General features: G+C 63.2%; 46 protein-coding genes and 1 pseudogene. 16 read left to right on the forward strand and 31 right to left on the reverse strand.

Annotated features, from left to right (window positions below):
- Both U0988_RS01700 and U0988_RS01705 read right to left on the reverse strand, forming a co-directional pair.
- The coding region (locus U0988_RS01700) for a cytochrome C oxidase subunit II (RefSeq protein ID WP_322290920.1) at positions 1-752 on the reverse strand (752 nt) is incomplete at its 3' end.
- Entirely contained in the window at positions 745-1,149 is a 405-nt protein-coding gene (locus U0988_RS01705; RefSeq protein ID WP_322290921.1) for a cytochrome C, read from the reverse strand. The genes U0988_RS01700 and U0988_RS01705, both read right to left, overlap by 8 nt.
- 28 nt (positions 1,150-1,177) lie before the next feature.
- Between U0988_RS01705 and U0988_RS01710 the strand changes: the two are divergent.
- A pseudogene (locus U0988_RS01710) lies at positions 1,178-1,738 on the forward strand (c-type cytochrome); the annotation flags it as partial.
- 43 nt (positions 1,739-1,781) lie between these two features.
- Here U0988_RS01710 and U0988_RS01715 read toward each other — a convergent pair.
- Together U0988_RS01715 and U0988_RS01720 are read right to left on the reverse strand one after the other, a co-directional pair.
- Positions 1,782-2,453 (reverse strand): cytochrome b, encoded by a 672-nt coding sequence (locus U0988_RS01715; protein WP_322290922.1) that lies wholly within the window; start codon positions 2,451-2,453, stop codon positions 1,782-1,784.
- A complete protein-coding gene (locus U0988_RS01720; protein WP_322290923.1) occupies positions 2,450-3,193 on the reverse strand; it encodes a cytochrome c oxidase assembly protein in 744 nt (247 codons plus the stop codon). The genes U0988_RS01715 and U0988_RS01720 overlap by 4 nt, the downstream gene beginning before the upstream one ends.
- 177 nt (positions 3,194-3,370) lie before the next feature.
- On the opposite strand from U0988_RS01720, the gene U0988_RS01725 reads away from it, so the two are divergent.
- Positions 3,371-4,006 (forward strand): exopolysaccharide biosynthesis protein, encoded by a 636-nt coding sequence (locus U0988_RS01725; protein ID WP_322290924.1) that lies wholly within the window; start codon positions 3,371-3,373, stop codon positions 4,004-4,006.
- A gap of 11 nt (positions 4,007-4,017) precedes the next feature.
- Here U0988_RS01725 and fumC read toward each other — a convergent pair whose 3' ends face one another.
- From fumC to U0988_RS01740, 3 genes are all read right to left on the reverse strand, one after another.
- Complete coding sequence (gene fumC, locus U0988_RS01730) at positions 4,018-5,409, reverse strand: class II fumarate hydratase (RefSeq protein WP_322290925.1); 1,392 nt, start codon at positions 5,407-5,409, stop codon at positions 4,018-4,020.
- A 77-nt stretch (positions 5,410-5,486) separates the two neighbouring features.
- Positions 5,487-6,425: a copper resistance protein B gene (locus U0988_RS01735; protein WP_416172351.1), complete on the reverse strand. Its 939-nt coding sequence runs from the start codon at positions 6,423-6,425 to the stop codon at positions 5,487-5,489.
- Positions 6,425-8,233, reverse strand: a complete 1,809-nt coding sequence (locus tag U0988_RS01740; RefSeq protein ID WP_322290927.1) for a copper resistance system multicopper oxidase — start codon at positions 8,231-8,233, stop codon at positions 6,425-6,427. Before U0988_RS01740 ends, U0988_RS01735 begins: the two co-directional genes overlap by 1 nt.
- Positions 8,234-8,281: 48 nt before the next feature.
- On the opposite strand from U0988_RS01740, the gene U0988_RS01745 reads away from it, so the two are divergent.
- Positions 8,282-8,557 (forward strand): metal-sensitive transcriptional regulator, encoded by a 276-nt coding sequence (locus U0988_RS01745; protein ID WP_322290928.1) that lies wholly within the window; start codon positions 8,282-8,284, stop codon positions 8,555-8,557.
- Between the two features lie 3 nt (positions 8,558-8,560).
- Here the strand turns inward: U0988_RS01745 and U0988_RS01750 are convergent, their stop codons facing one another.
- Both U0988_RS01750 and U0988_RS01755 read right to left on the reverse strand, forming a co-directional pair.
- A complete protein-coding gene (locus tag U0988_RS01750; RefSeq protein WP_322290929.1) occupies positions 8,561-9,922 on the reverse strand; it encodes a M20/M25/M40 family metallo-hydrolase in 1,362 nt (453 codons plus the stop codon).
- Between the two features lie 42 nt (positions 9,923-9,964).
- On the reverse strand, positions 9,965-12,310 hold the full coding sequence (locus U0988_RS01755; RefSeq protein WP_322290930.1) for a TonB-dependent receptor: 2,346 nt from the start codon (positions 12,308-12,310) through the stop codon (positions 9,965-9,967).
- A gap of 257 nt (positions 12,311-12,567) precedes the next feature.
- Between U0988_RS01755 and ettA the strand changes: the two genes are divergently transcribed.
- From ettA to U0988_RS01770, 3 genes are all read left to right on the forward strand, one after another.
- Complete coding sequence (gene ettA, locus U0988_RS01760; protein ID WP_322290931.1) at positions 12,568-14,241, forward strand: energy-dependent translational throttle protein EttA; 1,674 nt, start codon at positions 12,568-12,570, stop codon at positions 14,239-14,241.
- A gap of 94 nt (positions 14,242-14,335) precedes the next feature.
- A complete protein-coding gene (locus U0988_RS01765) occupies positions 14,336-14,623 on the forward strand; it encodes a hypothetical protein (protein WP_322290932.1) in 288 nt (95 codons plus the stop codon).
- Positions 14,624-14,742: 119 nt separating this feature from the next.
- Complete coding sequence (locus U0988_RS01770; RefSeq protein WP_322290933.1) at positions 14,743-15,180, forward strand: response regulator; 438 nt, start codon at positions 14,743-14,745, stop codon at positions 15,178-15,180.
- Between the two features lie 9 nt (positions 15,181-15,189).
- Here U0988_RS01770 and U0988_RS01775 read toward each other — a convergent pair whose 3' ends face one another.
- Positions 15,190-15,354, reverse strand: a complete 165-nt coding sequence (locus tag U0988_RS01775) for a hypothetical protein (protein WP_322290934.1) — start codon at positions 15,352-15,354, stop codon at positions 15,190-15,192.
- Positions 15,355-15,556: 202 nt separating this feature from the next.
- Here U0988_RS01775 and U0988_RS01780 point away from each other — a divergent pair, with 202 nt between their 5' ends.
- Positions 15,557-16,441 carry an RcnB family protein gene (locus U0988_RS01780; RefSeq protein WP_322290935.1) on the forward strand — a complete coding sequence of 295 codons (885 nt, stop codon included), beginning with the start codon at positions 15,557-15,559 and terminating at the stop codon, positions 16,439-16,441.
- A gap of 59 nt (positions 16,442-16,500) precedes the next feature.
- Here the strand turns inward: U0988_RS01780 and U0988_RS01785 are convergent, their stop codons facing one another.
- The gene (locus tag U0988_RS01785; RefSeq protein ID WP_322290936.1) at positions 16,501-17,055 is read right to left on the reverse strand and encodes a cytochrome b; all 555 of its coding nucleotides are present in this window, start codon (positions 17,053-17,055) and stop codon (positions 16,501-16,503) included.
- Between the two features lie 102 nt (positions 17,056-17,157).
- On the opposite strand from U0988_RS01785, the gene U0988_RS01790 reads away from it, so the two are divergent.
- Positions 17,158-17,826 (forward strand): 2OG-Fe(II) oxygenase, encoded by a 669-nt coding sequence (locus tag U0988_RS01790; protein ID WP_322290937.1) that lies wholly within the window; start codon positions 17,158-17,160, stop codon positions 17,824-17,826.
- A 10-nt stretch (positions 17,827-17,836) separates the two neighbouring features.
- Here the strand turns inward: U0988_RS01790 and U0988_RS01795 are convergent, their stop codons facing one another.
- The gene (locus tag U0988_RS01795) at positions 17,837-19,465 is read right to left on the reverse strand and encodes a lysine--tRNA ligase (RefSeq protein ID WP_322290938.1); all 1,629 of its coding nucleotides are present in this window, start codon (positions 19,463-19,465) and stop codon (positions 17,837-17,839) included.
- A 131-nt stretch (positions 19,466-19,596) separates the two neighbouring features.
- Here U0988_RS01795 and U0988_RS01800 point away from each other — a divergent pair, with 131 nt between their 5' ends.
- The 3 genes from U0988_RS01800 to U0988_RS01810 are packed head-to-tail and all read left to right on the forward strand — an operon-like array spanning position 19,597 to position 24,171.
- Positions 19,597-22,335, forward strand: coding sequence for an ATP-dependent DNA helicase (locus U0988_RS01800; RefSeq protein ID WP_322290939.1), 2,739 nt, complete (start codon positions 19,597-19,599; stop codon positions 22,333-22,335).
- A 17-nt stretch (positions 22,336-22,352) separates the two neighbouring features.
- Positions 22,353-22,880, forward strand: a complete 528-nt coding sequence (locus tag U0988_RS01805; RefSeq protein WP_322290940.1) for a SixA phosphatase family protein — start codon at positions 22,353-22,355, stop codon at positions 22,878-22,880.
- 25 nt (positions 22,881-22,905) lie between these two features.
- Complete coding sequence (locus U0988_RS01810) at positions 22,906-24,171, forward strand: metal-dependent hydrolase family protein (protein WP_322290941.1); 1,266 nt, start codon at positions 22,906-22,908, stop codon at positions 24,169-24,171.
- A 9-nt stretch (positions 24,172-24,180) separates the two neighbouring features.
- On the opposite strand, the gene soxR is transcribed toward U0988_RS01810, so the two are convergent.
- A complete protein-coding gene (gene soxR / locus U0988_RS01815; protein ID WP_416172349.1) occupies positions 24,181-24,633 on the reverse strand; it encodes a redox-sensitive transcriptional activator SoxR in 453 nt (150 codons plus the stop codon).
- Positions 24,634-24,784: 151 nt separating this feature from the next.
- Between soxR and U0988_RS01820 the strand changes: the two genes are divergently transcribed.
- Positions 24,785-25,159: a VOC family protein gene (locus tag U0988_RS01820; RefSeq protein ID WP_322290942.1), complete on the forward strand. Its 375-nt coding sequence runs from the start codon at positions 24,785-24,787 to the stop codon at positions 25,157-25,159.
- A 42-nt stretch (positions 25,160-25,201) separates the two neighbouring features.
- Here the strand turns inward: U0988_RS01820 and U0988_RS01825 are convergent, their stop codons facing one another.
- Complete coding sequence (locus U0988_RS01825) at positions 25,202-25,822, reverse strand: SOS response-associated peptidase (RefSeq protein WP_322290943.1); 621 nt, start codon at positions 25,820-25,822, stop codon at positions 25,202-25,204.
- Positions 25,822-26,724: a 4-hydroxybenzoate octaprenyltransferase gene (ubiA, locus tag U0988_RS01830; RefSeq protein ID WP_322290944.1), complete on the reverse strand. Its 903-nt coding sequence runs from the start codon at positions 26,722-26,724 to the stop codon at positions 25,822-25,824. The genes U0988_RS01825 and ubiA overlap by 1 nt, the downstream gene beginning before the upstream one ends.
- A gap of 53 nt (positions 26,725-26,777) precedes the next feature.
- Here ubiA and U0988_RS01835 point away from each other — a divergent pair, with 53 nt between their 5' ends.
- Together U0988_RS01835 and U0988_RS01840 are read left to right on the forward strand one after the other, a co-directional pair.
- Positions 26,778-27,521, forward strand: coding sequence for a 16S rRNA (uracil(1498)-N(3))-methyltransferase (locus U0988_RS01835; protein ID WP_322290964.1), 744 nt, complete (start codon positions 26,778-26,780; stop codon positions 27,519-27,521).
- 69 nt (positions 27,522-27,590) lie between these two features.
- Positions 27,591-28,976 (forward strand): glutamate--cysteine ligase, encoded by a 1,386-nt coding sequence (locus U0988_RS01840; RefSeq protein WP_322290945.1) that lies wholly within the window; start codon positions 27,591-27,593, stop codon positions 28,974-28,976.
- Positions 28,977-28,982: 6 nt separating this feature from the next.
- Here U0988_RS01840 and U0988_RS01845 read toward each other — a convergent pair whose 3' ends face one another.
- The 5 genes from U0988_RS01845 to U0988_RS01865 form a co-directional block, all read right to left on the reverse strand.
- A complete protein-coding gene (locus U0988_RS01845) occupies positions 28,983-30,371 on the reverse strand; it encodes a methyltransferase family protein (protein WP_416172350.1) in 1,389 nt (462 codons plus the stop codon).
- Positions 30,372-30,443: 72 nt separating this feature from the next.
- On the reverse strand, positions 30,444-31,793 hold the full coding sequence (locus U0988_RS01850) for a PQQ-binding-like beta-propeller repeat protein (protein WP_322290946.1): 1,350 nt from the start codon (positions 31,791-31,793) through the stop codon (positions 30,444-30,446).
- 61 nt (positions 31,794-31,854) lie between these two features.
- Complete coding sequence (locus tag U0988_RS01855; RefSeq protein WP_322290947.1) at positions 31,855-32,655, reverse strand: tetratricopeptide repeat protein; 801 nt, start codon at positions 32,653-32,655, stop codon at positions 31,855-31,857.
- Positions 32,656-32,807: 152 nt separating this feature from the next.
- Complete coding sequence (locus tag U0988_RS01860) at positions 32,808-34,004, reverse strand: glycosyltransferase family 4 protein (protein WP_322290948.1); 1,197 nt, start codon at positions 34,002-34,004, stop codon at positions 32,808-32,810.
- Between the two features lie 10 nt (positions 34,005-34,014).
- Positions 34,015-34,896, reverse strand: a complete 882-nt coding sequence (locus U0988_RS01865) for an alpha/beta hydrolase (protein ID WP_322290949.1) — start codon at positions 34,894-34,896, stop codon at positions 34,015-34,017.
- A 106-nt stretch (positions 34,897-35,002) separates the two neighbouring features.
- On the opposite strand from U0988_RS01865, the gene U0988_RS01870 reads away from it, so the two are divergent.
- A complete protein-coding gene (locus tag U0988_RS01870; protein WP_322290950.1) occupies positions 35,003-36,409 on the forward strand; it encodes a protein adenylyltransferase SelO family protein in 1,407 nt (468 codons plus the stop codon).
- 94 nt (positions 36,410-36,503) lie between these two features.
- On the forward strand, positions 36,504-37,916 hold the full coding sequence (gene astD / locus U0988_RS01875; protein WP_322290951.1) for a succinylglutamate-semialdehyde dehydrogenase: 1,413 nt from the start codon (positions 36,504-36,506) through the stop codon (positions 37,914-37,916).
- Between the two features lie 3 nt (positions 37,917-37,919).
- Here astD and U0988_RS01880 read toward each other — a convergent pair whose 3' ends face one another.
- The 11 genes from U0988_RS01880 to U0988_RS01930 all read right to left on the reverse strand — a co-directional run.
- Positions 37,920-38,639 carry a hypothetical protein gene (locus U0988_RS01880; protein ID WP_322290952.1) on the reverse strand — a complete coding sequence of 240 codons (720 nt, stop codon included), beginning with the start codon at positions 38,637-38,639 and terminating at the stop codon, positions 37,920-37,922.
- 203 nt (positions 38,640-38,842) lie between these two features.
- Positions 38,843-39,358 carry a glycine zipper 2TM domain-containing protein gene (locus U0988_RS01885; protein WP_322290953.1) on the reverse strand — a complete coding sequence of 172 codons (516 nt, stop codon included), beginning with the start codon at positions 39,356-39,358 and terminating at the stop codon, positions 38,843-38,845.
- Positions 39,359-39,594: 236 nt separating this feature from the next.
- Positions 39,595-40,398, reverse strand: a complete 804-nt coding sequence (locus tag U0988_RS01890) for a DNA adenine methylase (RefSeq protein WP_322290954.1) — start codon at positions 40,396-40,398, stop codon at positions 39,595-39,597.
- A gap of 174 nt (positions 40,399-40,572) precedes the next feature.
- Positions 40,573-41,523, reverse strand: coding sequence for a hypothetical protein (locus U0988_RS01895; RefSeq protein ID WP_322290955.1), 951 nt, complete (start codon positions 41,521-41,523; stop codon positions 40,573-40,575).
- 115 nt (positions 41,524-41,638) lie between these two features.
- Entirely contained in the window at positions 41,639-42,373 is a 735-nt protein-coding gene (locus U0988_RS01900; protein ID WP_322290956.1) for a hypothetical protein, read from the reverse strand.
- Entirely contained in the window at positions 42,373-43,506 is a 1,134-nt protein-coding gene (locus tag U0988_RS01905) for a DUF2793 domain-containing protein (protein ID WP_322290957.1), read from the reverse strand. The genes U0988_RS01900 and U0988_RS01905 overlap by 1 nt, the downstream gene beginning before the upstream one ends.
- An 18-nt stretch (positions 43,507-43,524) precedes the next feature.
- A complete protein-coding gene (locus tag U0988_RS01910; protein WP_322290958.1) occupies positions 43,525-46,491 on the reverse strand; it encodes a phage tail protein in 2,967 nt (988 codons plus the stop codon).
- Positions 46,491-46,994 (reverse strand): hypothetical protein, encoded by a 504-nt coding sequence (locus tag U0988_RS01915; RefSeq protein ID WP_322290959.1) that lies wholly within the window; start codon positions 46,992-46,994, stop codon positions 46,491-46,493. The genes U0988_RS01910 and U0988_RS01915 overlap by 1 nt, the downstream gene beginning before the upstream one ends.
- Positions 46,987-47,886 (reverse strand): DUF2163 domain-containing protein, encoded by a 900-nt coding sequence (locus tag U0988_RS01920; RefSeq protein WP_322290960.1) that lies wholly within the window; start codon positions 47,884-47,886, stop codon positions 46,987-46,989. The genes U0988_RS01915 and U0988_RS01920 overlap by 8 nt, the downstream gene beginning before the upstream one ends.
- On the reverse strand, positions 47,883-48,518 hold the full coding sequence (locus U0988_RS01925) for a DUF2460 domain-containing protein (protein ID WP_322290961.1): 636 nt from the start codon (positions 48,516-48,518) through the stop codon (positions 47,883-47,885). Before U0988_RS01925 ends, U0988_RS01920 begins: the two co-directional genes overlap by 4 nt.
- 37 nt (positions 48,519-48,555) lie before the next feature.
- On the reverse strand, positions 48,556-50,084 hold a 1,529-nt coding region (locus U0988_RS01930), incomplete at its 5' end, for a hypothetical protein (protein WP_322290962.1).

Below are 50,084 nucleotides of genomic sequence, written 5' to 3' on the forward strand. Positions count from 1 at the left end.
CCGGTGCCGAGTGAGCCAGCGGCGGTGGCCGGTGCCGGTGCAATCAGCTCGCCCGGCACGTTCTGTTCGGCAATCGGCGGGACCGCCGCCGTGCGGGATTGGAGCCACCGGTCCCATTGCTCCGGTGCATGGGCCACAGTGACGAAGCCCATCAGGGCATGCGGACCACCGCAATATTCCGCACATACCCCGCCGTAGCGGCCCGCACGGTCGGCTTCGATCCGCAGCAGGTTGGTCCGGCCGGGAATCATGTCCTTCTTGCCCGACAGGTTGGGCACCCAGAAACTGTGGATCACGTCGCCGCTGGCCAGTTCGAGCACGACCGGGCGGCCCACCGGCAAGTGCAATTCGTTGGCATCGCGCATCATTACTTCACCGTCAGGGGCAAGATATAGGACGTCGAACCACCACATATTCCCGGTTATCCGCACCCGCATTTCGCCGCCGGTGTTACCTTCCGACAGCGAGGCCGTCAGTGTCAGGCCCCAGACCAGCAGGACGGTGAGGACAATGCCGGGAAAGGCGATGCCGCCGATCCAGACGGCGGCCTCGCCGCCCAGCTTCCTTTTCAGCCAAACGGGTCCGCGGATCGCGACATAAAGCGCGGTCACGACTATTGCGGTGACCACTACGCCTATCGCAATCAATGCCCACGCCAGTGTCGTAACGCTGTCGGCATAGGGTCCTGCAGGATCCAGTACCGGCGGCGGCCATCCCCACCACGCGTCGAAGGCCCCCGCGCCCTCAATCATCGTCGATGCCGTAAAAATATTCCGCCACATCCCTCGCCTCAGCTGCGGTCAGCGGCATCGCCGGCATCGTCGATCCGGGTTTGACCGCCGGCGCATTGCGCACAAAGGCTGCGAGATTTTCCGGAGTGTTGGGGATCGCCCCTGCAATAAATCCGAAATCGTCGAATTTTGCCAGCGATGGACCCGCGCGGCCTCTGGGCCAATCCAGGTCGGGAATTTCGTGACAGGCACCGCAGCCAACCCGCTCCATCGCAACCAATCCGCGCTGCCGGGCTTCGGGATCGGGAGCATAACGGGGACTCGGGGGTTGTTTGCATGAGGAGAGCACGCCGCTCACCGCGAACAGCGCGAGTAGTGCGATTGCTCGATTTGACGAGTGTTGGACCGTTTCCAGCATTACATAGGTAACCCGCCCATGACGATCTATGTTCCCGACTGATACGCACCAACGAACCGCCATTCCGGGCGGCCTCGTCGCTCTCGCGCTGTTGTGGGGATGCGCCGGACCGGAACCCGCGCCGCACCGCTTCGAACGTACCGGCGAGCTGATAGCCCTGAGCGGCGGCGACTCAGGAGCCACCGGCGCGTGTGTGACCTGCCACGGCCTGAAGGGCCAGGGAGACGGCGCGCTGGTCCCCCGACTGGCCGGACTCGATCCGGGCTATTTCGCCCGGCAGATGGAATATTTCTCGGAAGGCCAGCGACGTCATCCGCAAATGGCGTGGATCGCCGGACGGCTGGACTGGCCCGCCCGACAAAAGGTGGCCCGCTATTACGCCGACCTTCCGCTGCCTGATGGCGCAGGCAGCATTCCGTCCCCCGCCGATTGCAAGGCCGCCGAACTGTACCACACGGGCGATCCGCAGCGCGGGCTGCCATCCTGCGCGAGCTGCCACGGCGAAGACGGCGCAGGCGCTGGGCAAGGCAATCCTGCCCTGGCCGCGCAGCCCGCGCCGTATCTCCAGGCGCAGCTTCAGGCATGGTCATCGGGCAAACGGTATGGCGATCCGGATAACAGCATGATCCGCATCAGCCGCCTCCTGACGCGTCCGGAGATGGCCCGCCTGGCCGGCTATAGTTCGGCCCTGCCGGGTGGGAGTGGGTATCCGGCACCTCCGGAAGCATGCCCTTCAGCACGTCGTCCCGGTCCCAGAAGTGGTGCTTGATGGCAGCAATGGCGTGCGCGGGGATCAGCAGAGCCAGAAGGATCACACAGGCCACATGAACGTCACCGGCTGCTTCCAGGACCCGGAACTGCCATTCGGGTGACAAGTCCTGGAACGGCATCGCCGGTATGGGGACCAGACCCGCGAGCGACAGGTCCCTCGAAGGCTGGATCGCGGACCACATGATCCATCCGGACAACGGAAGCGCAGTAAACAGGGCGTAGAAGATGAAATGGATTGCGTGGGCCACCCTGGACCGCCAGCCCTGGCTGTCGGCATCGTTGATCGGTCCCGGCACGATCAGCCGCCACAGCAGGCGCAGCGCCCCAAGCAGCAGCAGCGTAAGGCCTATTTCCGAATGAAGCTGGTATGCGTCGAGCTTTGCCGGACCCACCAGATACCGCTGCATCGCCCAGCCGGTCACAAGCTGGTAGATGACCACCCCTGCCATCACCCAATGGAAAGTCACTCCGACCGGAGTATATTTGCCCCGCTCCCGGTAACTCATCGACCATTGCTGAAGCGCGCGGATCATGTCCCGGTGCCGGGCCGGGCCTCAGGCTCGAGCGAACGGTAAAGCAGGGTGACGGCAATCAGCAGATAGGCAGCCGCAGCCACCACCCACATGACGAGGCCGCCAATCTGCTGGTCTTCGAGCGGCGACAAGCCCCACAGGCTGGTGGTCAGGAAATGCGGCGCATAAAAGGCTCGGCCCGCGAAGGTCAGCAGGGCACCCAGCGCGCCCATCTGCACCATCGTCGCCAGCAGCGCGGTGACAGCAGCGGATGCGTGCGCTTGCCGCAGCCTCGCCCACCACACGGCGGCGCTGGCCGTGATCGTGATCTGCATGGTCCAGAACAGCAGATCGCTGGACAGCGCTGCCGCATAGAGGCCGGGCGCATGCCACAGCCAGATCACGGCGGCCTGAATCGCGGTCAGCACTGTCAGCGATGGAAGGGCGCGCTTGTGCAGACCCAGCGAGATCACCAGAAGCGGCGCCAGAACCAGCATCAGCGCAGCATGATGGCCGACGCGGACGGAAAACAGCGCCGATCCAAGCGCGCATATCGGGGATACGAAGAGCACCAGCACCGCCAGTGCTGCGCCGGTGTGGCTCGCCTTGCGGTCGGGAGCAAAGCGAAGCGCGGCAAGCAGGAACAGGGTCAGGGCCGTGATCAGCAGCGGATCGAAGTTCCACCGCGCAAACCACTCAGCAGGTCCTGGACCGGGCCCGCAATAGGGTATCCATTGTGAGAAACCGCTGGTGGTATTCATTACACCCTTCCTGTGCATTCAAGCCGCCAGACGCTCCGAAGTTCCCCCGAGGCACCACTGTCAGGCGGTCGATGCCCGGGAACGCCAATCCCTCTGATGGGTAATTTCAGCGTACCCGCCCTGATTCGGAACCTGGTGCATGGAGGAACGATGGCTTCTACCCTCTTGGAGAATGACATGGCGAACGGTGCTCCCGCTGCGCAAATAAAGTCGGTCTGCGATATATTGGACGAACTGCGCCATCTGGCGGCCGATCAGGACCGGGTCGCCATCGGCGATGTTCTCGATGCGATCGGAGACCGTTCCTACGGCCCCGCGCTCATCCTTCCTGCGCTGGTCGAGATCAGTCCGATCGGCGGCATTCCCGGCGTCCCGACCTTTCTGGCGCTGATGATTGCATTGACCGCCGCGCAGCTCCTGCTTGCGAAGGAACACCTTTGGCTACCCCAATTCATCCAGCGTCGGTCGGTCGGAAGCGGCAAGCTGCGGCGAGCGGCGGACAAGCTGGACGGGCTAGCAGTCCGTCTCGACAAATGGTTCCATCGGCGGTTTCACCGCTTTGTCGGAAATCGCTGGCAGCGCATTGCCGCCGGTGCAGTGATCCTGCTGTGCCTGCTGGTTCCGCCGCTGGAACTTGTTCCCTTCGCAAGCACGGTGCCGATGCTCGTGATAATGGCCGTCGGGCTGGCCATTCTGGTGCGCGACGGTCTGCTGATGATGATCGCTATTGGCCTGGCAGCGGCAACAATTGTCGGCGGCATCGGGCTGGCCGCCTCGTCCGATCTCCTCGGAGGCAGCGGCACCGGAGGGTAATGGCTAGCGGCTTACCGTGGCCCCAGCATATCTTCCGGCCGGACGATGCGATCGTAGTCTTCAGCGCTGACCCACCCGCTCGCCGTAGCGGCTTCGCGCAGCGACAGACCGCGTTCATGCGCATCCTTCGCGATCTTCGCCGCCTTGTCATAGCCGATGGTCGGGGCGAGCGCGGTTACCAGCATCAAGGAATTTTCGACGCTGCGGGCGATGTTCTCGCGCCGCGGTTCGAGACCTTCCAGCAGATTCCGGGTGAAGCTGTCGCAGCCGTCGGACAGCAGCCGGGCCGACTGGAGGAAATTATAGGCCACGACCGGGCGATAGACGTTGAGTTCGAACTGGCCCTGACTGCCCGCAAAGGTAATCGCCGCATTGTTGCCGAACACTTGCGCGCATACCTGCGTCAGGGCCTCGACCTGCGTCGGATTGACCTTGCCCGGCATGATCGAGCTGCCCGGTTCGTTCGCCGGCAGCAACAGCTCGCCGAGACCGGATCGGGGGCCGGAACCGAGCAGCCGGATATCCCCGGCAATCTTGGTGAGACTGACCGCGAGCCCTGTCAGCGACCCATGCGCGAACACCAGCGCATCCTGCGCCGCCAGCGCCTCGAACTTGTTGGGCGCGGTGACAAACGGCAGACCGGTCGCCCGCGCCAGTTCCTCCGCCATCATCGCGCCAAAGTCGGGATGGGTATTCAGGCCCGTCCCGACCGCTGTCCCGCCCTGGGCGAGTTCCAGCAGCCCCGGCAGGCACAGGCGGATGCGCTCGGTTCCCGCTTCCACCTGCCGGGCATAACCGGAAAACTCCTGCCCCAGCGTAAGCGGGGTAGCGTCCTGGGCATGAGTGCGGCCGATCTTGACGATATCCTGCCAGTCCCGCGCCTTGCCCTCCAGCGCCATCTGCATTCGTTCCAGCGCCGGCAACAATTTCTCCGAGATCATCCGGACCGCGGCAATATGGATCGCAGTCGGTACCGTATCGTTCGACGATTGGCCCATGTTGACGTGATCATTGGGATGCACCGGAGCCTTCGCGCCCAATTCACTGCCGAGCGACAGATTGGCCGCATTGGCGATCACTTCGTTGGCGTTCATGTTGCTTTGCGTTCCGGAACCCGTCTGCCAGACGGGCAACGGAAACTCCGCGTCGAGTTCTCCCGAAGCGACGCGGCCCGCGGCCGCTTCGATGGCTGCCGCCAGTTCGCCGTCCAGCAAGCCGAGCCGGTGGTTGGTTGCCGCAGCGGCGTGCTTTATCAGGCCGAGCGCATGGATGATTTCGGTCGGCATCCGCTCGGTTCCAATGCGGAAGTTCTCCGCCGCCCGCTGCGTCTGCGCACCCCACAAGCGGTTTGCGGGAACTCGAACCTCACCCAGCGTATCGGTCTCGATTCTGTGGTCAGCCATGGAACTAAGCATAGCCTTCTGTGCGGCCGCACAAAGGAAAAGTTTCGCCTAACTCCGGGTCACACCAGCCGTACGGACTAGAACCAGGCCTTGATCCCCACGAGCAGCACCACCCCGTCCGGATCTTCGCCTTCCAGCCGTGCGAAATCGGCCGTGCGGCCGGTCCTGGCCTCGTATTCCACACCGAGGTAGGGCGCGAATTCGCGGGTAATCTCGTAGCGCAGACGCAGACCGATTTCCGCCTTGGAAAGGCCGGACCCGATGCGCTGTTCGGGCACATCCTGCGCGGACAGCTCAATTTCGGCGCGCGGCTGGAGGATCAGGCGCTGGGTGAGTCTCTGGTCGTATTCCGCCTCGATCCGCGCGGTCAGGTCGCCCCGCTCTGACAGGAACAGCGCGGCATCCACTTCGAACATATAGGGCGCGAGGCCCTGCACTCCGAGCACTCCGTAGGCCGTCCCGGTCGGTTCGAGATCATAGCGCGCGCCCGCCTGCAAATCGAAAAAAGGACCGATCGCGTGGCTCCACAAGACCTGGACTTCGGCGGATTCCAGCGGGCCGGAAAAATCGCCCTCTCCTTCGGATTTCAGCCACAGCTTGTCGAGGTCGCCCCCGTACCATCCCTGCGCATCCCACAGATATTTCTCCTGGCCATTGGCGATTCTAGCTTCCAGCCGGTCGATGATCACGACACTGGTGATCATGCCGCCATTCTCGACCTTCAGCGCCTTGCGCGAAGCGGCCATGGCATCTGCGCCCCAGATCGCGTCGGCTGCGTGCCGCGGGCCCTGCGCGGCCTGCGGCGGCGGAGCCTCCTCGGCGGTCGTCAGAGTCATGTCATGGCCGGCGTGGGGGTCTTGCGCGGGGTCAGGTTGCTTGCTGCCCAATGCCTTGGCAATGGCCGACAGGTCATAGGCTGGCGGTGGCGCGGGCGTTTCCTGATGCTGATGCTGCGCCATGGCTGACGCGGACGCCAGCAACAGTGGACCAAGGGCGAACATCGCGGTCCTTCGCATCATGCTTCGCCGCCAAGGGGGCGCACGGTGACGACCTGGAACATGCCCGAATGCATGTGGTACAGCAGGTGACAATGGAACGCCCAATCGCCCGGCTCGTCCGCGGTGAGGTCGAAGGTGGCGGTGCTGCCCGGCTGGACGATAACAGTGTGCTTGCGCGGCTGCTGACCATGCCCGGCCCCGTTCACCAGTTCGAAGAAATGGCCGTGCAGATGGATCGGATGCGCCATCATCGTGTCGTTCACCAGCTTGACCCGGACCCGTTCATTATAGGCAAAGCGGATCGGATCATCGGCCACGGCAGAGAATTTCCTCCCGTCGAACGACCACATATAGCGTTCCATGTTTCCGGTCAGATGGATCTGCATTTGCCGGGTGGGAGATTTGACGCTGTGGTCGGTCTTCCGGGCGCGCAGATCGGCATAGCGCAGAGTACGGTGGTCGACCTTGTCCAAACCAAGTCCAGGATAGTCCATCCGGTCCACCGGCATCGGCGCGATCATGTCGACGCCCGCGCCGACTTCCACATCGGGCGGCAGGTTCGAAGTGTCGCGCATGGAATGGCTCATCCCGCCGGAGGATTGATCCATAGTCGGCGCTGGCGGTACGGTATGTCCCAGGGCCGCGTGATCGACCTCGCCGGCATTGCTGGCTCCGCGGTCTATGCCTTCCATGCCGCCCATTCCCATGTCGCCCATCCCCATATCGGCCATGGTCAGCGTCACCGGTTCGCGCAGCGCCGGAAACACCGTTCTTGCCCCCGCCTGCGAGGTAAGCGTTGCCGCGCCCATGCCCGACCGATCCATGGCTTCGGCCACCAGAGCATGGGCACCGGCGGGCGGGGTCACGATCACGTCATATGTTTCCGCCGTGCCGATCTGCAGTTCATCCACCTCGACATCGTGCACGTCCTGTCCGTCGGCCTGAATCACCGTCATCGGCACTCCCGGAATGCGAACGTTGAAGAAGGTCATCGCGCTGCCGTTGATGATCCGCAGCCGCAGCCGCTCGCCGGGCCTGAACAGATATTCCAGATTGTCGACCGGGCCGTGCCCGTTGACCAGATAGGTGTAGGTTGCCCCGGTCACATCGCTGATGTCGCGCGGGTTCATCCGCATACCGCCCCACATGCGGCGCATTTCGCCGGGCATATCGCCGTCGGTCGCGGTCTGCATCTGGTAGTTGAAATAGCCTTCGGAGACTTTCAGCTTGCGCATTATCGAATGCGGATGGAGCGGCGAAAATTCGCTCAGCAACACCACATAATCGCGGTCATAGCGCGGGTCCGGCTCGGCCGGATCGATGATCAGGGGTCCGTAATGGCCCATCTGTTCCTGCAAGCCGGAATGGCTGTGCCACCAATAGGTGCCGCTTTGCCGGATCGGGAATTCATAGACGAAAGTCTGCCCCGGCTTGATGCCCGGAAAGCTGACACCTGGAACGCCGTCGAACTGGAACGGCAGCAGCAGGCCGTGCCAATGGATCGAGCTGTCCTCGTCCAGCGTGTTGGTGACATGCAGCCGGACATTCTGGCCCTCGCGCAGTCGCACCAGCGGACCAGGCACGGTGCCGTTGACCGCCACCGCGTGACCGCTGCGGCCCCCGGTCGAAAAATGCGCATTGCCGATCGCCAGGCGGATATCCTCGCCTGATACCGTTCCGAAGCCCTTGCCGGCATGGGTCAGGCTTTCGCCCTTCGCCCAGCCAGGCATCGGAAGCTGCGCTGCGCCGATCATTGCGGCGGTTCCGGTGAGGAATTTGCGACGCGGGATCAGGGGAAGATTCGGAACGCGGCTTGCACTTTTCATCGAACGACACATAATACCCCCTTGGGGTATTACAAGACAGGAACGCCGGTGCCGACTATACAATCGAGAACAAAAACCAACCGCCTTCGCAGGATCGAAGGGCAGGTGCGCGGCGTGGCGCAGATGATCGAGGATGGCCGCTATTGCATCGATGTGCTGGCGCAGATCCAGGCGATCAAATCCGCTCTCGCCAAGGTTGAAAGCGAAGTGCTGAAAGATCACGCCGCCAGCTGTGTCTCCGCCGCGATTGCCTCCGGCGACGAGGCTGAGCAGCGCATCAAATTCAACGAATTGATCGAACTGCTGGAACGCCAGCGCCGCTAGCGGTTATTCGCTGCCCTTGATCGGGCCCGCTTCGTTGGCGAGCACCTCGACCACTGCCGTCCACACCGCGACATTCTGGCGCAATTGCACCGGATCGATCTTGTCGAGCGTGTCATCCGGTGTGTGATGCAGGTCGAAATAACGCGTTCCGTCCTGCTGCAGATCGATGATCGCGCCCTTCTGGTCCCGCGAGATATCGATGTCCGCCCCGCCGGTCGCGACCTGGCTGGACGGTGCCACGCCGAACCGCGCCACAGCGGCGGCGAGTTTCCCTGCGAGCGCGGGATTGCCCTGTCCGAAATTGGTCTGGATCTGCCAAATCCTGTCCGCCCCGAAATCGCTTTCGAGACCCACCCCGATAGGCTCGCCAATATGTGCGGCGCTGTAGGCCTTGCTGCCCCACAGCCCGGTTTCTTCCGCCCCGGCAAACAGTACCCGGATCGTCCGCAGTGGCTGCCCCGCTGCCGATGCGTGCCGTGCGGCCGCGGCCACGATGCCGCATCCCGCACCGTCGTCGATTGCGCCGGTCCCCAGATCCCAGCTGTCTAGATGGCAGGCAAGCAGGACTGGAGGCAGCGAGGGATCGCGCCCGACGATTTCCCCGACGACATTGCCCGACCGCGTCTGGCCAAGCTTTTGCGGGGTCAGGACCAGCTTCATCGTCACTGGCTTGCCGTCTGCACGTTCGAACATTCGTTCCAGATTGGCGGCATCGGGAAGCGACAGCGCGCCCGCCGGAATCATGCCATCAACCACCTGCGTGCCGCCAGTATGCGGATTGCGGTGGTAATCGGTGCCGACCGATTTGATGACCGAGGCGGCCGCGCCCTTTTCCGCCGCGATACTCGCCCCTACCCAGCGCGCCGGGCCCGCAAAGCCGTATTGCGACCCGTCCTGCGTAGGTGTCATGGAATGGCTGATATAGGCGATCTTGCCGGCCAGGCTTCCGGCCGGTGCAGTTTGCAGGGCGGCGACGGTATCGAACTTCACGACTTCCGCGGTGATCCCGTTAATGCCGGTCGATGCGCTGCCGCCCAGCGCCGTCACATGGAAGGGTTGCGGAAAGGGCGCGACGATCTCGGCCGTTTCAACGCCGCGCACCCAGGTGTCCATCATGTACGGCTCGTTCACGACATTGGCGAAGCCGTTTGCCTTCAGCCATGCCATCGCCCAGTCCCGCCCGCGCTGTTCCGCCTCGGTACCCGCCTGGCGGGGGCCGACTTCGGTCGTCAGCCCCTCCACGAAGTCCCAGGCGAGGGTGTCACTCACCAGAGCCATATCGGCATGATCGGCCGGTTGGGCCATCACGGCAGGAACGGAAACGGGGAGCGAAAGTGCGACCAGCACGAATAAGGATGATTTCATGGCGCCGAGCGCTATCTCCACCCGCCGTCTAAGTCCAGCCGGTCAGAATTTAACCCCCGCAGAAATTCCCCAGATCCGCGGTTCGTTCACCATCGCGGTCAGATTGTTGAAATCGATCGCGCTGACTGCCGAGGTATCCTTGGTGATATTGCGGACAAAGGCGGCGACATCGAAATCGTCGGTGGAATAGCCGATGCGCACCCCGCCTTCGATCTGGCGAGCATCCTGAAATTCAACCGATTCATACAGGAAGAAATTGATCCGCGAGCGGTACGACCAGTCGGTAAAGGCGTAGAATTCGCCATTCGGGGTCGGGATTTCATAACGCGCGGTCCAGTTCGCAATCCACCGCGGTGCCTGCGGCAGCCGGTTCCCGTCGATGCTGACGATAGCGGCAGAAAAAGGTGCCGCGGGGGTCACGATTGGATCGGTGATCGTGCACAGAGAGACATTCGGGAAGGTATCGAGCCGCGTCGCCCCGCAGGCTGCGGTGGTCAGATCAGAATCCTGGATTTCGGTGTGGTTGAAGCTCAACCCCGCCGTAAGATACAGATTATCCACCGGGATCAATTCGGCATCGAGCTCGAAGCCGTAGCCGCGCACATTATCGGCATTGATCAGCCGGTTTGCGTTCACATTGCCGCCAACCGCCGTCAATTGCGCATCGTTTAGATCATACAGGAAGCCCGACAGGTTTACGCGCGCACGCCCGCCCAGCAGGGTGGATTTGATACCAGCTTCATACGAGGTGATGGTTTCCGAATCGGCAACCGAGACCCCGTCTTCCAGCGGTGTCGCCGTGGCTGGCGGGAACAGAATACGTCCCTGAATGCTCGGCGCACGATACCCGCGCGCCACCTTTGCATAAAGATTGACGTCGTCGGTCAGTTCGTAAGTGACGCTGCCGTCCCAGGTGATCGTGTCATCGCTGACCGACCGGGTGACCGTGCCGAGTGGATTTTGCAGGAAAGTCGGGAACTGCGAATCCGCGCTGCGCACAACCACGAAATCGCGTTCATCGTCATTGTACCGGATGCCGCCCGTGACACTCAAACGCTCGGTCAGATCGACGGTTACAGAGCCGAAAATGCCCAACGCTTCGCTGTCCTGTTGCTGCGAAACGACGATATTGATCCCGCCCGGCGCATTCAGGGGATCGCCCAGTGTGGAGAAATTCTGGCTCAGGATGCTGAGGCTTTCATCGAAATAAAAGATCCCCGCCTGATAGCTGATCGGTCCGTCCCCATTGCTGGCAATACGCAATTCCTGGGTGAACTGATCAAGGTCCGGAACCGCATCGCGCGTTTCCGCCGTGAACGGAATATCGCCTGGACCGAACAGGTTTGGTGGCAGGAAATTCGCGCCAAAGCCGCCGTCGACGTCGCCAACCGAGGATGATTTGCCAGTCCAGAAACTGGTTACCGAAATCAGCGAAACCGGGCCGATGTCCCACGTCACGCGGGCCGAAGCGTTTCGGGTCGTTACCGATTGGTCATTCTGACCATCGGTGGAAACGGTATCGCGATCGAAATTCTCGTTGAGGCCGGTCTCGCCGCGAGTAAAATTGTTCGCCCGGAACAGACGCGCCGTGCCCTCGAGATCGCGCACCTGGCCGGTCAGCAGGATCTCGAAATCATCCGAAGGACTAATCGCCGCCTGCAGACGAAAGGCGAGATCCTTGTAACCACCAAAGGCGTCCTTGGTTGTGCCCGATGGCAGCACATTATCGACGTAATCATCCTGCCGCTGATACAGGCCCGACAGCCGGACGCTGACATTGTCGCCCAGCGGACCGCCTGCTGCAGCTTCGGCATTGATGTTGTTGAAGCGGCCGTAGGAGACATTCGCATAGCCGCCGGGAGTGTCCTGCGGCTTTACCGAATCGAATTTGACGATCCCCGCCGGCGTGTTGCGCCCGAACAGCGTACCCTGCGGGCCGCGCAACACCTCTACCCGTTCCATGTCGAACACCGGGAACCCCTTGAGAATGGGATTTTCCAGCACGACGTCATCATAGATCAGGCTAACGGGCTGGGACGCGTTGAAATCGAAATCGGTGTTGCCGAGACCGCGAATATAGAAGCGCGGGAATGTACGCCCGAACGACGATTCGACGATCAGGCTGGGCACGCGCCCGGATAAAGCGCGAATATCCTGTCCCCCGCTGCCGAGCGCGACCAGCTGGTCTTCGCCGATCGCGGTGACGGATACCGGCACGTCCTGCAGATTTTCCTCCCGCCGCTGTGCGGTAACGATAATCTCCGTCAGACCGGGCGCGGCCCCGACTGTCTCGTCGGTATCCTGCGCTGCGGCTGGCGCGGCAAACATGATGGCACTGGCAATTGCCAGAGCCGCGCTGGTGGTGAAACAACGTGCATTGACTGTCATAATCTTGCCCCCGAACCGGCTGTCGATTTTGTCACGGAATGCCCCCAAGCCGCGAATCGATCGTTGTAAGATGTCGGTGCAATTCGCAGCGGTTGCGGCCTGCGTCAATTCTCCTCCGGTGGAAAGTCGCGTCTGCGCAAGGCTTCGTGTCAGATTTACCACGATCCGGGCGCATGTTCTTGCCCCTTCGGACAATGGCCCCTATCTGCGCACCGACATATCGTCCCACCTGCATTCCCCAGTCCGAAGGACCCTCGATGGCCGCGCAATACGCATTCGTCATGAAGAACATGACCAAGACTTTTCCCGGCGCGAAAAAGCCGGTGCTGGAGAACATCAATCTCCAGTTCTACCAGGGTGCGAAAATCGGGATCGTCGGCCCCAACGGCGCGGGTAAGTCCACCCTGATCAAGATCATGGCCGGGTTGGACACGGATTTCACCGGCGAAGCCTGGCCGGGCGAAAACATCACCGTGGGCTATCTGGAACAGGAACCGCAGCTCGACGAAAGCAAGACGGTGCTCGAAAACGTCAAGGATGGCGCGCGCGAAACCGCCGATCTGGTGGAGCGCTTCAACGCGATTTCGGCCGAAATGGCCGAACCCGACGCCGATTTCGACAAGCTGGGCGACGAGATGGCCGATCTGCAGAGCAAGATCGACGCGGTGGATGGGTGGACGCTCGACAACCAGCTCGAAATCGCTATGGAGGCCCTGCGCTGTCCGCCGTCCGACGCGCCGGTTAATAATCTGTCGGGCGGTGAAAAGCGCCGCGTGGCGCTGACCCGGCTGCTGATCCAGAAGCCGGGCATCCTGCTGCTGGACGAACCGACCAACCACCTTGACGCTGAAAGCGTCGAATGGCTCGAAAACCACCTCAAGGAATATGCCGGCGCGGTGCTGATGATCACCCATGACCGCTATTTCCTCGACAATGTGGTCGAATGGATTCTCGAGCTCGATCGCGGATCCTACTATCCTTACGAAGGCAATTATTCGACCTATCTGGAAAAGAAGGCCAAGCGCATGGCGCAGGAAGACCGCGAGGATTCCGGGCGGCAGAAGGCCTTGTCGGAAGAACTGGAATGGATTCGTCAGACCCCCAAGGGCCGGCAAACCAAATCGAAGGCCCGCCTGCGCAAATTCGAAGAATTGCAGGATGCGCAATCGAACCGCAAGCCGGGCAAGGCGCAGATCGTGATCCAGGTGCCCGAACGGCTTGGCAGCAAAGTGATCGAGGCAAAGGGCCTGACCAAGGCTTACGGCGACAAGCTGCTGTTCGAAGATTTGTCGTTCATGCTGCCGCCGGGCGGTATTGTCGGGATCATCGGCCCGAACGGCGCGGGCAAATCGACGCTGTTCCGGATCATCACCGGCCAGGAACAGCCCGACAGCGGCGAGATCTCGATCGGGGAAACCGTCCATCTCGGCTATGTCGATCAGAGCCGCGACGATCTCGACCCCAAGAAGAACGTGTGGGAAGAAGTCTCCGACGGGCTCGATTACATGAAGGTCAACGGTCACGACATGAGCACAAGGGCCTATGTCGGCGCGTTCAATTTCAAGGGCGCGGACCAGCAGAAGGTCGTCGGCAAGCTGTCGGGCGGTGAACGCAACCGGGTCCACATGGCCAAGATGCTGAAAGACGGCGGCAACGTGCTGCTGCTTGACGAACCGACCAACGATCTCGACGTGGAAACCTTGCGCGCGCTGGAAGATGCGATCGAGAATTTCGCCGGCTGCGCGGTCGTCATTTCACATGACCGTTTCTTCCTCGACCGGCTCGCGACGCATATCCTGGCCTTCGAAGGCGACAGCCATGTCGAATGGTTCGAAGGAAACTTCGAGGCTTATGAAGAGGACAAGCGGCGCAGGCTTGGCGATGCGGCGGACCGGCCTACAAGGTTGGCGTATAAGAAGCTGACTCGGTAAGGGCAATTTGCCGGGCCAATCAGGCTTCGTCCCATTTGTAATTCATAAAGCATTTGCGCCTATTCCTGAGCCGGCAAGCAAGGGATGTCGCGCCGTGATCGAAATCGAAATTCAGAACGAGACGCACCAGTCTCATGAGCGAATCAAGATGGCGGTCATGCCCCGGATTGGCGAAGGCCTGAGATTGCAGGAACCCGACGGTTTCTGGGCGTCTTATGACATTCTCGATCTCTGGTACCAGAAAGCCGATTACGGCGACATCTGGGTTCCTTACCTGCACGTCCGCATGACCCCTGCGGAAGGTGAAGTCACGCCGCAACAGGACTTCCAGCCGGAACTCCGGACGATGAATGGGGGGATATTGCCATTCGCAATCTCATAAAACGGATCGACGCTCCGGCAGCCGCCAATCAGGAACAGTCGCAAGAGGATATTGCCGCGGCGCCTTCTGCCGAACCGAAGGCGCGAGACGCGGACGCTTCAGCCGCGCCTGCTCAGCAGATGGCCACGGGCCGCCGCGTTCCTCGTCCGGAAGAAGCACCTGCACCGGCGGCACCTGCGGCCGCCGCAAAGGCACGCTACTGTTTGCTGGTCGACGATTCGCGGATGATCCGCAAAGTCGCAAGGCGGATCGTTTCCGATATCGGATACCAGGTGGACGAAGCGGAGAATGGCGAGGAAGCGCTGAAAAAGTGCAAGATCGCCATGCCCGACCTGATCATACTGGATTGGGATATGCCGGTCATGACCGGTCTGGAATTCCTTGCCGCCTTGCGTGAACAGCCCACCGTGAAGCGGCCCAAGGTGGTGTTCTGCACCGCAAGAGGGGACACGTTCGACATCCACAAGGGCATCGATCACGGGGCCGACGAATATGTTACCAAGCCGTTCGACGAAGCGGGCCTGATGGCCAAACTTACGAAAATCGGTGCCGCCTGAGCCAGGCCACTAGGGCACCAGCCAGCGGCTTGTTCTCGTTCCACCGCTGATAACTCGCAGCACCCCGTAGGCCGTCCCCACCACCGGCGTGTGCATGGGCAAATGGCGGTTAACCGCGCCGTTGCGCAAGTGGTCGAAAATTCCCTTCAGCATCGGTTCAAGCGTGTCTGGCATTATGCGCTGAGAGACGCGCGGCTGCGCCAAGTCAATCGGCTCTGCATTCATTTTGGCACATAGAAACCTGAACAGAGAGATTTACCGCCGTTCAGTTTCATGTCAGCTAACATGAACTAAACCATTGCTAGTAACGCCGCCAACCCCCTCCAGGGTCGCGGTTAGAAGCAGGAGAATCGACATGACATTGAAGCGCCTATTTATGACCAGTGGTCTGTCGGCTCTTGCCGCGGCACTGGTTATGACATCTGTGCCCAGCGCGGCTGCGCCGGCCGACCGGTCCCAGCGCGCCGAGCAGCGTGAAAACCGCGGATCGGCCATGCGCGAGCAGCGCGCTGCCCGAAACGAAGCGCGGCGCGAAGCCCGCCGCGAAATTCGCAGTGAGACCCAGCGCGAGGAACGTTCCGCAAATCGCCAGCAGGCCCGCCCAGTGCAGCAGCGCAACGTAACCCGGGATGTCTCAAGGACGGTCGAACGTGACCGCCGCGGTGATCGCGGCAACCGTCCGACAGTCGCCAACGGCCAGGTAAACAATCGCGGCGGTGAAGCCATCCGGCGTCAGCGGGAACAGGCACCTGTAGTCAGGACGGAAAGCGATCGCCGGGGCGATTGGACACAGAACCGCGACCGGCGCACGTCCACCGACCGCAATCGCAGCTATACCGACCGCAATCGTAACGAAAGCTATGATGGCCGCAACCGCGATGGCTACCGAGGCGACCGCGATAACTACCGTCAGGACCGGGACGGCTACCGCGGCGACCGAAATCATCGTGACTGGGATCGCCACAGCTGGCGGAAAAACAATCGGTACAATTGGTACGGGTATCGCGCCAGCAACCGCAATCTCTATCGCTTGGGGCATTATTATGCGCCCTATCGCAACTATCGCTACAGCCGCTTGAACATCGGCATCAGGCTTGGTTCGGTGTTCTTCGGGAGCCGTTACTGGATCAACGATCCGTGGCAGTACCGCCTGCCCGAAGTCTACGGTCCATACCGCTGGGTCCGCTATTACGACGACGTGCTGCTGGTAAACACCTATACCGGCGAAGTGGTCGACGTGATCTACGACTTCTTCTGGTAATTCGCACCAGGAACAAGCCCCCGTCGGCACTGCCGGCGGGGGCTTTTTCGTGCGTCCGATCAGCTCTTGACCGTGCCGAACGGCAGCATTTTGAACAGAGTGCCGTCCTTATCCCAGAAAGTATGCTTGAGCGCGCCGAGAAGATGCAATCCGACCAGGTAGATCAGGATTTCCCCGCCCGTTTTGTGAAATCCGATGATGGTTTTGCCCATTTCGGGTGAATTGCCAACCGGCAACGCTGGAACGGTGAAAACTCCCCAGACATTCACACCGAAATTTAAATATGACCCGGCGAGCCAGCCGCCCAGAGGCAGGCCGATCAGCAACACGTAAAACAGAATGTGGGTGGTGCGCGCCAGCACCCTCTGCCACTGCGGCACGGTCGTGGATATGGGTGGGACCGGATGAGTCAGCCTCCACGCCAGCCGCGCCAGCGTCAGCACCAGGATGGTAATTCCGAGCGCCCTGTGGTGGCCCATCCAATAGGCCTGATCGACTTTCGAAGCGTGTTCGGCGGCTTCGACGAGGCGCCAGTTCGTGATGACTGCAATCGCAATCAACCAATGAAAAATCATCGCTCCGGTGGAGTATCGGCTACGTGCAGCTGCGGTCATCGAATGCCTTTCGGTGGTGGATACCTGCAGGTGCTAGCAAGAAATTTCACCGCGGCAAGCGCTCGCTTGCAGCGCCGGAATGGAATGCTAGAAACCTGCTCCATGACAAAAACCGCAATCACGCCGGACAAGGACGCGCTCAAACGGGTGGGTGATATCGTCCGCAAACGCCTTGAAGCGGACCCCAAGGCTTACCGGATCCCCACCGAGAAGGCGGAAATGTTCGCCGTCGGAAAATTCCTCACCGGCACGGAATGCACCCGGCTGATGCGCATGATCGATGTCGTCGCGCAGCCCAGCAAGCTGTTCGACCAGGATTATTCCAATGGAATTCGCACATCCTATTCGGGCAATTTCGATGGGCGGGATCCGTTCATTCAGGGCATCTCCCGCCGGATCGACGATCTGCTGGGGATGAAGCCCGAATGGGGCGAAACCATTCAGGGCCAGCGTTACCTGCCGGGACAGGAATTCAAGCCGCATAACGACTGGTTCTATACCGACCAGGATTACTGGAAGCTGGAACGCAAGCGCGGCGGGCAACGCAGCTGGACCGCGATGGCGTTTCTCAACCCCGTCGACAAGGGCGGCGAGACACACTTCACCGAGGTCGGCATCAATATCGCGCCGCAGCCGGGCGTGTTGCTGTTATGGAACAACGCCCTGCCCGATGGCCGGCCGAACCACGACACGATGCACGCCGGCACGCCGGTGATCGAAGGCATCAAATATGTAATTACCAAGTGGTACCGTACGCGGCAGTGGAAATAGCCGTTCTCGATTAAGCCTTGGCCAGCGCCTCGGCGATCAGCCTGCGGGTGTTTTCGATCCCGTAGAGCACAATGAAACTGCCCATCCTCGGCCCTTGCGAGGAACCGAGCAGCGTTTCGTACAGCGCCCGGAACCAGTCACGCAAATTTTCGAACCCGTATGCTTCGTCCTTGCCGATTTCATAGACCCGCGTCTGGAGGTCCTCTGCCGAGATACCCTCCGGCACGCCCGCCAACTCCGCATCGAGCGCCGCCAGCGCCGCCGCCTCGATTTCGGTCGGCGCGCGTTTCACCAGCGTCGGGGCCACGAAATCACGGTTATAGGCGAGCGCACTGGTGACCAGCACATCCAGCTCCGGATGCGCGGACGGATCGGCGTTCGCGACATAATTGCCGAGGTAGGACCAGACCTGTTCGCGCGTCGCGTCGGCGCCCAGGACGCCCACGAGGTTGAGCAGCAGGCCGTAGGTCACCGGCAGGCTGTCACCCGCACCGGGGGCCGCCGCCCCGTCACCGCCGCCATTGGCGCGGGCGAGATGCCAGACGGGATTGCCCATCTGCTTGTCCAGCGGCTGCTCGGATAGCCGCTCGCGGAACTGCCAGTATTCATCGACCGCGCGCGGGACCACGCCGACGTGCAGCTGCTTGGCGCTTTTCGGGTTGGGGAAAATATAGAAGCCGAGCGATTCCTCGCTGCCGTAACGCAGCCATTCCTCGATCGTTAGTCCGTTGCCCTTGGACTTGGAGATTTTTTCGCCATTCTCGTCGAGGAACAATTCGTAAATCAGCCCCTCCGGCTTGCGGCCGCCCAGCACCTGCGCGATCTTGCCCGACTGGACCCCGCTGTCGGTCAGGTCCTTGCCGTACATCTCATAATCGACGCCCAGCGCCACCCAACGCATGGCCCAATCGACTTTCCATTGCAGCTTGGCCTGCCCGCCAAGTGCGGTTTGCTCGACGGTTTCTGCGGTCACGTCCTGGAAACGAATGATTCCCGCATCGGCATCGACAATCTCCACCGGCACCTGAAGCACCGCGCCGCTGGTGGGCGACACAGGCAGGATCGGCGAATAGGTCGCCGCGCGTTCCGCCCGCAAGGTCGGCAGCATGATGTCGAGAATTGCGGCATTGCACCGGAGGACATTCTTGAGCGCCTCGTCGAATGCACCCGATGTGTAGCGATCGGTTGACGACACAAATTCGTATTCAAACCCGAAACGGTCGAGAAATTCGCGCAGTTTCGCGTTGTTATGCGCTGCGAAGCTGCCGAATTCGCCGAACGGATCGGGGATCCGGCTGAGCGGCTTTCCAAGATGCTCCGTCAGCATCGCCTGGTTCGGCACATTGTCCGGCACTTTGCGCAGGCCGTCCATATCGTCGCTGAAGGCGATCAACCGGGTGGGCGCGCCGCCGGTCAGCGTTTCGTAGGCGCGCCGAATCAGCGTAGTGCGCAGTACTTCCTGAAACGTGCCGATATGCGGCAGGCCTGACGGGCCGTAGCCGGTTTCGAAAATCATCGGAGCACCATCCGGCTTGCCATCGGGATAGCGCTTGACCAGCCGCATCGCCTCCTGAAAAGGCCACGCCTTGGATTCCCGAGCGGTCTTGATCACGTCGGTGGGGGATATGGGCTGCGTCATGGCGGTGGGCTTTTGCCGATGGGCCGCCATTTCGCAAGCGCGAAGATCACAATCGGTACCTTGCACCGATGCTGGCCGCTGGTCGCAGCACCATAATCACCTTGATCGCCGTTCCGCTTGTGTTCTAACGCATGGCAGTGCCGCACCCCCTGCCTCTCCCCGCGCTTCACGCCAGCCATGCCGGAACATGGCTGCAGGATGCGGGCGGCAACACGCGGGGCGTGTCCAAGGGCGAAGCGATCATGGCGGCGGCAGACACCCCGCTGCTGATGCTGAACGCTCCTCTTGTCGCCAGCCGGCTGGGTTATCCCGATCTGTCCGGTCTCGACCTGCTCGAACTGTTCGCCTTCGTCCATCCGGCGCGATTCGTAGTGCCGACTCCGAAAGGGATCGCTCACGCGCTGGACCTGGACGAGCCGCAGAGCGACGACCAGATACCGGCGCTGTTGCAGATGGCCGCAGGGACGTTGCTGGAAACTTGCGAGAGCGAGGAATGGCCGCAGCGAGACGGTGCATGGTCATCGCTGCAATCGCTCACCCGGATGCGGTGGCCGTGGGCGCAGATTTGCGGCCCCCATATCAAGCGCCCCGAAGCGGCCGAGAAATGGCTGTTCACCAAACTGCCCGAATGGGACGAAAACCCCGACCGACCGCAGCCGGGCCAGATCACCCTGTCCGAAGACGCCATCGAAGCGCAGCTCGAACACCTGACCGGGAACACTGCCGAACGGCGCGATGGACAGCGGATGTATGCGCGCGAGGTGGGCAAGATCTTCGCGCCCCGGGCGCAGCGCAGCCTGCCGCATCTCCTGCTGGCGCAGGCCGGGACCGGAATCGGCAAGACGCTGGGTTATCTCGCCCCGGCATCGCTGTGGGCCGGCGCTGCGCAAGGCACGGTGTGGGTGTCCACTTTCACCAAGAATCTGCAGCGCCAGCTCCGCTCCGAAAGCCGCCGGGGTTGGCCCGAAACGCGCGCCGACGGAACCCAGCCGGTGGTGGTTCGCAAAGGCCGCGAGAATTACCTGTGCCTGCTCAATCTGGAAGACGCTCTCCAAGGCGGATTCGCCGGACGCGCCGCCATTCTGGCGCAGCTGGTTGCGCGCTGGGCCGCCTATTCGCGGGACGGAGACTTGATCGGCGGCGATCTGCCCGGCTGGCTGGGAACACTGTTCGCCCGCCGCGGAATTGCCGCCCTAACCGACCAGCGCGGCGAATGCGTTTATGCGGGGTGCCCGCATTACCGCAAATGCTTCATCGAGCGATCCGCTAGGGCGAGTGCGCAAGCAGACCTGGTGATTGCCAACCATGCGCTGGTAATGATCAACGCCGCCAGAGGCCGCGACCACGCCCAGCGGCCTACGCGGATCATTTTCGACGAAGGGCATCACGTGTTCGACGCGGCCGATTCGACTTTTGCCGCCGAATTGTCCGGCCAGGAAGCGATCGAACTGCGCCGCTGGATCATCGGGCCGGAACGCAGCGCCCGGGGCCGCAGACGCGGGCTGGCGGCACGGCTCGCCGATGTCGCGAGCTATGACGAAGCGGGCGGCAAGGCGGTGGAGGACGCGATCCGCGCCGCGCAGGCACTGCCGTCGGACGGCTGGCTGCAGCGGCTGAACGACGGCGAACCCTACGGCCCGCTGGAGACGCTGTTCGCAGCCGTTCGCGCAGCGACCTATGCGCGCGACGAGAGCGGAGGGCAAGAAGGCGGCTACGGGATCGAGACCGAGGCGGCCGGGCTGGACGGCAATTTCGTGCAGCTTGCCGGACAGGCGCAAAGTGCACTCGCGGCCATCCGCCATCCGCTGGTTACGCTTGGCGGAAGGCTGGAAGCGGTGGTCGAGAACGCGCCCGACTGGCTCGACGCACAAGGTCGGGCGCGGCTGGAAGGCGCGCGCCATTCGCTTGGCTGGCGAGTCGATCTGCTGGCTGCGTGGGAGGCTTTGCTGGACAGGCTGGGCGGACCGGCGGACCCCGAATTCGTCGATTGGCTGGCCGTCGAAAGGTCCGAAGCCCGCGAATTCGACGTTGCTATCCACCGCCGCTGGCTGGACCCGATGAAGCCTTTCGCGCGCACCGTGCTGGAACCTGCGCACGGCGTCATGCTGACCTCCGCGACCTTGCGCGACGGGGAAGACTGGGAGGCGGCGATCGCGCGTTCCGGGGCGCCGCACATCGATCTCCAGCCGCATCTGGCCAGCGCAGCCAGCCCGTTCGATTATGCGAGCCAGGCCGAAGTGCTGATCGTGACCGACATCAAGCGCGGCGATATTCCGGCGCTCGCGGGCGCCTATGCCCGGCTGATCGAGGCCGCGGGCGGCGGCGTGCTCGGGCTGTTCACGGCCATCCGGCGGATGCGCGCGGTCCATGGCCGGATCGCCGACCGGCTCGCGCGCGCCGGATTGCCGCTCTATGCGCAGCACGTCGATCCGATCGACACCGGGACGCTTGTCGATATTTTTCGCGACGACCCCCGCGCCACTCTGCTCGGCACCGACGCGCTGCGCGACGGGGTCGATGTGCCGGGCGAAAGCCTGCGCTGCGTGGTGATGGAGCAAGTGCCATGGCCGCGCCCGACAATCCTCCACCGCGCCCGGCGCGCCGCAAATGGCGGAAGTGCCTATGATGACCGGCTGATCCGGGCGAAACTGGCGCAGGCGTTCGGACGGCTGATCCGCAGCAAGGACGACCGCGGCCATTTCATCGTTCTGTCGTCCGCTTTTCCCAGCCGCCTGCTCGGTGCGTTTCCCCCAGGAACCCCTGTCACACGCCTGACACTGGACGAGGCTTTACAACGCGTCGGCAACAGTGTTTGCCAGACACCGGCACCGCAGAATGATCGCCAGTCCGATCCGCACCAAACCGAATGAAGGCAGACAATCCGGACATGAAAACCCTCGGTCTCCTGCGCCACGCCAAATCCGACTGGGATGATCTGGCGAAACGCGACTTCGACCGCGGGCTGAACGACCGGGGACGCAGGGGCGCTACGCTGATCGGGACGCATATCGCCCGTTACGGGACCGCATTCGACCTGCTGCTGGCCAGCCCGGCCGAGAGGGTGCGCCAGACGCTGAGCGCAGCCCTGCCGCAGATGGAGCCGCAGTTTGACGAGAGGCTTTATCTGGCGGGTCTCGACACGCTGATCGAAGTAATCCGGGAAAAAGGCGACGGGGCGAACGCAATGTTGGTCGCCGCGCATAATCCGGGCCTGCAGGAATTGCTGTTCGCACTGGTCTCGCCGTCCGCCGAAGACGAGTTGTTCGACGACGCGGCGCCTAAATACCCCACCGCAGCCTTTGCCGTTTTCGAACTCGAGATCGACGACTGGACACAGCTCGCCGCCGATTGCGGCAGGCTGGTGCATTTCAAACGGCCCCGTGATCTCGATTCCTCTTTGGGTCCCGAATTCTGACATTCCATCATCAAAGGCTGACCACATGAAGTTCACCGCTATTCTTTTTGCCGGTACGATCCTGACCCTCGGCGCCTCGCCTGCCCTGGCCGACACCAGCTATGTCACGGCGGATCGAATGCTGGATGTCGAAAGCGGGCGCTATGTCGATGCCCCGCTGATCACCATTGTCGATGGCAAGATTGCCGCGGTGGAAAGCGGCGGCACCGCGCCCGAAGGTGCGGCTCTGACCGATCTTTCCGGCCATACCATCCTGCCCGGATTGATCGATATGCACGTCCACCTCGACGGGCGGCCCGAATATGGCGGCTATACGGGCTTGCAATTCACCGACCGGTTCTGGACCGTGATCGGCGTCGCCAATGCCGACAAGATGCTCCGCGCGGGCTTCACCACGATCCGCAATTTGGGCGATGATGATTACAATGTTGCAGGGATCGACCAGGCGATTGGTGAAGGCTGGATCACCGGCCCGCGCATCGTCAATGCGGGTTATGCGCTGGGGGCGACCGGCGGGCACTGCGACGAGACATATCTTCCGCCCAGCTTCAATGCCAAAAGTCCCGGCGTGGCCGACAGTGCGGAGGGGCTGCGCGCGCGGGTCCGTGAACAGCGCAAATATGGCGCCGAAGTGATCAAGGTATGCGCCACCGGCGGGGTTTTCTCGCGCAATACCGAACCTGGCCAGCAACAGCTGCGTGAAGAAGAATTACGGGCAATTGCGGAAGAGGCGCATTTCTGGGGGCTGAAGGTTGCAGCCCATGCCCATGGCGCTGCCGGGATCAAGGCCGCGATCAAGGCGGGCATCGATTCGATTGAACATGCCAGCCTGATCGATGATGAAGGTATCCGCCTCGCCAAGGAACGCGGCGCATATCTCAGCATGGACATCTTCAACACTGATTACACCCAGGCCGAAGGCGCTAAAAACGGCGTGCTGGAAGATAATCTACGCAAGGATCGCGAGGTTGCTCAAATCCAGCGCGACAATTTCCGCAAGGCACATGATGCAGGCGTCAGCCTGATCTTTGCCAGCGATGCCGGCGTGATGCCGCACGAAACGGCAGGCGGGCAGTTCGCGGTTATGGTCCAATATGGGATGACCCCGCTTCAAGCGATCAGGGCCGCCACTGTGAACGCAGCAGAGGCGCTGGGGCAATCGGGCGAAGTGGGTGTGCTGAAGCCGGGCGCATGGGCCGACATCATTGCAGTCGATGGCGATCCGCTCAGTGATGTCGGCGAATTGACCGATGTCGACTTCGTGATGAAGGGCGGCGTCGCCGTCAAATAGACCGCCTGCCTACCCGAGGACGAAACGTGGTCCCGGCCCGCTTTCTGCTGCCTCGTCCTGATTGTTGTACAATTTGCAGCGTGACAGGCTGAGACAGCCGCAGCCGATGCAGCCATCGAGCTTGTCGCGGGTGCGGGTCAACTGCGCGATCTTGCGGTCGAGCTGCTGGCGGATCGATGCGCTGATCTCTCGCCAATCCCTCGCTGTCGGCGTCCTGCCTTGCGGCAGTTTCGCCAGCTCGCCCTCGATTTCGGACAGCGCCAGACCCAATTGCTGAGCGATCAGAATAAAGCTCAGCCGTCTTATATCCGAACGCAGGAAGCGGCGCTGGTTGCCATTCGTGCGCATCGGCTGGACCAGACCACGCTCCTCGTAAAACCGAATCGCGGAAACCGACAGGCCGGTCCGCTGCGCAAGATCGCCGATGGGGAGAAAATCATTCTTGCTCAGCTTGCGCGTCACGGCCGGAACCCTTCGTGAATAAATAGCTTGACCTCAACTTAGCTTGAGATTGCAGAATAGGCAAATGCGATGATTCGTAACCACCAGCGCCCCTTTTTGGGGCTTGGCGGGAAAGCGGGCATCGCCAGCTTAGCAATTTCAGGAGCAATCAATGTCCATAGCCAAACTCGAACACGTCAATGTGAGCGTCACCAACCCTGCCCGCACGGCAGCTTTGCTGACCGACCTGTGCGGCTGGCATATCCGGTGGGAGGGGCCCTCGATGAACAATGGCCGCACCATCCATGTCGGCAGCGACACTGCCTATCTGGCGCTATACACCAACGACGAGGTCACCGGCGAATTTTCCAAGGGACAGCCGCTCAGCCATATCGGGCTGCAGGTTGATGACCTCGTCGCCGCGGAAAAGACGGTTGTCGATGCCGGCCTGACGCCTTTCAGCCAAGGGACCTACAATCCCGGCCCGTCGACTTTCTACTTCCTCGATTGGGACGGCATCGAATTCGAGGTGGTCAGCTATGAATGAGCCGATCCTGCGCGAACCGATGTTCGCTCGCGTCCGGTCAGGTCACACGAGCCTTGGCCCTGCGCCGCCCGACCAGGACTCGCCCGTGCGCTCAATCGATACCGGGCCGTCCCACGAGCGGCAAAGGTCCAGGGCTACATCCGGTTCGCCTGCCAGCCAGAGCGGATAATGATCGGGATGGAGCACCACGGGCATCCTGCGGTGGACCTCGGCCGCGGGGCCGGCGGAGTCGGTCATCACCATCGAATAGACGTCGCCCCACTCCGCGCTCGATCGCCAGATTCCTGCCGCAGCGAACAGATTGGTGCCGGGAAGTGCCAACCAGGTACGGGTCATCGCCCCTTTGGGCCCCTGCGCCTCGGCCCAGGCGCTTAATGGGATCAGGCAGCGCCGCGCATCGAAACTCGATTTCCAGAAGAAGCTGGCGAGCTTGTCGGTGCGGGCGTTATTGACCGGCTTCGGCTTCAATAACTGACCCTTGGCGCCCTTCATCTGAAGCGGAAAACCCCAGGTCATTTGCCGTAAATGGCCTCGTTCGACCACCAGACCGGGATAGCCGGGATAGACCTCCGCGCCCAGATTGCTGCCTGCGGCGTGGTTTACCGCACCGAACATCTGCGCGACTTCGTCCACTGTCCGGGTCATGCGGTAGAGATTGCACATCAGGCGTTCCCCACGACAAAACAGGCCGCCGCCATCAGCAGCCCGGCAAAGCGGTTGGAACGGAAGCGTGCAAGGGGATTTTCCGGGATCGCCGCATCCAGCGTAACCACCTGCCAGCCGAGATGCACCGCAACCGGCACCAATGCGAGCAAGGCCAGCGCATCGTGCCGCAGCAGCCAGAAACCCAGCACCCACATGGCGATCGCTGCGCCATAGAACAGCGTCACGCCCAGCCTGACCCGGTCGCCCAGGCGGAGCGCGCTCGATCGGATCCCGACCAGCGCATCGTCTTCCCTGTCCTGCAGCGCATAGATCGTGTCGTAACCGATGACCCACATCACGCTTCCGGCGTAAATCGCGGCGAGCGCGTCCCAATTGTCGCTCCGCAGTGCGGTCCAGCCGACCAGAAGACCCCAGGTGAACACCATCCCCAACCATGCCTGCGGCCACCACGTGATCCGCTTCATGAAGGGATAGGCCGCGACCAGCGCGAGGCTGCCCAGCGCGACGATCTGCGCCTGCCAGCGCAGTTGCAGCAGCACCGCCAGCCCGACCAGACAGAGCGCGGCAAGCCAGAGCCATGCGGTCCGCAGCGAAATCCGGCCGCTCGCGACCGGGCGCATTGCGGTGCGCGCAACCTTCCGGTCCAGGTCCGCATCGACGATGTCGTTATAGACGCAGCCCGCACCGCGCATGGCGATGCTGCCGAGCAGCAGCCAGCCGATCAGCACCAATTGCCAGCCGGTTCCCGACAGCCAGACGCCCCAGGCGCAGGGCCAGAACAGCAGCCACCAGCCGATCGGCCGGTCGAACCGTGCCAGTTGGGCCAGGTCGCGCGGCACCTGCGGCAGTTTCGCAATCACGCCGCGGTGCTGGGTGTCGGGTACGATTCCATCGTTCATGCTTGCGTCCTACCGAGCAGCGGGCGTAGTGGGAAGCCATGCCCGCGGCCCCGATCCCGAAAACACCGGAATGGCCCCCACGCAGCGCACCGCGTCTGTTCGTCCCCGGCCCGCTCGAGACGGGCGCGAGCGTCGCCCTGTCCGGCAACCAGGCCCATTATCTGTCACGAGTGATGCGGGCGAAGGACGGCGACATTGTCATCCTGTGCGATGACATCACCGGCGAATGGGCGGCCTCAGTCCGGTCCGCCGCGAAACGCGAGATCGTGCTGGAGGTGTCGCAGCGCCTGCGCCCCCGCGAAGATGTGGCCGATTTCTGGCTGTGCCCCGCACTGCTCAAGAAAGACCGGTTCGACCTGGTGCTGGAGAAAGCGACCGAGCTGGGCGCGGCCCGAATCCAGCCGGTAATCACCCGCCGCTGCGTCGCGGACAAGCTCAATCTCGACCGCGCGCGGGTGATCGTGACCGAGGCCGCCGAACAATGCGCGCGGACTGCGCTGCCAGAAATTGCGGAGCCGGTCCGGCTCGAATCGCTGCTCGCCAACTGGCCTGCCGGGCGCACCTTGTTCTTCGCCGATGAAGACGGCGGAGAACCCGCCGCGGCCGCTTTTGCCGCCGCCGGAGTGCCGGCCGCCTTGCTGATCGGGCCGGAAGGCGGCTTCGATCCGGCAGAAAGACAATTTCTTCGCAACGGCATAGGGGTGAAACCGATTACCCTCGGCCCGCGAATACTGCGCGGCGAAACCGCGGCTATCGCGGCAACGGCCTTATGGATGGGGACAGCCGGTGATTGGTGACGGGCGGGCGATTCGGTCGCGAATTGATTTTACTGGCGTCGGGCAATTCAGTTGCCTAACGAAACTGGCATGAGCACACGCAGCGCAGACGGGCCGGAAGACCCGATAATCGAACACCGCGACCAGCTGGTTGCGCCCATGCAGCAGGGCGAAAAACCGGCCAGCGCCTGGCGAATCGGAACCGAGCACGAAAAGCTGGTCTATTGCCGCAAGGATTTCCACGCGCCGTCCTATGACGAGCGCTGCGGAATTCGCGACATGCTGATGGCGCTGCGCGAATACGGCTGGGAACCGGTCGAGGAACGCGGCCCCGACGGGAAAATGCGGGTGATTGCCATGACCGGCGTTGATGGCGCGGTGAGCCTGGAACCCGCCGGGCAGCTCGAATTGTCGGGCGCGCCGCTGGAAAACCTTCATCAGACCTGCGCCGAAACCGGGCGGCATCTGGAACAGGTGAAGGCCATTGGCGAGCGCTGCGGTGTCGGATTTCTCGGACTCGGCATGTGGCCGGACAAGACCCGCGACGAACTGCCGATCATGCCCAAGGGGCGTTACGAGATCATGCTGCGGCATATGCCGCGGGTCGGCAATCTCGGGCTCGACATGATGCTGCGGACATGCACCATCCAGGTCAATCTCGATTATTCGTCCGAAGCGGACATGGCGAAGAAATTCCGCACCGCCCTGGCGCTCCAGCCGCTCGCGACCGCACTGTTCGCCAATTCGCCGTTCACCGAAGGCAAGCCCAACGGCTTCCTCAGCTATCGCAGCCACATCTGGTCGGACACCGATCCGCACCGCACCGGGATGCTGCCGTTCGTCTTCGAGGACGGGTTCGGCTATGAACGCTACGTCGATTACATGCTCGATGTGCCGATGTATTTCGTTTACCGTGACGGCAGATATCTCGACGCATCGGGCCTAAGTTTCCGTGATTTCCTGCGCGGCGAACTGTCCATCCTGCCCGGCGAGAAGCCGCGCCAGAGCGATTGGTGGGACCATCTGTCCACTGCATTTCCCGAAGTGCGTCTCAAGAGCTTCCTCGAAATGCGCGGTGCGGACGGCGGGCCATGGTCGCGCATTTGTGCGCTGCCGGCGCTGTGGGTCGGCCTGCTCTATGACCAGAACGCGCTGGATGCAGCATGGGATCTGGTCAAGGACTGGACGATGGAAGAACGCGAGGAACTGCGCCGCACCGTTCCGCGACTTGCGCTCGACACGCCCGTTCCCGGCGGCGGTACCTTGCGCGATGTCGGGCGGGAGGCGCTCAGGATCTGCCGTTCCGGCCTGATTGCACGCGCGCGGCTCAACACCAGCGGAGACAATGAAACCGGTTTTCTCGAAACGCTGGATGAAATCATCGCTTCCGGCAAGGTTCCGGCGCAGCGCCTGCTCGACCAGTATCACGGCGAATGGAACGGCGACATCACGCAGGTTTACAAGCAAAGCTTCTGAGCCGCGTCACTCCGCCGGTTGCACCGCGATGCCGCGCGGGCGAAGGTGACGGCTGAATGCCGCCAAGGGCCGGGTCAGCAGGCCGTGCTGTTCCATCCACGCGTGATAGCGCCGGTATTTCGCGTCTTCAGCCAGCAGGTGCGCCTCTTCGGTCTTTGCGCGCCAGTAATAGATCGCGCTCACGCAGCCGAGGAAAAAGGTATTGCGGATCATGTCCACTACCGATCCGCTGCTGACCAGAAAGGGCAGTACCGACAGCCACCAGAACAGATTTTTCGAAACATAGGCCGGGTGCCGAGTGAAGCGGTAGGGGCCGTTGGTCAGCACCCCGCGATAGGTGAGGTTCGAGAACCGCAGGCCGAACGCCAGTGTCGCCCATGCGTAGACCGCGGTCAGGAACACCAAAACTCCGCCCCACAACCACATCAGCGACGTATGCCCAGCAAACCAATGGGTCCAGCCCGGCGTGTTTACCTCGTAGGCGAGAATTCCGCCCCCGCCCATGAAGCCGAACACGAACGGCGGATAGCAGATCAGCGCCGCCAGCCACCCCGCCAGCAACGGATTGCCGCTGCGGATTTGCGCATCGAGCGGGCGGAAGGTGACGAGATAGCCGACGGTTCCGATCTGCACGTCAGCCACGAACATCAGCGCGATCAGGAAAATCGCCAGCCGCGCCGGATCGGCCACAATGCCGGAGAAATCGGCGTTGACCACCTCGGCAAAGCCGGCCGGCAGGATCGAGATCATGAACGCTCCGAAAAACCCCTTGATGATCCATGCCCGCCAGTGCCTTTTGACCTCTTCCGCGTCCCACCCTTCGCGCCCGGTCAGCATCGCGCCGAAGTGCCAGGCATGGTCGCGCGGCTCCACCAGCACGCGGTCGAGCCAGAGCACATAGGGAGCGGACAGCAGAAGCAGCGGGATCGCCGCCGCGCCGATGACTTCCATCGCGAACAGATACTGCCCCTGCCAATACCACCGCGCGAGACAGTATAATCCGCCGATCATGGCCCAGGTTGCCCACAATCCGGTCAGCTTGACGATCGATACGCGGGCGATGGATGCGACCGCGCGAGGTTGGTGCCAGTCGATGCCGGTGGACCTGCGGCGATGGACCTTGTCGGCAATCAGTGACCACGCGATCATCGGCCCGGCGCTGAACAGCAGCGCGGCAACCGCGGCGTGAGGGCCATCAAGCCGTGCGCGCGGACCGGGGAGGTCGAGAAACTGCGAAATCTCGGCAAAATTCCGGCAGAACAGGATCCACGCCAGCAACCCGAGCGCACCGACAAAGCCCACCGCGGCCGATACGTCGCTTTCGGGCAAGGCCGCGGGCGCGGCAAGTGCCGGTCTCGCAGCGTCCGGCACGAGCAAGGATGGCGCGATATTCACGCCCGATTGCCTAGCGCAAAAGGGTTAAGAGCCGGGTAAGGCGGCGCTCGGTCAGGCGCTCCGGCCGGTCAATCAACGGAAGGCGTGGATTACCCCGTCGTCGTCGAGCACATACAGGGTATTGTTCGCCACGATCGGAGCTACCGAAACCGCCGCCTTCAGCTCACGGTACAGCGATGCGGACCCTTCGGCGATGCTTACGCGGTAGATCTGGCCTTCCGTGCTGGCGACCCACAGGTTGTTCCCGGCCAGAACCGGCCCGGTCCAGAAGATCGGATCGGTCTTCTTCTTCTCGTTGCGGAACTGCGGCAGTTGCGAAATCCACCGGACTTTGCCGGTCGTCCGGGCAATGGCGAGGAGACGGGCATCGTCGGTCAGTGTGAAAATCCATTCGCCCGCAATCGCCGGGGTGGAAATACCGGCGAGATTGAGCTCCCAGATGCGCTGGCCGGTAACCAGTTCGTAAGCCGCCATGCGGCCGCCCTGCCCCAGTGCGTAGACGCGGCCCTGGTCGATGATCGGGTCGGCATCGATGTCCGTCAGCGCGCCGACTTCGGTCGATATGGACGTGCGCGACAAGGCGTCGGTCCACAGGGAGCGGCCGTTTTCATAACGATAGGCGGACAATTCGCCCGAACTGTAACCGGCGATGACGGTACCCTGCCCCGCAGCGGGGGAAGCAACTCCGAACACGCCTGCCTGCGCGCTCGAGCCGGATTCCTGCCACTGGCTGGAACCATCGGCGGCGGAAAGGGAAATGATCTGGTTGTCCTGCGTCATCACGAATACCGTGTTGAACGCGACCGTGGGCGATCCGCGAAGCGGACCCGCAGGTTTGACCCGCCATATTTCGGCACCGGTCTGAGCGTCGAGGGCGGCCACTTCGCCGACCCCGTTCGTCGCATAGACGCGCCCGCTGTCATAGCTGGCACCCCCGCCGAAGGCCGCGCTTTGCAGATTGTCCTCGACTTTCATCTGATAGGTCCACCGCCGCGCACCGGTGGCGGCGTCGAAGGCGCTGACGACACCGTCCGTGCCGACTGCAACCATGATCCCGCCGCCAATGACCGGAGCCGCCGCAAGCCTGCGGCGATTGGTCGCACCGGCAATGCTGACGGTCCACGCTTGCTCAGGATTTTCAGCCAGCGCCACATGGCCGTTGGACTTCGCAGCGTTGCCGCCGCCTTGCGACCAGTCCGTGTTCACGGTTGCAGGCGGCAAGACCACCGCTACATCGGCCAAGGCGGGATCCACCACCGCACCGCTTTCGATGCGGGACAGGATCGGCATCCTTTCGCCCACGGTCGGGGTAGCCTTCTTGTCGCCGCCGCCGAACAGGCCGCCGCTGCACGCAGACAGCCCCGCTGCCAGCGACAGGACTATTGCCGCACGGGTGATTTGGGTGAAGTGATTGCCGGTCATCGGGTCAATTTTCCTCAGAATTCAAGCGCGCCGATCAACTCGCGCGCGGTGATTTAGTGTCTTACTGTGCGCCGGGAACGGGGGCGTCTTGCTGCGAGCCAAGCTCTTCGAGCACCTTGTCGACATCTTCGATTGCATCCACCCCGTACAGCCCGGCCATCTGGCGCGCCCGCGAGCGCAGGCCTTCGGGCACGGCCTCGTCCCTGGAAATCGCGGCGAACAAGGCGCCCGCTTCCTTCTCCTTGCCCTGGTCGAGATAGGCCATGGCAACCAGTTCCCCGGCACTGCCGAAGAAAGGATTCCCCGGCACCGCCAGCGGCTTGAGGCGGGCAATGATATCGGCAGGTTTCAGGCTGTCATAGGAGGTTGCGACGCCGCGAATGGTTGCAATATCGCGCAAGGCGGGCGGGGCATCCTCATCCGCGGCAACTGCGGCGAACAATTGCCCGGCTTCCCGGGCATTGCCCTGTTCCAGCGCCACCCCGGCTTTCAACAGCGTCGACGCAGCCTGTGCGCCCGGATTGGAGCCGGCGATCAGCGGGTCGAGCGCCGACGAGCCGGAATCGAGATTGCCGGCCTCGATCTGGTCCAGGGCGGCAACCAGTGCCTCGGAATCGCGCTCCATCGCCGCTTCCTGCTGGCTCTGCCAATAGAGATATCCGCCGAATCCGGCCAGGCCGAGCACGATCGCCGCGATCAGCGGCTTGCCGTAATTGGCAGCGAAATTGCTCAGCTGGTCCTGCCGGACAGCCTCGTCCACTTCGCGCAGCAGCACGTCTTCTGCGGCAGCTTCGCGCTGGGCCTTCTTTTCTTCTGGCGTGACGAGCGAATTCTTGCTGCTGTTTTTCGGTATCAGGGCCAATTGTCTGGTCTCACGGCCGCGAAGGGCTCTTCCGGAATGGTTACAAAATCTGCGCCCCGGGTCTTTAACCGATGGCGGCAACGATGCAATTGAAGTTTGCCTAACTGTCCCCCGCCGCGTGAATGGAGGGTTAAGCGCTGAGTCCCTGCGGTTCAGCCCAGCGTGCTGCGCCCCATGGCAGACGAATAAAGACGGCGATAGGCTTCGATCATTTTCTTTTCGTCGAATTCCACCCGAGCCTTTTCGCGGTTTGCCGCCCCGATTTCCGCGCGGAGCCGGTCACGCGATGCGAGTTCGGACAGGGATCCGGCCAGGCTCGCCTCGTCGCCTGCGCTCGTGATGTAGGGGTTGTTGGGGGCCGACACCATTGCCACGATGTCTCCCACCGCCGGGGCCACGACCGGCACACCCGCAGCCATTGCCTCGATTACGGAAATCGGAAATTGTTCGCTGTCGGACGACAGGGCGAAGATGTCGAACAGGTCGACGTAATTCGCCGGGTCCGGAACGAAGCCCGGCAGATGCACCCGGTGGCCGATCTCCAGCCGCTCGGCTTCGGCGCGGATGGTGTCTTCTTCCGGCCCTTCCCCGACGATCACCAGGTGCCATTCCTCGGGTAGAGAGGCGAAGGCCCTAACCAGCCGCGGCAGGTTCTTGATCTTGCGGAGGCCCGCCATTGTGCCGACCCAGAAATCCCCCTTGCGCTTGATCACGCCGCGCAGAGCGTCGGGCCGCGGCTTCCGGGCGAAATCGGCGGTAGGAATGCCGTTGGGTATATGTTTCACACGGCCCATCGGCTGCGCCCAGTCGGTCAGGGAGATCTCTTCCAGCTTTTCCGAAGGAACGACCAGGCCCGACGTGCGACCAAGCGCGATCCTGCGATACCAGTTTCGCCGCCTTTTCAGACGCTTCAGCTCGTCTTCGTTGAAACCGTCTTCATGGTGGATCAGCGGGGGCAGGCCCAAAGCCTCCCCGAAAAGCGTATGCGCCATCACGGCGTCGATAGCGCCCCAATTGTAGGTCAGGACGAGGTCGTACCCCCGCATCGCGCGGGCAAGTTTCTGCAAGCGGCCCAGCGTTGGTCGCCCAAGAAGCGATGGGAAGTTTTCTGGATAAGCAACGGAAATATGGCGTAAAATATGCTGCGCTGCCTCCATCCGCTCAGGAACGGCGGAGACGATCGAATGGCCCGCACCGGATCCCCAGGCGTTGATCAGCCGCACGCTGCGCAATTCCTTGCCGCCCGCCGCGAAAGTCGAATGGAGATGCAGCATATGCGGCCGCTTGTCCGGCGACGCGGCTTTTTTGCCCGCCGCCGGCCGGGCGCGAACCGTTCCGCTCCACTTCATCGGAACCGTCTCAGCCGATTCTTGCCAGCAAACGGTCGATCGCCGCGCGGGAAGCGGGTTCGTCCAGCGTCGGAGCATGGCCGACATCGGGCACGGTGACCACCTCGGCATCGGGATGGCGGCGCTGCATTTCAGCGAGCGTATCGATGGTCAGCAAATCGGACAATTCACCGCGCAGGACCAGCAGCGGCACATTCCGCAGCGCGTCATAGGCGGGCCACAAGTCCGGCGGCGCAGCGCCATCATCCTGCTGAAACGGTTCGGCGATGTTCATGTCGTAATCGAAGCCGATCCGCCCATTGGGTTGCAGGACCATCCCGCGCTTGGCCATTTCCAGCCACTGTTCGATTTCGAATTTCGGATGGGCGCCGCCGTGCACTTCCTGCAGGGCCCGGGCGGCGTGCATCCAGCTGGGATAGCTGCGCCCCTGCCCGACATATTGGCGGATCCGTTCGATCCCCTCGGCGTCGATGTCCGGTCCGATGTCGTTCAGCACCGCGCCGGCCAGCCGGCTTTGGTCCTTCGCTGCCAGCAGCATGGTCATCAGCCCGCCCAGAGATGTGCCCACCGCCACGAACCGGGAGACACCTTCCTGTGCCAGCAGTGCCTCCACATCGGCGACATAGGTGAGCGGATTATAGGTCATGTAATCCTTGGCGTATTCGCTTTCCCCGCGGCCGCGCATCTCTGGCACAATCAGCCGCCATTCCCCCACCAGCCGCTGGGCCAGCGGCGCGAAATCGCGGGCGTTGCGGGTCAGCCCGTGCATACACAGCAGCGGCGGGCGGTCCGCGGGTGCGGCAGCGGGGTCTGCGGGATAATCACGGAAATGCAGGGTCAGACCATCCGGGCTTTGCCAGGTACGGTCCACCCATAGAAGTTCTTCAGTCATGGTATCCATCGGCGCGGAGTCGCTTCCTGTTGTGGCGAACTGAATCGGGTGCGCCCCGAACACGGCCGGTCTTGCCATGCACTGTGCGCACCCCCACTATCGGCTGATGCGAGCAGAACCGCAACCCGCCGCCTACCGCGCCGATCCCGCAATTCTCGAACTGGCCGATTGGCTGGGGAGCCCGGTGTCCGCCGCCGATTTCCCGCGCACCCTCCTGCGATTTCGCAACCGTCGCTGGGACCGGGCGATCGGACTGTCGGAATTGCCCGATTCCAGGTGGACCGAACATTTCGGGCGTTTCGCGCCGCTGCCGGATAATCTTCCGGTGCCGCTGGCGCTCAAATATCACGGCCACCAGTTCCGGGTCTATAATCCCGAGATCGGCGATGGGCGCGGGTTCCTGTTCGCGCAGCTGCGCGATGGTGATGGGCGTTTGCTAGACTGCGGAACAAAAGGTTCGGGAACCACCCCCTACAGCCGCGGCGGCGACGGACGTTTGACCTTGAAGGGGGCGGTACGCGAAATCCTCGCCACGGAGATGCTCGAGGCGCAAGGCGTCAACACCTCCAAGACGCTGTCGGTCATCGAAACGGGCGAGGAACTGTGGCGCGGCGACGAGCCTTCGCCGACCCGTTCGGCGGTGATGGTCAGGCTGAGCCACGGACACATCCGGATCGGCACCTTCCAGCGGCTGGCGGTGCTGGAAGAGACAGACCATATGGCCGCGCTGATCGATTACTGCCTGAAATACTATCCGGGGCCGCTCCCGCCCGACGATGCACCGGGGCGCGGCGAACCGGCGGTGCAGCTGCTGCACCAGGTCGTCGAGCGGCTGGCCGATCTCGCAGCGAGCTGGATGGTCGCAGGCTTCGTCCACGGCGTGCTCAATACCGACAACATGAACATCAGCGGCGAGAGCTTCGATTACGGCCCGTGGCGCTGGTTGCCGCGCTGGGACGCCGCATTTACCGCCGCCTATTTCGACGCAGGAGGTCTCTATGCGTTCGGGCGCCAACCCGAAGCATTGCACTGGAATTGCGGGCAGCTGGCAATTGCCCTGCGCACCGTAGCCGACGCGTCGCCGCTGATTGCCGCCCTGGAACGGTTCGGGCCGCTCTACATGGCCGCCATCGCCCGCCGTTGGATCTGGCGGCTGGGCGTCACGTCCCAAGGCGCCGAACGCGATTCCGCGCTGGTCGCCGCCTGCGAAGCCGCAATGCGGGAGGAAGGCGCCGCGCCCGAGGCGTTCTGGCTGCGGCACCGCGGCGGCAGAAACGCATCCGGGCCTCTCGCCGATGCGCTGTCCGGTTACCAGCCTGCAGGCCCGGAGGATGAATACTGGACCCGCGCAGAGCCGGAATCGCTGCTGATCGACGAAGTGGAAGGCATCTGGTCCGCTATCGACCGGAATGACGACTGGCAGCCGCTGCAGGAAAAGATCACGGCGATCCGCCGGCTGGGCACAGCTCTGGGAGAGCCGCCCGCGCCCGCCGGTATTTTACAGCGGAATTGACCGTAGCGCCGTGGAGGCTAGAAGCCCAAAGCAAGAACCGCCTTTTATTTCAGCGATCCAGGAATACTGATCGCAACCGGAGTGTTTCGTCGAAGTGTCCGACAATGAGATTATTTCCTACGAGCCAGCGACCGGCCTGGAATTGTGGCGCGCGCCGGTCGGTAATGTGGACGAGGCGGTCGAGCGGGCGCGGCGGGCCTGGCCGGCCTGGGCCGCATTGCCCCTGAACACACGGATCGAACTGTGCCGCCGTTTCGCCAATGAAGTGCGCAAGGAAGCCGAAAAGCTGGCGGATCTGATCGCCCGCGAAACCGGCAAACCGCTGTGGGAAGCCCGCACCGAAGTCGAATCGGTGATCAACAAGGTGGATATCTCGGTGACCGCCTATGCGGACCGGACCGGACAAAAGAAGCGCGATTCAGCGCTGCACGGGACCACTGCGCTTCGCCACAAGCCCCACGGTGTGCTGGTGGTGCTGGGCCCGTACAACTTCCCGGCGCACCTGCCCAATGGCCATATCATTCCCGCGCTGATTGCTGGGAATGTCGTGATCTTCAAACCCAGCGAGAAAACCCCGGCAGTCGGTGAATTGCTGATCCAGTGCTTGCACCGCGCGGGAATGGCACCCGATGTCGCACAGCTGATCGTTGGCGGTCCAGAGGAAGGCAAGGCTTTGGTCGCTCACCGCGATATCGACGGGGTGCTGTTCACCGGTTCGGCGCAGGCGGGTATTGCGATCAATAAGAAACTCGCCGCCAACCCCGGCAAGATCGTCGCGCTGGAAATGGGCGGAAACAACCCCATCGTGGTCATCGACACGCCGAAAATCGCCGACGCGGCGATGCTGATTGTCCAGTCCGCCTTTACCAGCGCGGGCCAGCGCTGCACCGCCGCGCGGCGGCTGATAGTCACAGCGAAAATGTACGATCCCATCGTCGAGGAAGTGCGCAACCTGACCAAGCGGATCATCGTGGGCGAGCCCTTCGCCGATCCGGCTCCGTTCATGGGACCGGTGATCGACAACACCGCCGCCGACCAGCTGGTCGAAAGTTTCCTCTATTTCCTTTCTAACGGAGGGAAGGCGATCAAGCATCTGACCCGCCACGACAACGAACTGCCGTTCCTCTCGCCCGCCATCATCGACACCACCGCCATGACCGATCGCCCCGACGTGGAATTATTCGGGCCGCTGCTGCAGGTCATCAAGGTCGACGATTTCGACCAGGCCATTGCCGAGGCAAATCGAACGCGGTTCGGTCTGTCCGCATCGCTGATCGGTGGAGGGCCGCAGGACTACAACCGCTTCTGGGCAAATATCCGCGCGGGGATCGTCAATTGGAACCGGCCAACCAATGGTGCGTCGTCGGGCGCGCCGTTTGGCGGCATCGGCCTGTCGGGCAACCACCGTCCGGCGGCCTACTATGCAGCAGATTACTGCGCCTATCCGGTCGCAAGCAGCGAAATGGACCAGCCCCGCGCCGGCGTCGGCGTGGGCTTCACCGACTGACGTTCAGTTGCCGCTGGTGACCAGGTCCACATCGGTCAGGCCATTTGCCAGCTTTCGCGCGTAGATGACAAAAGCTGACCGGCCCTTGGTTCCGCTGAGGACATTGTCGCCCGCCACCTTCAGATGTTCAGCGGTGTAGCCGTCGTTGAGGGCGCGGCTGTAATAGAACGACAGCACTTCTTCCAGCGGGACAGGGGTGAGGAAATTGACCACGCGCAAGGAACATTGGCCCTTGTCGGTTCCGGCAGCCTCCTGCGTGCTCCCCCGCGGATAGACCGGGAATGTCAGGGGCAGGCGTGCGGCCCATACGGCAGAATATTCCGCAGCGGTGGTGCAATCGCTGCCGCCAGGCAGCGCTGCGGCGCGGCTCGCAGCGGTCAGGACAGCCGTCTCCGGAATTTCGCCTTGAACGATTGTGGCGGTGGGAGCGGGCTTCAGATACACGCTGCCGCCGACCAGCGCCATGGCGTCTTCCCTGGCACCCCTGATTGCCGCAGGGCTGGTGGCCTCGGCCGGAAGTGAGCCATTGCCGCCACCGGTGAGCGCGGCATTGGCATCGTTCTGGCCCGCAAGGTCGGGATCGACCATGATCGGATCGTTAAGCGCCGCCTGGGTGGCAGGGTCCATCTCGCCAGCGGGTGCCGGACCGTCGGTCCCGTTTCCGCAGCTGGCGAGCAGCATCAGCGGAACGATGGAAGCAATCAGGGCGGGACGGAAATTCATGTGTGTGCTCCGGGACGTCTCACATCATACGCTGCATCCGGTTACCTCGAGATTGACCCGGGTTCCAGCCGCCAGCCTGCCCATGTCCCGTTGCGGGAAGTTTCTTTGCGCGTTCGTTATATACGTAAACACAAAAGCACCCCGCCCCATCCGGAGATGAGGCGGGGCGCCCGAAGCATTCTAGTCGCGATCAGCGCGGCATTCTACCTGCAGCGCGAATTGCTCCGGTCGATCGAGCGGCCCAGGATTGCGCCGCCGGCGGCACCGAGGATCGCGCCGAGCGTCTTGTCACCGCGGCCGGCAACTTCGTTACCGAGCAGTCCGCCCACCGCGCCGCCGATCAACAGACCGGTCGTACCGTTGTCACGCTGGCAGTAATAGCGCCCGTCGCGGCCGCGCCAGATGCGGGTATCACGGCGGATCTCTTGTCCGTACCGGTCGCCCCGGTAATCGCGGTCGCGAAAGTCGCTTCTTTCATAGCGATCATAGCGATCATCGCGGTCGTGGCGGTCATAGCGATCATGGCCCCGCCCACGGCTGTGGCGCCGGTCATATCGATCACGCCCATTTTCAAAAATGGGGTCTGCATGGCTCGAAACCGTGCCATAGCTGACGGCCTGGGAAACCGGCGTCGGTGCAACCGCCATAGCGGGCGCGCTCATGGCAAAGGCAGGAATTGCCAGTGCGAACGCAGCGAATGTCTTGTTCTTGATCGTCATTGTACTCATCCTTCTCTTGTGGCTGGTAATCCGCGATCCGGCGAATGCCGGGGATTTCCAGCCTTCGGGCTATTCGATGTGTTCATAAATACTCCGACATTTCTGAACGGTCAGCAACGACACAGAAAGAATTGCGGAATTGCGACGAACGGATGTAGCGCGGCGCGAGCTTCTGGAGTCTTTGACAAGAGCTTCTGGAGCATTTTCTCCCAGGCATCCGGCAGTGCCTGGCTCCTTCAGCAGCGACTGATAATCAGTTCGCGCGCCGGAGTCACCTTGCCGCCTGCCCTGTAATTGAGCGCGGCCTCCTCCAGGTCGAACTCACCGAACAGCGTGCGTATCTCCGGCACGTCATTTATCGACATGATGAAGCGCGCCCTGGAGGCCTTTAAGAGGTCTCTAAGGCGCTCGAAATCGGCCGATGAGAAGAGCCCTTCGCCATAGTAATGCTCGGTTCCGAAATAGGGTGGATCGAGATAGAACAGCGTCTCCGGCGTGTCATAGCGGGCGATCAGCTTCTCGTAGGGCAAGCATTCGATGTCGACTCCGCACAGGCGCTCGTGGACATCTTCCAGCATCGGCACCAGCTTGGTCAGGTCGAACCGGGCACCGCCCGTGCGGTCGATCCCGAAGTGCCGCCCGGCAACCTTGCCGCCGAAGCTGGTGCGCTGGAGGTAGAGGAAGCGAGCAGCGCGTTCCAGATCGGTCAGCCGGTCGGGCGGCATCGCCAGCAGACGGTCAAACTCCGCACGGCTGCAGACCTGCCATTTGAGGACGTCGAGCAGCTGCTGGTAATGGCGCTGCAGCAGGCGGAAGAGGTTCACCACGTCGAACCCGATATCGTTGATCACTTCCTTGCGCGGCCGCATGCGGCGGCGGAAGAACACGCCGCCCATTCCGACGAACGGCTCTGCATAGAGGCGATGAGGCACCGCGTCGATCCGCTCGACCAGGCGCCGGGAAAGAGCGCGCTTGCCGCCGATGTAGGGTGCGACCGGCCGGGTTGGCCGGACAGGCTCCAATTTCAATTTATTCTTCATCATCTGCACCTATCGAGGTCCCCGCCGTAACGGCCGGGGGAACTTGAGGCCGAGCATGCCGGCCAATGGTGCGAGTGTCCGCTCGCGGTTCGGGGCGCTTCAACGTCCCTGCTTCCCCCGTTAGCGGACCTCGAATGGGCGTTCGCCCCGGAACGCGTGCCTTCGCCTCGCCCCCTACCGAACGGCCCGGATGAGCGGGGAGTCTCCGTCAGGCGAGGGATAGGTGTGTTCCGAATATTCGGCGACGATCGGGCCGGTGATCCCGCCGGAGAAGTAGAGCCCCAGTGCCCAATAGGCGTCGGCGATACTGTGGCCGATCGACACGCCGGTCAGGTCCAGCACCGGCTCCCGATCGATCCAGACGCGGAGCTCGGCTTCAGTGGGGTGCAGCTTCACGCAATAGACGATGTCATGCTCTTCATCGAAGGGCAGCGGCCCTTTCCATTGGGTTGTTCCACCGAGGTCCTTTTCCCCGCGGGTCGCCACCTTGAAATCGCCGTCCTGGTCGCGGCGGAAGCTGAGCGCGGGCGAGCCGCCGACCTTCGATCCGATGTGGATTTGGCCGTAAACGCCGCCCCATGTTTTCGACATATCGCTGCCCCATGCGTGGGCGTTCAGGGTGAAGCCGCCGCGCAGCAGGACACCATTGGGCAGCCTTGTGTCGTCGCCATAGATCGAACCGCTAAGTTCCGAGCGCGGCTTGGAGCCGTCCAGGAAATCCTCGGGGCGGATTTCGAAACGCGCCCTGTCCGCTGTCACCTGCAAGGAATGGGGCTGGCGCTTGGTATTGACCCGCCACTTGCGGTCCGCCCATCTGGCATGGCGCTCGTCGATCTTTACGATCGGCGCGTAAACGGGAGCCGGAGCGGGCGCAGGTTCCGGCTCCGTATCAGGCGCAGGTTCCGGCGCGGGTGTGGGTTCCGGCGCGGGCGCGGGGATCGGTTCCGGATCCGGCACAGGCGCTGGTTCAGGTGCAGGCTCCGGCTCTGGCGCGGCGACGATATCCTCGCGGCGGATCGCTTCGGCCAGGCGGCGCATCGCCGACTGGATGGAGTTTTCCGCTTCGTTGAAATGATACAGGCTTTCCTCGAGCAGCTGCCGCCGGTTCAATTTGTCGAATGCCATGAAATTTCCCTTTCTCGGTGATACGCGGGCTTATTGTCGCCGGGTCGATAGTCCTGCTGGTGCTTAACGAGATACGCGGGCTTATGGTTGCGGTGCCGATATTGTGGGCGGTGGTTTAGGCTGGGCGCAGTGCTATTGAAGCCGCCGTCCAGCTTGCATTTACCGCCTCGGTGCCGCCCCCGAAAAGAGCGGGATCGACCGCCCCCCCGCTCCAAGGCATCGAACCCGCTGCGACAATCGCCAGCGCCACGCCTCCAACGCTTATAAGTTGAATGAAATTGTCGAGATCACTGGAAGTCAATGCGGCGAACGAATCCCCCGCAGCCGCCCCGACCACGGAGACAACAGACCCCGCAGTTACCGGCGTGATTGAAGGGGGGTCTGGTCGCCCGGTATTGCCTCCGACAGCGGTGGCGATCGCAACGTCAAGGGGGGTCGTCTGGTCGACTCCCCGCCAAACCTGCAAGGCGGCAACAGCGGAAAAATTCTCGTTGGCTATCGTGCCCAAAGTGACAGATGTGTCGGGTGTTGCGCCCATGAACTTGTAATAGATGCCCAAGTTTGAATCTCTGGCATCGTTTCCGTATAGGTCGGCAATCTCGGTCCACCCCGAACTTGTGACCGACACATTTCTGTCGCTTGTCGAAAATATCGAGAAAAACAGCAAGACTAGATCATCTTCGGATGGCGCAGTGTCGATGCCCCCCGAAAAGCCGGAAGTAAGATCAATCGTTTCCGCCAAGGTGTTTGAGGCGATAACCGGATTGGTTTTGCCGCCGACATAGGGGATTAGGACGCCACCCGCCGCCGCGAACCGCTTTGTCATCATCGGCGCTCTGAACGGCAGCATCAGGCAAGCGTCCCGACATAGGACAGTTCGATATTGTCCGTCGCGTCCACGAAATAGGCGAACAGGTCAATTGCCCCCGCCGCCGTTGCCAGTGTCGGCACGGCGGTTACGTGCTTCCAGTTTGCACCGTAGGCCAGCGTCCGGCCTCCCGTTCCGTCCTGTGTCACCCGAATCCGGCCCGATTGGCCCGCCTTGGCGTTCGTCGGGTTGCCAAGCGTCCGGTTGCCCGCCAGCGTGACGTTGAAATTGATCCCCGTTGCCATATCCACCGCGATGGTTGCGGCGTCGGTCAATGTGATTGGTGCTGCGGCGGCAAATAGCTGATCCGGCGCAATCGCTTTGGCCGCCTCGGTGCCGGTGCGGATTTCCGCTGCGGTGGCGAAGGTGACGGCCCCGCCGCCCGCAATCGCTATGTCCGCCATCCCGCCGCCTGCATCGGTCACGATCACACCCGCGCCGGTGAAATTCAGCGCCGACGCAGCCGCGACGACGCCGACGCCGTCATCCTCCACGTCAAGCGAACCGGCCCCGCCCGAGGCGGCAATGGTGATCGTGTCCGCCCCGTCGTCCACCGTGATCGAAATGTTGGCCCCCGCCACCAGCGCCGCGCCGATGGCATCGCGTGCCTGTTCGTCGGTATAGCCCGAAACCGCCGCTATCTCGGTATCGACATAGGTCTTGACCGCCTGCTGCGTCGGGACCAGCGCATCGCTGTTGGCGGCGAGCGTTCCGTCGATGTCGAAATCCAGCCCCGCCGCCGTGCCGTCGCCCAACGCAATTTCCGCCCAGGCCGCGCCAATGAACTGGATGCGGATGGCTTCATCCTCGACCCACAATATCTGCCCTTCGGTCGCCGCGGCGGCGAACAGCCACCCGTTGCTGGCGTCCACGCCCACCGCCACCGCCAACTCGCCGTCATGGCCTGCCCAGGCGCCCGTTGCGGCGGCGGCGACCAGATAGGCCGCGCCATCGGCGGTGCTGACCGGCGGCGCGGTCAGGTCACGGTCGGCCACGCTGCCGCGCATGAAGGCCTCGACCATGCGCTGGAAGGCGTTCTCGACCTCCCACGGGGAGCTTTGCGGACCAGCCCAGATGTTGAGGCCATAGATCGGGGAGATTTCGGTTCCGGGCATGATCTTTCCTAAGTGGGCCTATATCGGCAGTGAGAGCGCGAAACCGCGCAGATTGAGGGTCGGGTCGATCTGGTACAGCTCGGCCGCTGGCGCAGCGCCCAGCGGCGCGCCGAAATCGGCGATCTGGTCGGCTTCCGCGTAGCTCAGCGGCAGGCTGGTGCCGGTGATCGTGCGGACCACGGTTGCCCCGTCGAGAATATCCAGCGCCCAACTTTCGCTGGCGTGACCCAGCGGTACATCCTGATTGTCGAGCGATCCGCCGCCCAAGCGGGTGCGCCGCCGCGCATCGAGCAGCCAGTCGGCCCCGCTCTGGGACCAGCTGCCATGCACCGGTGCGAGCGGCTTGTGGCTGGCCCCGGTATAGGGCTGCGCGATCGCCGCATCCTGATCCACCGCCTGGCCCGCGCTGCTGACCGTGTAATAATCGGTATCGCCGATCTCGGCCGCGCCCATGGTGCGGATCTTCAGCGTCTCGATCAGGATGAACCGGTCGCCGATCGCATGGCCGCCGATCGCGTGCTCGGTTCCCCGCAGCCCGCGCCGCAGGCCGGTCAGGATATAGGTGCGCGTGCCGACCAGCTCGGCGCTCATGAATTGCAGCCATTCCCAACCCGCGCCCGATCGCAGGGCGACCAGATTGAGCGCCGGATTGTCGAGCAATTGGGCATAGGTCGCCGCGGTCAGCTCGCCCTGGTTGATCGTCACGGTCACAGATGATCCACTGTCCACCACCCACGGCTGGGCATCGGGCAGCGCATTGCCGGCAGTTCCCATGATCGCCCCGTCGCCGGCGGCGATCCCGTCCCACAGGGCGTAGCTGTCCAGCTCGCCCGTATCGCTGACCCACCAGTCCATGCCCGCCCAGGTGCCGGGCTCGGCCGGTCCGCCATAGAGATAGGCAAAGGGTGCGCTTTGTTCATGCGCATCGGCAAACATCGGGATGTCGAGCACCTCGCCGATCGAACCCACCGATTCGAGCACCGTTGGCGGCACATATCCGCCCGATCCCGCACCGGGAAAATCGGGCAGGGTGGCGATCGCCGCCAGATCCATTTCCCAGTCCGTGGTCAGCGCGCCCATCGGCGGGATCACCAGCTTTTCGCACATCATCGACAGCGAATCGCCGCGGAAGATCGGGGTCCATACATCACCCGGTTCGATGGCCATGCGCCGACGCGACAGGGCAAAACTGGCCTTGGCGGCGCTCACCCGGCTGCGGCGGAAATGCCGCGCCGCATATTGCTGCGCCTGGTCCGGGCTCGCGGCCCAGCTCGACAGATCATAGGATATCTCGCGCTCCGAATTGGCGCTTTCGGGATCGGGGCTGACCGGGATGGCCACGCTCGGGTTCTGGCCCGCTTCGGAATCGGCGAACTTGACATAGATCTGCCGCGCCAGATCGGTCGGTCCGGGTGTCAACCTGCTATAGGGCTCGCTTCCTTCGCCATCCTCGGCAAATTCGGTCCAGTCGATCGCGCCTTGCGCCGCGCCGCCACGCGGCAGAGCTTCCAGCAGAAAGTCATGCGGCCGCATCACCACATCATACAGCGCGACCAGATCCCGCGCGATCTGGCTCCCGCTGCTCTGGGTCCAGTTAAAGCCCACCACGGGCTGCGTTGCCTGGCTGAAATCATACTCGTCCGCTTCCAGCCCTCCGCGCTGCGCCACTATTGTCAGCAAATCGGCCAGCCTGGGCAGTGCGCCTTCTTCTGTGGGCTCGCCCTCCCCGGGGGCGCTCAACGCGGGCAGCTGCGACGGGGCAACGGCAGGATAGAATACGATCTTCCTGACAATGGAAGTCGCGCTGTTCCCAGGGTCCGCGCTCACATCCACGCCGATTACAATCCTGTCGGAATCGAACGGGGCGGCGGTGGTCGCGACAAGCGCCGCCCCTCCATTGACCGAACCGGCCAGTTCATCCGCTTCGAGCGTCACCGCCATCCGGTGATCGCCGCTGGCCAGCGGATTGGTTACATCGGTGAAGCTTGAGCTGGCATCGAAGAGTGCCACCCTGTCAGGAGAACCCCCGAGCGTGGTGTCGGCATAGAAGGCCTCCACGCCGCGAGCGCCGCCAAAGTCAGAGCCCTGTGTCGCAAAATTTATCCGCGCGAACGCTCCCGAACCACCCCCCGCGCCATTGGCCAGAAGCGTGAAATCCACCACTGCGGTAAAGCCCGCTGCGCCCACCGCGGCGAAGGCCTCCGGCGTCAGCACCGCAGTGCTCGCCGATGTAAAGGGCGGCGGGGCGGCGATCGTCTGGATCAGACCAACGCCGGGAACAACGTCGCCGGCGTCGAAACTTCCGAACAGCCCGGCATTGACCACCTGCGCCAGCGTGCGCGCTGCGCCGCCGATGCTGTAACTGCCGTTGGCGAAATCCAGCGACACCAGCGCAGGGGATGACGCGACCACGGTTGAACTGACCAGCACCTTCACATCGGGAAACACATTGCCGATCTGCTCGCCGGGGATGTTCTCGAAATACATATAGGCCTGGTGGCGATAGGCCGGGGTGGTTCCCGCAACGCCGTATTTGGCCTCGATGAACGGCAGCATGTTCGGGTCCGGGTCCTGGTCGGCCGTCCCGGTATAGATCCGCAGCGAATTCTCCAGCTCGTAATCATCCGCCAGCGGATAGATCTTCTCGCCGCTGCCGGTCGCGTCATAGACCAGATTGTTGTTGAACCAGATCCCCAGCACCTTGCCGATCTCATGCCCGGCAATATGCGATGCCCAGGTCAGGAAACCGGTATAGCTGGTCTGCTTGCCGCCCTTGCCCTTGCGCCGCTTCCTCTTCTCCAGGATCGGTTTCTGGAAGATGCACGGGCACGACAGCATCCGCGTTCCGATCAGGTAATTATGCGGCGTGTTGTAATCCGCCAGCGAGGCGGGCGGGTCCTTGATCCGCGGGCCTTCGAATTCCTGCGACGCCTGCAGCGCCACATTGGCGGCCATCAGGGCAATGGTGAAGGGATCGATCGACATCAGCTATCACCCGCCGCTGCGCTGCTTAAGGCGGGTTCGCGCCAGCGCCAGATCCCGGCCACGCGCCGCTGCCAGTACCCGACCATTGGCACCTCGACCACCTGCGCCGGTTCGCTCAAAAAGGCATGGACCATGCGCGGATATCCGCCCGCCACGCCCGCATGGATCGCCAGATGCTGCAGATTGTCGTTGATCCGCAGGCCCACGACATCGCCCGCGCGCGCCTGCGCCAGCCCGCCTTCGACCGGGTCGAACAGCCGGTCCAGCCCGGCCTTCAGCGCCGCCCCGTCGATCCGGCCCCTGGCATAGCCGGCGATCCGCGCTTCCAGGCTGCCGGCTTCCTCCCAGCCCAGCGCCCGCGCCACCCCGGCCACCAGCCCGCGGCAATCGCAGCCCTGGCCCTTCAGGCTCTGCTCCCACTTGACCGGCGTACCGATCCAGCGGCGCGCCTCGGCCAGCGCCATCGCGCCCCGATCGGCCCCGAAAGCCGCGCCGCTATTCATAGCTGGTCCCCAGCGCGGACACCTTGCGGTGCTGACGGTCGCCCGGCAATTCCGGCTCGCCCTGGAAATTCACCCCATTGTCATAGCTGACACAGGTCGGAACCGCCGGATCGTCGGAGATCAGCAGTTTGGAGCATCCCCGGAACAGCGTCAGCGTGTCGCCCACCTCGGGGGCCTCGAACAGCGGTTCCAGCAGCTCGACCGTGCCGGTTGCCCCGTCATAATCATAGATCTTGCGCTCGTCGGTCCCGCCATGCTCGCCGGTCAGGAAAGCAGCGTTGCCGAAATTGAAGAAATCGTCGGGATGCACCCCCGCCAGATCGACGCTGAATTCATGCGCCGATTCCGCCGCCGTCACCACCGCGGCAAAGGGCTCGCGCACCACCCGGCAGCGCACCGGATCGCCGAACCAGGTGCGGCATTGCGGGGACATCACTTCGCCCTGCGTCTGGTTGTACGCATCCATCGCATTGCGCACTTCCAGCACGAACCGCCGCCCCTCGATCCGGCCTTCGGCCACCCGCCCGCGCAGCACCGGCTGATAGCCCGCGGCTGCGCCGTCCACATCGGGGGACACCCGCACCAGCCATGCGGCCGCCCTGCGCCAGCGGCCGCCATAGACCTTGGCCGGGCGGAACTCGCCATTTGCCGGTGCATGGACTTCGAAATTGCTCGCGACAAAGCCCACCGCCTTGGTGATCGCGGACAGGTTCATGCCGCGGTCGAATGTCTCGGGTCCCTGGCCCAGCCCGAGATCCAGCGTCACCGGCCGGGACCAGGTGGTGAACCCCTGCCGCAACCCGTCCTTGGCCTGCAGCATCAGGCAGAAGGCGGTTGCGCGCGGCACTTGCGCCAGCGCGGCGGCCAGCGGAGCGGGGATGGTCGCGCTCATGCCAGATCCTCCCCGATCAGCTGCTCGATCGGCACCTGCCCGGCGCTGCGCGAGGTCTTGGTATCGAACGTGACATTCAGCTGATCCTCGACGAAATGCACCGGCAGATCGTATTCGAACCCGCAGGTCAGCACTGCGCCGGGCGCAGGCGGCGCGGCAAAGGTGATCGTGCCCGCCCCGCGCTGGACCGTAAAGCCGCCGGTCACCACGCCGTTCACCGCCACCAGCACCGCGGCCTCCACCGGCCAGTGAACCGGCCAATCGTAAGTGTTGCCGGCATCCTGGTAGCGTTTGATGATCGCGAACACCGTTTCCGCCCCGTCGCCCGTGCCCAGCGGCTGGTCGAGTTCATCCGGCGCATCGATGCCGTTGGCCGCGCTGCTGTATTCCAGGAAATCGCGGAACAGGAAGCCGCGCGCGCTGCCGCGCCGGGCGCGGTGGAACGCGCGCAGCGCCGCCATGTCCTCCAGGCTCTGGATCGTATGCGCCACGTCCCAGGTGCCCAGCGGATCGGCCCATAATTCCTCGCGGTCGATTTCGCCCGAGACGAGCCGCACCGCGTCCGTCTTGAAGGCAAAGCCGCCCGAGGATCCGCGGGAGAATTTGTCGGGCAGGCGGACATCATCGATCATCGATTGATCCCCGAATGTGCTGAGCGAAGTCGAAGCATCATGCCAGATTCTTTCTGCTGGCCACGCCCAGCGCTTGCTGTGTGCCGCGATCGACACTGCTCTTGGTCCGCCGCGGATCGCTCCGCTCGGGCACCAGAAAGGTTTGCGGGATCACGATCGTGTCGCCGCCGCTCTTCGCGGAAAACGACCCGCGGCGCATTGCCGAATTGGGCAGCACCTGGACCCCGCCATCGGTCGCGAACACCGGTTCGGGCCCGGCCTCGCCAACGATCCCGAACTGGCCGCTGGGGATCAGCCCGCCGCCGGCGAACAGCCCGGCAAAGGACGGATCGGCAAACAGCCCCTCGACACTGCCGACCAGGCTGGCTTGCGGCGATGCCCCGCCCAGCAGCGACCCGACTGCGCCGAGCAGGCCTCCCAGACCCCCGCCGCCGCCGCCGCCAAGACCACCACCCCCGGCAGCGCTCGCCGCCATCGATGCCGCCGCCGCCTGGATCTGTGCCGCTGTCGCGCTCCACACGCCCGCCGCGGTGGTCAGCGTGCCCCCGGCCGCCGTCATGGTCGCGCCGGCCGCCTGCAGCTCGCCGGCCGAGGATTGCCCCGCTCCGGCAGCTTGCCCCAGACCCAGACGGCCCGCCAGCGGGCGGATCAGGTTCTGCTGGATCTGCAGCTGCAGGAATTCGCTCAGCATCTGCCGCACCACCGAGCGGGCGACATCGCCCAGCGAGCGGAAATTGACGATCGCATTGACCAGCTCGCTGTTGAACGCTTCCAGCCCGCCGATCTTGATCTGGTCGACCGCCTCGTTCAGCTGCTCGGGCGTCTTGTTCAAATCGCGCATGAAGCGCTCGACCGAGGTTTCGTTCGCCCGCGCCACGCTTTCGCGCCGCTGCGCGGCGGTGGCGGCCATCGCATCGAGCGCCACCTGCGCGCGCAGCTTTTCGGCATCGTTGGCAACCTGACTGTTCACCACCGCTTCCAGCCGCGAGCGGAGATAGGCTTCCTCGGCATCGAGCATCGCCAGTGCCAGCCGCTTCCGCTCGGCCTCGGTGTCCGCCAGATCGAACTGCAGCTGCAGCACGTCGCGGACCGCGTCATAGTGTTCCTGGGCGAGCCCCTGCGCGTCGCGTTCCAGCTCGGCGCTGCGCTCGCGCGCGATCAATTGCGCTTCCAGCGAATCGGTGCCCGACACCAGAATATTGCCCTGCTCGTCCAGCACCGTCTGATGGCCCAGCAGCGTCGCGACCTGCTTCTTCAGCGCCGCTTTCTGCTCGTCCGAGAAATCGCTCGCCTCGATCGCGGCGATCTTCTGCTTCAGCTCGATGTCGAGCAGCTCGAAGCCGATTGCCGCCCGGTCTTCGGCGTTGGTCGCCAGCCGCTGCCGGGCGCGCAGCGTCTCGGCCTCCAGCTGCGCCGTCTCATCGGCAAAATCGGCGGCGATTTCCTCGGGCGTCTTTTCTTTCTTGCCCTTTCTGGCGGCCTTCGCCTTTTTCGGCTTGGCCGGATCGAGAAATCCGGCGAGCGCCTCCTTATCGCCGCCGAGTGCCTTCTGCAGATCCTCGAAGA

The organism is Allopontixanthobacter sp. (assembly GCF_034376665.1).
Lineage (GTDB): Bacteria > Pseudomonadota > Alphaproteobacteria > Sphingomonadales > Sphingomonadaceae > Allopontixanthobacter.

Bases quoted from the DNA above. Each gene is read 5' to 3' on its own strand.
- U0988_RS01790 (WP_322290937.1), top strand. From the start codon at position 17,158: ATGACAAAAACCGCAATCACGCCGGACAAGGACGCGCTCAAACGGGTG.
- U0988_RS01850 (WP_322290946.1), bottom strand. From the start codon at position 31,793: ATGACCGGCAATCACTTCACCCAAATCACCCGTGCGGCAATAGTCCTG.
- U0988_RS01820 (WP_322290942.1), top strand. From the start codon at position 24,785: ATGTCCATAGCCAAACTCGAACACGTCAATGTGAGCGTCACCAACCCT.
- U0988_RS01840 (WP_322290945.1), top strand. From the start codon at position 27,591: ATGAGCACACGCAGCGCAGACGGGCCGGAAGACCCGATAATCGAACAC.
- U0988_RS01780 (WP_322290935.1), top strand. From the start codon at position 15,557: ATGACCAGTGGTCTGTCGGCTCTTGCCGCGGCACTGGTTATGACATCT.
- U0988_RS01785 (WP_322290936.1), bottom strand. From the start codon at position 17,055: ATGACCGCAGCTGCACGTAGCCGATACTCCACCGGAGCGATGATTTTT.
- ubiA (WP_322290944.1), bottom strand. From the start codon at position 26,724: ATGAACGATGGAATCGTACCCGACACCCAGCACCGCGGCGTGATTGCG.
- U0988_RS01740 (WP_322290927.1), bottom strand. From the start codon at position 8,233: ATGAAAAGTGCAAGCCGCGTTCCGAATCTTCCCCTGATCCCGCGTCGC.
- U0988_RS01900 (WP_322290956.1), bottom strand. From the start codon at position 42,373: ATGCTGCCGTTCAGAGCGCCGATGATGACAAAGCGGTTCGCGGCGGCG.
- U0988_RS01720 (WP_322290923.1), bottom strand. From the start codon at position 3,193: ATGAATACCACCAGCGGTTTCTCACAATGGATACCCTATTGCGGGCCC.
- U0988_RS01775 (WP_322290934.1), bottom strand. From the start codon at position 15,354: ATGCCAGACACGCTTGAACCGATGCTGAAGGGAATTTTCGACCACTTG.
- U0988_RS01870 (WP_322290950.1), top strand. From the start codon at position 35,003: ATGCGAGCAGAACCGCAACCCGCCGCCTACCGCGCCGATCCCGCAATT.
- U0988_RS01825 (WP_322290943.1), bottom strand. From the start codon at position 25,822: ATGTGCAATCTCTACCGCATGACCCGGACAGTGGACGAAGTCGCGCAG.
- U0988_RS01910 (WP_322290958.1), bottom strand. From the start codon at position 46,491: ATGTCGATCGATCCCTTCACCATTGCCCTGATGGCCGCCAATGTGGCG.
- U0988_RS01735 (WP_416172351.1), bottom strand. From the start codon at position 6,425: ATGCGAAGGACCGCGATGTTCGCCCTTGGTCCACTGTTGCTGGCGTCC.
- U0988_RS01770 (WP_322290933.1), top strand. From the start codon at position 14,743: ATGGCCACGGGCCGCCGCGTTCCTCGTCCGGAAGAAGCACCTGCACCG.
- U0988_RS01890 (WP_322290954.1), bottom strand. From the start codon at position 40,398: ATGAAGAATAAATTGAAATTGGAGCCTGTCCGGCCAACCCGGCCGGTC.
- U0988_RS01865 (WP_322290949.1), bottom strand. From the start codon at position 34,896: ATGACTGAAGAACTTCTATGGGTGGACCGTACCTGGCAAAGCCCGGAT.
- U0988_RS01860 (WP_322290948.1), bottom strand. From the start codon at position 34,004: ATGAAGTGGAGCGGAACGGTTCGCGCCCGGCCGGCGGCGGGCAAAAAA.
- U0988_RS01805 (WP_322290940.1), top strand. From the start codon at position 22,353: ATGAAAACCCTCGGTCTCCTGCGCCACGCCAAATCCGACTGGGATGAT.
- fumC (WP_322290925.1), bottom strand. From the start codon at position 5,409: ATGGCTGACCACAGAATCGAGACCGATACGCTGGGTGAGGTTCGAGTT.
- U0988_RS01920 (WP_322290960.1), bottom strand. From the start codon at position 47,886: ATGAGCGCGACCATCCCCGCTCCGCTGGCCGCCGCGCTGGCGCAAGTG.
- U0988_RS01705 (WP_322290921.1), bottom strand. From the start codon at position 1,149: ATGCTGGAAACGGTCCAACACTCGTCAAATCGAGCAATCGCACTACTC.
- U0988_RS01755 (WP_322290930.1), bottom strand. From the start codon at position 12,310: ATGACAGTCAATGCACGTTGTTTCACCACCAGCGCGGCTCTGGCAATT.
- U0988_RS01750 (WP_322290929.1), bottom strand. From the start codon at position 9,922: ATGAAATCATCCTTATTCGTGCTGGTCGCACTTTCGCTCCCCGTTTCC.
- ettA (WP_322290931.1), top strand. From the start codon at position 12,568: ATGGCCGCGCAATACGCATTCGTCATGAAGAACATGACCAAGACTTTT.
- U0988_RS01885 (WP_322290953.1), bottom strand. From the start codon at position 39,358: ATGACGATCAAGAACAAGACATTCGCTGCGTTCGCACTGGCAATTCCT.
- U0988_RS01715 (WP_322290922.1), bottom strand. From the start codon at position 2,453: ATGATCCGCGCGCTTCAGCAATGGTCGATGAGTTACCGGGAGCGGGGC.
- U0988_RS01880 (WP_322290952.1), bottom strand. From the start codon at position 38,639: ATGAATTTCCGTCCCGCCCTGATTGCTTCCATCGTTCCGCTGATGCTG.
- U0988_RS01895 (WP_322290955.1), bottom strand. From the start codon at position 41,523: ATGGCATTCGACAAATTGAACCGGCGGCAGCTGCTCGAGGAAAGCCTG.
- U0988_RS01725 (WP_322290924.1), top strand. From the start codon at position 3,371: ATGGCGAACGGTGCTCCCGCTGCGCAAATAAAGTCGGTCTGCGATATA.
- U0988_RS01905 (WP_322290957.1), bottom strand. From the start codon at position 43,506: ATGCCCGGAACCGAAATCTCCCCGATCTATGGCCTCAACATCTGGGCT.
- U0988_RS01915 (WP_322290959.1), bottom strand. From the start codon at position 46,994: ATGAATAGCGGCGCGGCTTTCGGGGCCGATCGGGGCGCGATGGCGCTG.
- U0988_RS01810 (WP_322290941.1), top strand. From the start codon at position 22,906: ATGAAGTTCACCGCTATTCTTTTTGCCGGTACGATCCTGACCCTCGGC.
- U0988_RS01800 (WP_322290939.1), top strand. From the start codon at position 19,597: ATGGCAGTGCCGCACCCCCTGCCTCTCCCCGCGCTTCACGCCAGCCAT.
- U0988_RS01795 (WP_322290938.1), bottom strand. From the start codon at position 19,465: ATGACGCAGCCCATATCCCCCACCGACGTGATCAAGACCGCTCGGGAA.
- U0988_RS01925 (WP_322290961.1), bottom strand. From the start codon at position 48,518: ATGATCGATGATGTCCGCCTGCCCGACAAATTCTCCCGCGGATCCTCG.